The 56,129-nt window shown below is 71.0% G+C and carries 49 protein-coding genes, 1 tRNA gene and 5 pseudogenes (2 of these 55 cut by a window edge); 34 read left to right on the top strand and 21 right to left on the bottom strand.

Features of this window, described 5'->3' with window-relative positions:
- Nucleotides 1-536 carry the 3' portion of an MBL fold metallo-hydrolase gene (locus tag ABZ919_RS05530; RefSeq protein WP_361243111.1) on the top strand. The gene continues 757 nt to the left of window position 1, outside the view, so the window shows 536 of its 1,293 coding nt (coding positions 758-1,293); its start codon lies beyond the left edge, outside the window; its stop codon occupies nt 534-536.
- A gap of 90 nt (nt 537-626) precedes the next feature.
- On the opposite strand, the gene ABZ919_RS05525 is transcribed toward ABZ919_RS05530, so the two are convergent.
- The gene (locus ABZ919_RS05525) at nt 627-1,244 is read right to left on the bottom strand and encodes a VTT domain-containing protein (RefSeq protein ID WP_361243485.1); all 618 of its coding nucleotides are present in this window, start codon (nt 1,242-1,244) and stop codon (nt 627-629) included.
- A 14-nt stretch (nt 1,245-1,258) separates the two neighbouring features.
- Complete coding sequence (locus ABZ919_RS05520; RefSeq protein WP_361243483.1) at nt 1,259-2,032, bottom strand: MBL fold metallo-hydrolase; 774 nt, start codon at nt 2,030-2,032, stop codon at nt 1,259-1,261.
- An 84-nt stretch (nt 2,033-2,116) separates the two neighbouring features.
- Between ABZ919_RS05520 and ABZ919_RS05515 the strand changes: the two genes are divergently transcribed.
- The 6 genes from ABZ919_RS05515 to dnaK all read left to right on the top strand — a co-directional run bounded on the left by ABZ919_RS05515 (nt 2,117) and on the right by dnaK (nt 10,470).
- Nucleotides 2,117-2,548 carry a hypothetical protein gene (locus ABZ919_RS05515; RefSeq protein ID WP_361243109.1) on the top strand — a complete coding sequence of 144 codons (432 nt, stop codon included), beginning with the start codon at nt 2,117-2,119 and terminating at the stop codon, nt 2,546-2,548.
- Nucleotides 2,549-2,748: 200 nt separating this feature from the next.
- Complete coding sequence (locus tag ABZ919_RS05510; protein ID WP_361243108.1) at nt 2,749-5,007, top strand: phage holin family protein; 2,259 nt, start codon at nt 2,749-2,751, stop codon at nt 5,005-5,007.
- An 85-nt stretch (nt 5,008-5,092) separates the two neighbouring features.
- Entirely contained in the window at nt 5,093-6,154 is a 1,062-nt protein-coding gene (locus ABZ919_RS05505) for a MoxR family ATPase (RefSeq protein WP_361243106.1), read from the top strand.
- Nucleotides 6,151-7,944 carry a hypothetical protein gene (locus ABZ919_RS05500; RefSeq protein ID WP_361243104.1) on the top strand — a complete coding sequence of 598 codons (1,794 nt, stop codon included), beginning with the start codon at nt 6,151-6,153 and terminating at the stop codon, nt 7,942-7,944. Before ABZ919_RS05505 ends, ABZ919_RS05500 begins: the two co-directional genes overlap by 4 nt.
- Before the next feature lie 91 nt (nt 7,945-8,035).
- Nucleotides 8,036-8,461, top strand: coding sequence for an OsmC family protein (locus tag ABZ919_RS05495; protein WP_361243102.1), 426 nt, complete (start codon nt 8,036-8,038; stop codon nt 8,459-8,461).
- 137 nt (nt 8,462-8,598) lie between these two features.
- A complete protein-coding gene (dnaK, locus tag ABZ919_RS05490) occupies nt 8,599-10,470 on the top strand; it encodes a molecular chaperone DnaK (RefSeq protein ID WP_361243100.1) in 1,872 nt (623 codons plus the stop codon).
- A gap of 183 nt (nt 10,471-10,653) precedes the next feature.
- Here the strand turns inward: dnaK and ABZ919_RS05485 are convergent, their stop codons facing one another.
- From ABZ919_RS05485 to ABZ919_RS05475, 3 genes are all read right to left on the bottom strand, one after another.
- Nucleotides 10,654-11,463 (bottom strand): SAM-dependent methyltransferase, encoded by an 810-nt coding sequence (locus ABZ919_RS05485; protein WP_361243098.1) that lies wholly within the window; start codon nt 11,461-11,463, stop codon nt 10,654-10,656.
- A gap of 45 nt (nt 11,464-11,508) precedes the next feature.
- Complete coding sequence (locus tag ABZ919_RS05480) at nt 11,509-12,372, bottom strand: helix-turn-helix transcriptional regulator (protein ID WP_361243096.1); 864 nt, start codon at nt 12,370-12,372, stop codon at nt 11,509-11,511.
- Nucleotides 12,373-12,469: 97 nt separating this feature from the next.
- A complete protein-coding gene (locus ABZ919_RS05475; protein ID WP_361243094.1) occupies nt 12,470-13,303 on the bottom strand; it encodes a helix-turn-helix transcriptional regulator in 834 nt (277 codons plus the stop codon).
- A 113-nt stretch (nt 13,304-13,416) separates the two neighbouring features.
- On the opposite strand from ABZ919_RS05475, the pseudogene ABZ919_RS05470 reads away from it, so the two are divergent.
- The 3 genes and pseudogenes from ABZ919_RS05470 to ABZ919_RS05460 form a co-directional block, all read left to right on the top strand.
- A pseudogene (locus ABZ919_RS05470) lies at nt 13,417-13,873 on the top strand (ADP-ribosylglycohydrolase family protein); the annotation flags it as partial.
- A 243-nt stretch (nt 13,874-14,116) separates the two neighbouring features.
- Nucleotides 14,117-14,422, top strand: coding sequence for a 4a-hydroxytetrahydrobiopterin dehydratase (locus tag ABZ919_RS05465; protein WP_361243092.1), 306 nt, complete (start codon nt 14,117-14,119; stop codon nt 14,420-14,422).
- Nucleotides 14,423-14,427: 5 nt separating this feature from the next.
- Nucleotides 14,428-15,177, top strand: coding sequence for a class I SAM-dependent methyltransferase (locus tag ABZ919_RS05460; protein ID WP_361243090.1), 750 nt, complete (start codon nt 14,428-14,430; stop codon nt 15,175-15,177).
- Between the two features lie 100 nt (nt 15,178-15,277).
- Here ABZ919_RS05460 and ABZ919_RS05455 read toward each other — a convergent pair whose 3' ends face one another.
- Nucleotides 15,278-16,051, bottom strand: coding sequence for a phytanoyl-CoA dioxygenase family protein (locus ABZ919_RS05455; RefSeq protein WP_361243088.1), 774 nt, complete (start codon nt 16,049-16,051; stop codon nt 15,278-15,280).
- A 147-nt stretch (nt 16,052-16,198) separates the two neighbouring features.
- Between ABZ919_RS05455 and ABZ919_RS05450 the strand changes: the two genes are divergently transcribed.
- A complete protein-coding gene (locus ABZ919_RS05450) occupies nt 16,199-17,089 on the top strand; it encodes a class I SAM-dependent methyltransferase (RefSeq protein ID WP_361243086.1) in 891 nt (296 codons plus the stop codon).
- A gap of 287 nt (nt 17,090-17,376) precedes the next feature.
- Here ABZ919_RS05450 and ABZ919_RS05445 read toward each other — a convergent pair whose 3' ends face one another.
- The gene (locus ABZ919_RS05445) at nt 17,377-18,087 is read right to left on the bottom strand and encodes a glycoside hydrolase family 75 protein (RefSeq protein ID WP_361243084.1); all 711 of its coding nucleotides are present in this window, start codon (nt 18,085-18,087) and stop codon (nt 17,377-17,379) included.
- 213 nt (nt 18,088-18,300) lie between these two features.
- On the opposite strand from ABZ919_RS05445, the gene ABZ919_RS05440 reads away from it, so the two are divergent.
- A complete protein-coding gene (locus ABZ919_RS05440) occupies nt 18,301-18,912 on the top strand; it encodes a hypothetical protein (protein WP_361243082.1) in 612 nt (203 codons plus the stop codon).
- A 205-nt stretch (nt 18,913-19,117) separates the two neighbouring features.
- Here ABZ919_RS05440 and ABZ919_RS05435 read toward each other — a convergent pair whose 3' ends face one another.
- Entirely contained in the window at nt 19,118-19,954 is an 837-nt protein-coding gene (locus ABZ919_RS05435) for an aldo/keto reductase (protein WP_361243080.1), read from the bottom strand.
- A gap of 317 nt (nt 19,955-20,271) precedes the next feature.
- Between ABZ919_RS05435 and pqqA the strand changes: the two genes are divergently transcribed.
- The 8 genes from pqqA (at nt 20,272) to ABZ919_RS05395 (ending at nt 30,673) form a co-directional block, all read left to right on the top strand.
- The gene (gene pqqA, locus ABZ919_RS05430; protein WP_361243510.1) at nt 20,272-20,439 is read left to right on the top strand and encodes a pyrroloquinoline quinone precursor peptide PqqA; all 168 of its coding nucleotides are present in this window, start codon (nt 20,272-20,274) and stop codon (nt 20,437-20,439) included.
- Entirely contained in the window at nt 20,436-21,152 is a 717-nt protein-coding gene (gene pqqC, locus ABZ919_RS05425) for a pyrroloquinoline-quinone synthase PqqC (RefSeq protein ID WP_361243078.1), read from the top strand. The genes pqqA and pqqC overlap by 4 nt, the downstream gene beginning before the upstream one ends.
- Complete coding sequence (gene pqqD, locus ABZ919_RS05420) at nt 21,149-21,430, top strand: pyrroloquinoline quinone biosynthesis peptide chaperone PqqD (RefSeq protein WP_361243076.1); 282 nt, start codon at nt 21,149-21,151, stop codon at nt 21,428-21,430. Before pqqC ends, pqqD begins: the two co-directional genes overlap by 4 nt.
- Complete coding sequence (gene pqqE / locus ABZ919_RS05415; protein ID WP_361243074.1) at nt 21,427-22,509, top strand: pyrroloquinoline quinone biosynthesis protein PqqE; 1,083 nt, start codon at nt 21,427-21,429, stop codon at nt 22,507-22,509. Before pqqD ends, pqqE begins: the two co-directional genes overlap by 4 nt.
- Nucleotides 22,506-23,717, top strand: coding sequence for a glycoside hydrolase family 88 protein (locus ABZ919_RS05410; RefSeq protein ID WP_361243073.1), 1,212 nt, complete (start codon nt 22,506-22,508; stop codon nt 23,715-23,717). Before pqqE ends, ABZ919_RS05410 begins: the two co-directional genes overlap by 4 nt.
- A 158-nt stretch (nt 23,718-23,875) precedes the next feature.
- Nucleotides 23,876-27,124, top strand: coding sequence for a glycosyl hydrolase family 28 protein (locus ABZ919_RS05405; RefSeq protein ID WP_361243071.1), 3,249 nt, complete (start codon nt 23,876-23,878; stop codon nt 27,122-27,124).
- Nucleotides 27,121-28,602: a glycoside hydrolase family 27 protein gene (locus ABZ919_RS05400; protein ID WP_361243069.1), complete on the top strand. Its 1,482-nt coding sequence runs from the start codon at nt 27,121-27,123 to the stop codon at nt 28,600-28,602. Before ABZ919_RS05405 ends, ABZ919_RS05400 begins: the two co-directional genes overlap by 4 nt.
- 40 nt (nt 28,603-28,642) lie before the next feature.
- Nucleotides 28,643-30,673 (top strand): PQQ-dependent sugar dehydrogenase, encoded by a 2,031-nt coding sequence (locus ABZ919_RS05395; RefSeq protein WP_361243067.1) that lies wholly within the window; start codon nt 28,643-28,645, stop codon nt 30,671-30,673.
- 24 nt (nt 30,674-30,697) lie between these two features.
- Here ABZ919_RS05395 and ABZ919_RS05390 read toward each other — a convergent pair whose 3' ends face one another.
- The gene (locus ABZ919_RS05390; RefSeq protein WP_361243065.1) at nt 30,698-32,524 is read right to left on the bottom strand and encodes an AMP-dependent synthetase/ligase; all 1,827 of its coding nucleotides are present in this window, start codon (nt 32,522-32,524) and stop codon (nt 30,698-30,700) included.
- A 372-nt stretch (nt 32,525-32,896) separates the two neighbouring features.
- Nucleotides 32,897-33,766: a LysR substrate-binding domain-containing protein gene (locus ABZ919_RS05385; protein ID WP_361243064.1), complete on the bottom strand. Its 870-nt coding sequence runs from the start codon at nt 33,764-33,766 to the stop codon at nt 32,897-32,899.
- A gap of 201 nt (nt 33,767-33,967) precedes the next feature.
- Here ABZ919_RS05385 and ABZ919_RS05380 point away from each other — a divergent pair, with 201 nt between their 5' ends.
- A complete protein-coding gene (locus ABZ919_RS05380; RefSeq protein ID WP_361243481.1) occupies nt 33,968-34,984 on the top strand; it encodes a bile acid:sodium symporter family protein in 1,017 nt (338 codons plus the stop codon).
- Here the strand turns inward: ABZ919_RS05380 and ABZ919_RS05375 are convergent.
- Nucleotides 34,934-36,811: a sialidase family protein gene (locus ABZ919_RS05375; RefSeq protein WP_361243062.1), complete on the bottom strand. Its 1,878-nt coding sequence runs from the start codon at nt 36,809-36,811 to the stop codon at nt 34,934-34,936. The two genes, ABZ919_RS05380 and ABZ919_RS05375, sit on opposite strands and share 51 nt — an antisense overlap.
- 182 nt (nt 36,812-36,993) lie before the next feature.
- On the bottom strand, nt 36,994-37,911 hold the full coding sequence (locus ABZ919_RS05370; RefSeq protein WP_361243060.1) for a zinc-binding dehydrogenase: 918 nt from the start codon (nt 37,909-37,911) through the stop codon (nt 36,994-36,996).
- Between the two features lie 122 nt (nt 37,912-38,033).
- Here ABZ919_RS05370 and ABZ919_RS05365 point away from each other — a divergent pair, with 122 nt between their 5' ends.
- Both ABZ919_RS05365 and ABZ919_RS05360 read left to right on the top strand, forming a co-directional pair.
- On the top strand, nt 38,034-38,471 hold the full coding sequence (locus tag ABZ919_RS05365) for a MarR family transcriptional regulator (protein ID WP_361243059.1): 438 nt from the start codon (nt 38,034-38,036) through the stop codon (nt 38,469-38,471).
- A 19-nt stretch (nt 38,472-38,490) separates the two neighbouring features.
- Nucleotides 38,491-39,018, top strand: a complete 528-nt coding sequence (locus tag ABZ919_RS05360; protein ID WP_361243057.1) for an isochorismatase family protein — start codon at nt 38,491-38,493, stop codon at nt 39,016-39,018.
- Nucleotides 39,019-39,022: 4 nt separating this feature from the next.
- On the opposite strand, the gene ABZ919_RS05355 is transcribed toward ABZ919_RS05360, so the two are convergent.
- The gene (locus ABZ919_RS05355; protein WP_361243055.1) at nt 39,023-39,742 is read right to left on the bottom strand and encodes an SDR family oxidoreductase; all 720 of its coding nucleotides are present in this window, start codon (nt 39,740-39,742) and stop codon (nt 39,023-39,025) included.
- Between the two features lie 123 nt (nt 39,743-39,865).
- On the opposite strand from ABZ919_RS05355, the gene ABZ919_RS05350 reads away from it, so the two are divergent.
- Nucleotides 39,866-40,681, top strand: coding sequence for a LysR substrate-binding domain-containing protein (locus tag ABZ919_RS05350; RefSeq protein ID WP_361243053.1), 816 nt, complete (start codon nt 39,866-39,868; stop codon nt 40,679-40,681).
- Between the two features lie 72 nt (nt 40,682-40,753).
- Here ABZ919_RS05350 and fdhD read toward each other — a convergent pair whose 3' ends face one another.
- Nucleotides 40,754-41,602 (bottom strand): formate dehydrogenase accessory sulfurtransferase FdhD, encoded by an 849-nt coding sequence (gene fdhD, locus ABZ919_RS05345; RefSeq protein ID WP_361243051.1) that lies wholly within the window; start codon nt 41,600-41,602, stop codon nt 40,754-40,756.
- Nucleotides 41,603-41,609: 7 nt separating this feature from the next.
- A pseudogene (locus ABZ919_RS05340) lies at nt 41,610-41,972 on the bottom strand (hypothetical protein); the annotation flags it as partial.
- Nucleotides 41,973-42,187: 215 nt separating this feature from the next.
- On the opposite strand from ABZ919_RS05340, the gene ABZ919_RS05335 reads away from it, so the two are divergent.
- The 6 genes and pseudogenes from ABZ919_RS05335 to ABZ919_RS05310 form a co-directional block, all read left to right on the top strand.
- Nucleotides 42,188-43,522 (top strand): OFA family MFS transporter, encoded by a 1,335-nt coding sequence (locus ABZ919_RS05335; RefSeq protein WP_361243049.1) that lies wholly within the window; start codon nt 42,188-42,190, stop codon nt 43,520-43,522.
- The gene (locus tag ABZ919_RS05330) at nt 43,497-43,661 is read left to right on the top strand and encodes a hypothetical protein (protein WP_361243047.1); all 165 of its coding nucleotides are present in this window, start codon (nt 43,497-43,499) and stop codon (nt 43,659-43,661) included. Before ABZ919_RS05335 ends, ABZ919_RS05330 begins: the two co-directional genes overlap by 26 nt.
- 146 nt (nt 43,662-43,807) lie before the next feature.
- On the top strand, nt 43,808-44,755 hold the full coding sequence (locus tag ABZ919_RS05325; RefSeq protein ID WP_361243045.1) for a beta-ketoacyl-ACP synthase III: 948 nt from the start codon (nt 43,808-43,810) through the stop codon (nt 44,753-44,755).
- Nucleotides 44,756-44,875: 120 nt separating this feature from the next.
- Nucleotides 44,876-45,553: a GntR family transcriptional regulator gene (locus ABZ919_RS05320; RefSeq protein ID WP_361243043.1), complete on the top strand. Its 678-nt coding sequence runs from the start codon at nt 44,876-44,878 to the stop codon at nt 45,551-45,553.
- A 496-nt stretch (nt 45,554-46,049) separates the two neighbouring features.
- A tRNA-Leu gene (locus ABZ919_RS05315) sits at nt 46,050-46,134 on the top strand.
- 816 nt (nt 46,135-46,950) lie between these two features.
- Nucleotides 46,951-47,268, top strand: a pseudogene (locus ABZ919_RS05310) (transposase); the annotation flags it as partial.
- Nucleotides 47,269-47,303: 35 nt separating this feature from the next.
- Here the strand turns inward: ABZ919_RS05310 and ABZ919_RS05305 are convergent.
- Both ABZ919_RS05305 and ABZ919_RS05300 read right to left on the bottom strand, forming a co-directional pair.
- A complete protein-coding gene (locus ABZ919_RS05305; protein WP_361243041.1) occupies nt 47,304-48,428 on the bottom strand; it encodes a PP2C family protein-serine/threonine phosphatase in 1,125 nt (374 codons plus the stop codon).
- A gap of 1,131 nt (nt 48,429-49,559) precedes the next feature.
- Entirely contained in the window at nt 49,560-51,083 is a 1,524-nt protein-coding gene (locus ABZ919_RS05300; RefSeq protein ID WP_361243039.1) for an amino acid permease, read from the bottom strand.
- A gap of 152 nt (nt 51,084-51,235) precedes the next feature.
- Between ABZ919_RS05300 and ABZ919_RS05295 the strand changes: the two are divergent.
- A pseudogene (locus ABZ919_RS05295) lies at nt 51,236-51,340 on the top strand (GntR family transcriptional regulator); the annotation flags it as partial.
- A gap of 379 nt (nt 51,341-51,719) precedes the next feature.
- Here ABZ919_RS05295 and ABZ919_RS05290 read toward each other — a convergent pair.
- On the bottom strand, nt 51,720-52,130 hold the full coding sequence (locus tag ABZ919_RS05290; protein WP_361243037.1) for a hypothetical protein: 411 nt from the start codon (nt 52,128-52,130) through the stop codon (nt 51,720-51,722).
- A gap of 367 nt (nt 52,131-52,497) precedes the next feature.
- Between ABZ919_RS05290 and ABZ919_RS05285 the strand changes: the two are divergent.
- Nucleotides 52,498-52,712, top strand: a pseudogene (locus tag ABZ919_RS05285) (ISAzo13 family transposase); the annotation flags it as partial.
- Between the two features lie 127 nt (nt 52,713-52,839).
- Here the strand turns inward: ABZ919_RS05285 and ABZ919_RS05280 are convergent.
- Together ABZ919_RS05280 and ABZ919_RS05275 are read right to left on the bottom strand one after the other, a co-directional pair.
- Nucleotides 52,840-53,055, bottom strand: a complete 216-nt coding sequence (locus ABZ919_RS05280) for a helix-turn-helix domain-containing protein (RefSeq protein WP_361243035.1) — start codon at nt 53,053-53,055, stop codon at nt 52,840-52,842.
- 381 nt (nt 53,056-53,436) lie between these two features.
- Nucleotides 53,437-53,928, bottom strand: coding sequence for a hemerythrin domain-containing protein (locus ABZ919_RS05275; protein WP_361243033.1), 492 nt, complete (start codon nt 53,926-53,928; stop codon nt 53,437-53,439).
- Nucleotides 53,929-54,723: 795 nt separating this feature from the next.
- Between ABZ919_RS05275 and ABZ919_RS05270 the strand changes: the two genes are divergently transcribed.
- Complete coding sequence (locus ABZ919_RS05270) at nt 54,724-55,164, top strand: hypothetical protein (RefSeq protein WP_361243031.1); 441 nt, start codon at nt 54,724-54,726, stop codon at nt 55,162-55,164.
- A 298-nt stretch (nt 55,165-55,462) separates the two neighbouring features.
- The gene (locus ABZ919_RS05265; RefSeq protein ID WP_361243029.1) at nt 55,463-55,888 is read left to right on the top strand and encodes a DUF6003 family protein; all 426 of its coding nucleotides are present in this window, start codon (nt 55,463-55,465) and stop codon (nt 55,886-55,888) included.
- 162 nt (nt 55,889-56,050) lie between these two features.
- On the opposite strand, the gene ABZ919_RS05260 is transcribed toward ABZ919_RS05265, so the two are convergent.
- Nucleotides 56,051-56,129, bottom strand: partial view of a hypothetical protein gene (locus ABZ919_RS05260; RefSeq protein ID WP_361243028.1) — the end only. Its footprint extends 458 nt past the window's final position; only the last 79 of its 537 coding nucleotides appear in the window; its start codon lies beyond the right edge, outside the window — the gene reads right to left on this strand; the stop codon is at nt 56,051-56,053.

The following is a 56,129-nucleotide window of genomic DNA, read 5'->3' as shown; positions in this document are numbered from 1 at the left end:
CGGTGTTCGTACCCGCCGGCCTCGGCCGCTGGTTCCGGCGCCGCCGCTTCACCTGCGTCACCGAGCTGGACTGGTGGGAGGGCGCCGAACTGTCCGGCGTCCGCTTCGACTTCGTCCCCGCGCACCACTGGTCGAAGCGCACCCTCACCGACACCTGTCACAGCCTCTGGGGCGGCTGGGTCCTCACCGACGGCGACGGGCAGCGCCTCTACTTCGCCGGCGACACCGGCTACGGCCACTGGTTCTCCCGCATCGGCCGCCGCTACCCCGGTATCGACCTCGCCCTGATGCCGATCGGCGCCTACGACCCCCGCTGGTGGCTCAGCGACGTCCACTGCGACCCCGACGAAGCGGTCCAGGCCACCCTCGACGTGGGCGCCCGTCGCATGGCCCCCATGCACTGGGGCACCTTCATCCTCTCGGCGGAGCCGGTCCTGGAACCGCTCATGAGAGTCCGGGCGGCTTGGGAGAAGGCGGGACTGGAGCGGGACGACCTGTGGGACCTGCCGGTCGGAGCTTCCAAGGTGCTCGACTGAGGCGCCTCGACGAAGGCGCGGGCCACCGTGCGACAGCGCGACAAGCCACAACGCACCGCGACCCCGAAGACGAGAGGAACCCGGGCGGCGCTACCGGAACCGCCGTACCACGCCCGGTATCGCGCTGATCAGCACGGTCAGCGCCACCGCCACCACAACCCCCTCCCACGGCTCGGGGAACAACGAACCGCCCAGCACGCCGATCACCTGATAAGTGGCCGCCCAGGCCAGGCAGGCCGGCAGGTTCCCCCGGGCGAACCGCCGCAGCGGCCACTCCGCCATCAGACAGGCCAGCATCACCGGAATACGACCGGCCGGCACCAGACGGGACAGCACCAGCACCGCGACCCCGTGCTCGGCCAGCTTCCCCCGCGCCTGCGCCAGGCGTTCCTCCGGCGCCCGCGCCCGTATCGCCTCCAGCCACCGCGACCCGTTCCGCGACCGCATCCCGCGCCGCCCCAGCCAGTACAGCGCCGCATCCCCCAGGAAGGCCGCCAGCGACGCCGTCGCGAACACCAGAGCCAGGGAGAAGGGCGCCGTCTGGTGGAACGCCACCACCGCCGCCGAACTCACCAACGCCCCGGTCGGCACCACCGGCACCAGCGCCCCGATCAGCACCAGCAGGAACAGCGACGGATACCCGGCCGCCTGCTGCGTCGACTCCGGCGAAAGCGTCGACGTGGTGGAGGCGGCGGCCAGCACCGCCAGGGAGGCCGGCGACCTCACCGCGCGACCTCCAGCCACACGCTCTCGCCGTGGCCCAGCTTGTGCACCGCCACCCCGGGTGCCGCCACGGACGCGAGCCGCACGAACTCGTCGCCCGGCGCATGGAACTCGTGCGGCCGCACCGCGTCCATGCCGATCGGCCAGTACGTCCCGTAGTGCACCGGCACCGCCGCCCGCGGCGCCAGCCGCGCCAGTGCCCGCGCCGCCCGCGCGGCGTCCAGATGCCCCTCACCGAGGTACGGGCCCCAGCCGCCCACCGGCAGCAGCGCCACGTCCACCGGCCCGACCCGGTCGGCCATCGCGTCGAACAGCCCGGTGTCCCCGGCGAAGTAGGTCCGTGCCTCACCCTCCACGACATAGCCGAGCGCGGGTGAACGGCGCGGCCCCACCGGCAGCCGCCGCCCGTCGTGCAGCGCCGGAACCACCCGCACCAGCAGCTCGCCGATCCGCACCGCGTCCCCGGGCACCACCTCCGTCACCCACAGCTGACGCAGACGGCGCAGACCCGGCACCGCCCGTGGTGCGCCCCGGGGCACGAGCAGGCGCGTGCCCGGTGCGAGGCCCGCCAGCGAAGGCAGATGCAGATGGTCGGCGTGCAGATGCGAGACGAGCACCACGTCCGCGTGGCGGGCCCCGTCGGGCGGCACGGCACCCTGGCGCCGCCGCAGGTGCGCCAGCCGGCGCGCGAACAGCGGATCGGTGAGCACCCGTATGTTCCCGTCCCGCACCGTGCAGGTGGCGTGACCCCACCAGGTGATCTCCACCGGCACCCTCTTCGCCTCCTTCACGCGACTCCCCGAAGCCTACGGGCAGGAGTAGGGTCTGCGGCGAAACCCGGAGGTGAGGGGGACGCCATGGGAGAGCTGCGGGGTACCTCCGACACGCCCGCGCCGGTGCGGGTCATCGCCATCGCCAGCCTGACCCCCCTGGAGGAGCTGGAAGCCGACCCCTTCCTCGTCGACTCCCGCAGCCAGCACGCCATGTGCGCCCGCTGGGCCGCCGAACGCGGCTACGTCATCGCCCGGGAGCTCCTGGTCGGCGGACTGCGCTTCGACCACGGCGCACTGTGGGACGGCGTCCGGCCCGGAGTGGACGTGTTCGTCGCGCCCAGCATGCGCGTGCTCCGCCGGGCCCTGTCCTCCGTCGAGGCGTTCACCGCGGAGTGCGCGCGGCGCGGCGTGCGCGTGGAGACCGTCGGGCGGGCCGAGCCGTCGTACGACGCGCAGATGAAGGCCCGCGTCCACCGCAGGCTGTCCATGCCGACGGCCGGCTACGACGGCCGCTAGCAGGGGGCTGGGATCCGCCCCCGCCGGACACGGGCACGTCGAGCACGAGCACGGGCGTGCGGTCGTCCGGTGCGCCTGTCCATGACGTCGTGGCTCCACCGCGGAGTCGTCGCGATCGGCATCACGTGCGGTGGACCTCGTGTGACAGGGTGGGGCGGGGCCCGGGCTTCGAGCGGGCGGGGAGGTGAGGTGGACGAGGCGTGCTGAGCGTGCGATGGCGGCGGGTTGCCAGTCAGATCGGGCGGAGCATCGCCGTATGGGCGGTGTCCACCCTCACCATGCTGGCCCTCGCCGCACTGCTGCCCGACTTTCAACTCCAGTCCGCCGACGGCGACAGCGCCACCCGCATCGCCATCACCGCCGCCTGCGGCGCCGGCGCGTTCGGTGTGCTGTCGGCCGTCGTCTGGCCGCTCCTCGTCCGGCTGCTGCTCCTCGTCCCGGCGCTCGTGCTGGGCCTGCTGGTCTTCTTCCTCAACGGTTCCCTGCTGCTGCTCGCCCTGCGCATCACCCCCTCCGGCCACGGCGAGGCCGCCCCCGAGACCGCCGTCATCGTGGCGGCCGTGATGTCCGCCGTCGCCTCGGCCACCGGAGCGGCCCTCGCCGTACGCGACGACGAGGCGTACCGGCGCCGCCTGCACCGCCTCGCCGCCCTGCGCCGCAGATCCGGCCCGCCCTGCCCGGCCACACCCGGCCTGGTCTTCGTCCAGCTCGACGGTGTCGGCCACGACGTGCTCGTGGACGCGGTCCACAAGGGGCTGATGCCCACGGTGGGGCGCTGGCTGGGGAAGGGCGATGGGGTACGGACAACGGGGGATGGCCGCGAGGACATACCGGCGGCGGGCGGCGGTCCACCCCCGGCGTACGACGGCGCTTCGCCGACCCACCACCTCACCCCCTGGCGCACCGACTGGTCGAGTCAGACCGGTGCCAGCCAGCTCGGCATCCTGCACGGCAGCGCCTTCGACGTGCCGGCCTTCCGTTGGTACGAGAAGGAGCGCGGGGAGGTGATGGTGTGCAACCGGCCGACCAGCGCCGCCGAACTGCAGCGCCGAGCCGTACTGCGCACCGGCGACGGTGGACTGCTCACCGTGGACGGCGCCAGCCGGGGCAACCTCTTCAGCGGCGGCGCCGGCGAGCAGGCCCTCGTCCTGTCCATCGCGGCGCGCCGCCGAAGCCGGGAGAACCGTTCCCGCGCCGGTTACTTCGCCTACTTCTCCGACCCGGCCAACGCCGTACGCACCGCTCTGTCCTTCGTCGCCGAGGTGGCGCGTGAGATCGGCCAGTCCACCCGTGCCCGGATCGGCGGGCAGCGCCCCCGCGTGAGCCGTGGCGGGCTGTACCCCCTCGTCCGCGCCTTCGCCACCGTCGTCGAACGGGACGTCGTCGTCGCCGCGGTGATGGGCGACATGCTCGCAGGCCGCACCGCCGTCTACGCCGATCTCGTCGCCTACGACGAGGTCGCCCACCACTCCGGTCCGCACAGCCGGGACGCCGGGAAGGTCCTGCAACGCCTCGACCGCTGCCTCGCCCTGCTCCAGCGGGTCGCCGAACACGCCCCCCGCCCGTACCGCATCGTCGTCCTCTCCGACCACGGGCAGAGCCCCGGCGAGACCTTCCGCTCCCGGTACGGCCTCACCCTCGGCGACCTGGTCCGGGCCGGCTGCGGGCTGCACGTACCGCGCACCGCCGAACGCACGCACAGCGGTGCCGAGGCCCGGGCCGCCGTGCGTGCCGCGCTGCGCCGGCCCGTGGAGGAGAGGAACGAGCAGCGCCGTCCGGCCCCGGGGTCCGAGCCGATCGTGCTGGCCTCCGGCAACCTCGGCCTGGTCTCCTTCCCGGGCGTGCCCCACCGCATGACCAAGGAGGAGATCGACGCCCGCCACCCCGCCCTGCTCACCACACTCGCCAACCACCCCGGCATAGGCTTCCTGCTGGTGCGCAGTGCGGAGCACGACGGTGTGGTGCTGGGTGCCCACGGCGCAGAGATTCCGCTCGCCGGGCTCGACGACCGGTCCGGTCCCCTGGCCCTCTTCGGCCCCGGTGCCGCCGACGCCGTGCGGCGCACCCACTCCTTCCCGCACACCGGCGACATCATGGTGAACTCCGCCCTCGACGCCGTCGACGGCGAGGTCCTCGCCTTGGAGGAGCAGATCGGCTCCCACGGCGGCCTCGGCGGCGCCCAGTCCCGCCCGTTCCTGCTCTCACCGCGGGATCTGTCCGCACCGGTCGACGGCACGGCGGAACTGACCGGTGCCGAGCAGGTGCACCAGGTGCTGCGCCGCTGGCTGGGCGAGCTGAGCGGGCCCCAGGTACCGCTGACCGAGGGCACCGGGACCGAGTGCGCCGGGACCGACGGCATCAGGACGTACGGCACCGAAACCGAAGGCACCGGGACCTCCAGCGCCGGCACCGACGGAACCGACGGCACCGACGGCACCGAGGACGAGCGGGCCGCCTGAAAATCGGCTGCGCGCGCACCGCCGCACCCGCACACTGTTCGAGCCGCACCCTCCACCCCTCGAACACCCCCAAGGATGCCCAGCGTTGCAGGCTGCCGTCACCGTCACCCCCGCCCGCGTCCCCGAACTCCTCCTCGGCCTCGCCACCGTCCGGCCCGTGTTCCTCTGGGGCGCCCCCGGCGTCGGGAAGTCGTCCCTGGTGCGGGAGTTCGCCGACTCCCTGGGCCTCGAGTGCGTGAGCCTGCTCGGTACGCAGCTCGCGCCCGAGGACCTGATCGGCGTGCCGCAGATCCGCGACGGACGGTCGGTGTTCTGCCCGCCGGAGACCATCGCCCGCGACGAGCCGTACTGCCTGTTCCTGGACGAGCTGAACGCGGCCACCCCGGACGTGCAGAAGGCGTTCTACTCGCTGATCCTCGACCGCCGCATCGGAAGCTACGAACTGCCCGCCGGCTCCATCGTCATCGGCGCCGGGAACCGGGCCACCGACAACGCGCTCGCCCGGCCGCTGGCCTCCGCCCTGGTCAACCGGCTCGCCCACGTCCATCTGGAGGTCTGCGCCACGGACTGGCTGGCCTGGGCCGCCGCCCACGGCATCCACCCGTGGGTCCTCGATCACCTCACCGACCGGCCCGACCACCTGTGGTCGAAGCCGCCGAAGACCGAGGAGCCGTTCTCCACGCCCCGCTCCTGGCACATGCTCTCCGACGCCCTGCACTCCTTCGGCCCCGATCTCGACGAGCCGACCCTGACCGTGCTCGCGCACGGCACGCTCACGCCCGCGCACGCCACCGCGTTCTGCGGTTACGTCAAGGTCGTGCGCAGCCGGTTCGGTATCGAGGCCATTCTCAAGGGCGACGCCCGCTGGCCGCACCGGCTGCAGGACCGCGACCTGCTGTACTACCTCGCCGAGTCGTTCCGCGGCCGGCTGGTCAAGGAGCTGCCCGCCAGCAAGGAGCACATGTCGGCGAACGGCCGGCAGATCGCCCACCGCGCCAAGTCGCTGCTGGTGCAGCTCGCCGAGGTCTCCGTCGAGGTCGCCCAGACCGTCATCGCCACCGATGCCGACGGCAACCCCGTGCTGCCCTCGTGGTTCCTGGTGGAGGCGGCGCGCGACATGCCGCGCCTGGTGGAGGCCCGGCGGTGAGCCGCACCCCGCCGAAGAAGAAGCGCGACCTGGCCGGCGAGGCGTTCGCCGAGGGGATGCGGCTGGTGCGGGCCAACCCGGCGCTCGCGGCCGTCGACTTCGGTGTGTGCCGCAGCCAGACCTGCACGTTCGCCCCGCGCGACGGGCTCCTCGTCGTCGACTCCGACGCCACCGTGCACGCCCACCCCGACCGGCTCGCCGAACCCGGCGCCTGGGCCTGGACCCTCGCGCACGCCGCCCTGCACCTCGGATTCGGGCACGTACCGGCCGCCAAGGGCCGGCGCGAACAGCCCGATCGGTACGACCTCGCCGCCCGCTGTGTCGTCGTCAACCGTTTCCTGCTCGGTTTCCCCGTCGGCACCACCCCCGAGGACCTGCCCGCGAGCTACCCCGACGGGGACGAGGAGCGGCTCGCCGCGCGCTGGCGGGCCCATGGCCTGCCGCCCGCCTACGAGCACTGCGGCACCGCGGGCGGCGCACCCGACCAGGTGCTCACCGAATGGCACGCCTGGCAGGGCCCGGTCCCCGACCGGCAGCTGGCCTTCGCCACCGCGCTGACCCGGACCGTGTCCGCCGCGATGGACGTGGCCGGCGGCCGCCGGGACTCCCTGGACGGCGCGCGGATCCCGCAGCGCCCCTGGGAGCGGGCCCTGAGCTGGTTCGTCTCCTCCTATCCGCTGCTCGGCGGCATCGCCGCCGACATCAAGCTGGTCGCCGACGCCGAGCTCGCCCGCGCCCACCACATCGCCGTCGCCGCCGTCGACCCGGAGGCGGGCGAGATCTACCTCAATCCGCTGCGCACCTACGACGACGAGGAGTGGCGGTTCATCCTCGCCCACGAGATGCTGCACGCCGCCCTCCGCCACGGCGACCGCTGCGGCTCCCGCGACCCCTACCTGTTCAACGTCGCCTGCGACTACGTGATCAACGGATGGCTGGTCGAGATGCGGGTCGGCACCCTGCCGGAGGGCCTGCTGCACGACCCGCAGCTGTCCGGCCTGTCCGCCGAGGAGGTCTACGACCGCATCGCCGGCGATCTGCGCCGCGTCCGCCGTCTGGCCACCCTGCGCGGCAAGGGCACCGGCGACGTCCTCGGCGCCCCGCTCGGGCCGCCCGGCCACTACGTCGACCTGGACGAGTTCTACCGCCGCGGCCTCAGCCGCGGCCTGGACCTGCACCAGGCGCAGGAGCGCGGGTTCCTGCCCGGCGGCCTGGTCGAGGAGATCCGGGCGCTCAGCCATCCGCCCCTGCCCTGGGACGCGCAACTCGCCCGCTGGTTCGACGAGTTCGTGCCCCGCCCGGAGCCCGTACGAACCTTCGCACGCCCCGCCCGCCGCCAGGCCTCCACCCCTGGCATCCCGCGCGCGGGACGGTACTACCCGCCCGAGGAGGTCGCCCGCTGCACCTTCGGCGTGGTCCTCGACACCTCCGGTTCGATGAGCCGCACCCTGCTCGGCAAGGCGCTCGGCGCGATCGCCTCCTACGCCGGGGCCAGGGACGTACCGGCCGCCCGCGTGGTGTTCTGCGACGCCGCCCCGCACGACGCCGGCTATCTTCCCGTCACCGAGATCGCGGGCCGGGTACGGGTGCACGGGCGCGGCGGCACGGTCCTGCAGCCCGGCATCGACCTGCTGCACCGCGCCGAGGACTTCCCGTCCGCCGCACCGGTGCTGGTGATCACCGACGGCTGGTGCGACGTGCTGCGGATACGCCGAGAACACGCCTACCTGATCCCCCAGGGAAGTCACCTGCCGTTCACGCCGCGTGGCCCGGTCTTCAGAGTGCGATGAGCCCGGATGTGATCGGATAGGGGGTACGGAAACCCCGTGACCGGACCCTACGTGCCGCACGTAACGGGACCCCACGCGAAAGGAACCCATCGTGGCCACCACGCGCACCGCGCACACCGTCTGGGAAGGCAACCTTCTCCAGGGCAACGGCGTCGTCACCTTCGACTCCTCCGGCATCGCCGACCAGCCGGTCACCTGGGCCTCGCGCTCCCAGGACGCGAACGGCAAGACCAGCCCCGAGGAGCTGATCGCCGGTGCTCACTCCAGCTGCTTCTCCATGGCCCTCTCGCACGCCCTGGCCGGCGCCGGCACCCCGCCCACCCGCCTCGACACCAAGGCCGATGTGACCTTCCAGCCGGGCGAGGGCATCACCGGCATCCATCTCACCGTGCGCGGCCAGGTCCCCGGCCTGGACGCGGAGGGTTTCGCCTCGGCCGCCGAGGAGGCCAAGAAGAACTGCCCGGTCAGCCAGGCCCTGGCCGGTACGACCATCACGCTGACGGCCGAGCTGGGCTGAGGTCTCCCACCGCCCCGGATGCCGCGTCCCGCCCCGGGGCGCGGCATCGCCGTTCCGGGGAACCCGGGCATTGACAGCGCCGCAGGCACGGCATGTGCTGGGAGTGCGGCAGGCGCCCGGGCGGAAGGGGACGAACCATGGCACGTGCGGTCGGGATCGATCTCGGGACGACGAACTCGGTGGTGGCCGTCCTGGAGGGCGGCGAGCCCACCGTCGTCGCCAACGCGGAGGGTGCGCGGACCACACCGTCCGTCGTGGCCTTCGCGAAGAACGGAGAGGTGCTGGTCGGCGAGGTCGCCAAACGGCAGGCCGTCACCAACGTGGAGCGCACCGCCCGCTCGGTGAAGCGGCACATGGGCGACGCGAACTGGCGTTTCCCGGATCAGGGCTCGGTCGACGGCGCCCGCTTCCGCGCGCAGGAGCTGTCCGCGCGGGTGCTGCAGAAACTGAAGCGGGACGCGGAGGCCTACCTCGGCGAGGACGTCACGGACGCGGTGATCACCGTACCCGCGTACTTCGACGACGCGCAGCGGCAGGCCACCAAGGAGGCCGGCGAGATCGCGGGTCTCAAGGTGCTCAGGATCATCAACGAGCCGACCGCCGCCGCCCTCGCCTACGGCCTCGACCGCGGCGACGAGCAGACGGTGCTGGTCTTCGACCTCGGCGGCGGCACCTTCGACGTGTCCCTGCTGGAGATCGGCGACGGCGTCATCGAGGTGAAGGCCACCAACGGCGACACCCACCTCGGCGGCGACGACTGGGACCAGCGGATCGTGGAACACCTGGTGAAGCGGTTCAAGGGGAATTACGGCATCGACCTCGCCGCCGACAAGATGGCCGTGCAGCGGCTGCGCGAGGCCGCCGAGAAGGCCAAGATCGAACTGTCGTCGTCCTCGGAGACGACCATCAACCTGCCCTACATCACCGCCTCCGCCGAGGGTCCGCTGCACCTGGACGAGAAGCTGACGCGGGCGCAGTTCCAGGAGCTGACCTCCGACCTGCTCGACCGCTGCAAGAAACCGTTCCACCAGGCCGTCCAGGACGCCGGGATCCAGCTGTCCGCGATCGACCACGTCATCCTCGTCGGCGGCTCCACCCGGATGCCCGCCGTCACCGACCTGGTCCGCGACCTCACCGGCAAGGACCCGCACAAGGGCGTCAACCCCGACGAGGTGGTCGCCGTCGGCGCGGCCCTCCAGGCCGGCGTGCTGCGCGGCGACGTCAAGGACGTGCTGCTGCTCGACGTCACCCCGCTGTCCCTGGGGATCGAGACCAAGGGCGGCATCATGACCAAGCTGATCGAGCGCAACACCACGATCCCCACCCGTCGTTCGGAGATCTTCACCACCGCCGCCGACAACCAGCCCTCGGTCGGCATCCAGGTCTACCAGGGCGAACGCGAGATCGCCGCCTACAACAAGAAGCTCGGCGTCTTCGACCTCACCGGTCTGCCGCCCGCCCCGCGCGGGGTCCCGCAGATCGAGGTGGCGTTCGACATCGACGCCAACGGGATCATGCACGTCTCCGCCAAGGACCTGGCGACCGGCCGCGAACAGAAGATGACCGTCACCGGTGGCTCCGCCCTGCCGAAGGACGACATCGACCGCATGATGCGGGAGGCGGAGCAGTACGCCGAGGAGGACCGCAAACGCCGCGAGTCCGCCGAGACCCGCAACCAGGCCGAGCAACTCGTGTACCAGACCGAGAACTTCCTCCGCGACAACCAGGACCGCGTCCCGGCCGACACACGCGGCGAGGTCGAGTCGGCCGCCGCGGAACTGAAGACCCTGCTGGAACAGAACGCCGACACCACCGCCCTGCGCGCCGGGGTGGAGAAGCTCGCCACCGTCAGCCAGAAGATGGGCCAGGCCATGTACGCGGCCGCCTCCTCGCCCTCCGGCGAGTCCGCGCAGCAGAGCGGGAGCACGGCCGACGCGGACGACGCGGAAGGGGTGGTGGACGCGGAGATCGTGGACGACGACAAGGACGCCAAGGGAGGTGCCGCCTGACTTCCCAGGCCCTCCCGGCCACACGTCTGGCTGCCCGTCCTCGGCTCGCGCCACGGGGTTCTCTACGGGCGGGCAGTCTCACGACGTCGTCCGCCGGGGCGGCCTCCACCGCCCGCGGTGCGCGGCGAGGCACTCCGGCACCGCACCGAGCCACCCGACGAACCCCGGCGCTCCGGCACCGGGTCAGCGCTTGACCGCCACCCCCGCGTACACCGGCACGACTCCCTCCGCCTGGGCCGCCACGTCCACCGGTTCCGGGCGCCAGCCGTGCACCGGGATGACGCCGGGGCCGAGCAGTTCCAGGCCGTCGAAGAAGCGGCGGAACTCGGGCAGGGAGCGGGGGTGGAACGGGGTGCCGCTGCGGCGGAACAGCTCGGCGGCCTTGGCCACGCCCTCGGGGCTCAGGTCCTGGGTGACCTGGGAGAGGATCAGGAAGCTGCCCGGGGCCAGCCCGTCGACGTACCGGTCGACCAGCCCGTACACGTCGTCCTCCTGGTCACCCAGGTAGTGGGTGAGCGCGACCAGGGACAGGGAGACCGGGCGGTCGAAGTCCAGGAACCCGGCCGCCCGCCGCAGGATGAACTCGGGATCGCGGACGTCGGCGTGGATGTAGTCCGTGCTGCCCTCGGCGGAGCTCTGCAGCAGGGCCTCGGCGTGCCGGAGCACGATCGGGTCATTGTCCGCGTAGACCACCTTCGACTCCGGCGCCGCCTGCTGCGCCACCTGGTGCAGATTGGGCTCGGTGGGGATGCCGGTGCCGATGTCGAGGAACTGGCGGACACCGGCCTCGGCGGCGGTCCGCACGGCCCGGTGCATGAACCGCCGGTTGGCGCGCGCCCCGCGCACGGCCGTGCCGTCGGCGGCCAGGATCCGCCGGGCCAGCTCCTCGTCCACCGGATAGTTGTCCTTGCCGCCCAGCCACCAGTCGTACACCCGGGCGGGATGCGGACGGCTGGTGTCGACGGGCTCGGGCGTGGCGTCGGATGCGGTCATACGGCTGTTCCCCCAGAGGTCGGTCGCATCGGTCAGGACATGCGGTCACAAGGTCGCGCGGAACTCCCGCAGCAGGGTCTGCGTGCGCTGGGCCGACGCGGCGCGCGCCGTCATGTGGTCCAGCACCTCCAGATGCGTGGCCACCTCGCGGCGGGAGTCCAGATACAGGGCGCCGGTCAGGTACTCGGTGAACACCATGTCCGGCAGCTCCGGCTCGGCGAACCGGAACAGGGTGAACGGCGCGTACGTCCCCGGATGCGGGCCCGCCGCGAACTCGGCGAGCTGCAGTGTGACCCGGTCCCGCCCGGCGTACTCGAGCAGTCGGTCCAGCTGCTCGCGCATCACCTCGCGGCGCATGCTCACCGGGCGCCTGAGCACCGTCTCGTCCATGATCACCCACAGGTGGGGCGGGTCGTCCCGCTCCAGCAGCCGCTGCCGTTCCAGGCGCAGCGACACATGCCGCTCCACGCTCTGCGGCGAGGTCTGCCCGATCGTCCCGGCCTCCAGCACCGCTCGCGCGTAGCCCTCGGTCTGCAGCAGGCCCGGGATGAAGTGCGGCTCGTAGGAGCGGATGATCCGGGCGGCGCCCTCCAGGCTGACGTACAGGCTGAACCAGTCCGGAAGCACGTCGTGGAACCGCTGCCACCAGCCCGGCTGGTTCGCCTCCTCGGCCAGCCGCACGAACGCGGCCGCCTCCTCCTCGGCCACCTGGTAGGTGTCCAGCAGCACCTGCACGTACGGGATCTTCAGCGCGACCTCGGCCATCTCCATGCGCCGTACGGTCGCCGACGCCACCCTGAGGACCCGGGCGGCCTCCTCCCGGCTGAGGCCCGAGGCCTCGCGCAGTTCCTGCAACCGTTTACCGAGGACCACCTGTCCCACGGTGGGCGCAGCCCGCCGCTCACTCACGCCACGCCTCCCCTGCGCGCCGAAGTACGCGGGCAGTCTGCCATGTGATCGCCTCTCGCACACCGGTCCGAGGCGTCCGGTCCCTCCGGAGGAGCGGTCAACTGCCCTGTGTCTGCAGGTACTTGGCGGTTGCCGGGTCCGCCGGCAGGAAGGTCTCGATGGCCAGTTCGGCGACCGTGACGTCCATCGGCGTGTTGAAGGTGGAGATCGACGACACGAACGACAGGATCCGCCCGTCGTGCTCGATGCGCAGCGGCAGCGCGAAGTACGCGACCGGCTCGGCCGGTTCGCCGTCCCGAGCCTCCTCCGGCACCGGATAGGCGGCCACCTCCTCGTACAGGGCGCGCAGCCGGTCCGAGCGCTGCAGGGCGATCTGCCGTTCCATCTGCGCCAGCAGGTGTCCGCGCCACTCGGGCAGATTGCGGATGCGCGGCGCCAGCCCTTGCGGATGCAGGGTCAGCCGCATCGCATTCGGCGGCGACAGCAGTTTCTCCGGCACGCCGTCCAGCAGCATCGCGATGCCCCGGTTCGCCGCGACGACCGTGTAACCGGCGTCGACGACCAGCGCCGGATACGGCTCGTAGCCCTGGATCAGGCGTTCCATGCCGTCGCGCAGGGCGTCCAGTGCCGGGTCGTCGAGCGGGGTCTCCGGGTAGTGCGGGGCGTAACCGGCGGCCAGCAGCAGGGAGTTGCGCTCGCGTACCGGCACGTCGAGGTGCTCGGCGAGCCGCAGCACCATCTCCTCACTGGGACGGGAGCGGCCGGTCTCGATGAAACTGATGTGCCGGGCCGAGGAGTCGGCGCGCAGCGCGAGCTCCAGCTGGGAGACCCGGCGCCGCTCCCGCCAGGCGCGCAGCAGCGGGCCGACGCCCTTGCCGGGGACGGCGGGAGCGGTGGCGGACGCGGAGGGACCGGAGGCGACTATGGTCATACGACCGACCGTAGCCGAGGAGTTGGCGGGTTGCGCACGAACGAGCCGTGGCGGACGCCCTCCCTTCAGGCGGCGGCGGTCCACCGGAGCCGGGTCCGCGGGTGCCTCCTCAGCTGGAGGGCGCGGTGCTGCGCACGCTGCGGCTGCTGGAGCGGTACCGCGGCCACGCGGAGACCGCGGCCGCCCTGCGTGCCGCCCGGGATCTCGCCGCCGACGCCACGCCGGCGGCGGAGAACGCGGAGTCGCTCGGCGCCGGCTGGGTCGCCGAGGAGGCCCTCGCCATCGGGCGTCTACTGCGCCCTCGCCGAGCCCCGAGCCGAGCGGGCGCTGCTGCTGGCCGTCAACCACTCGGGCGACAGCGACTCCACCGGCTCGATCTGCGGCAACCTGCTCGGCGCGCTCTACGGCGACACGGGCCTGCCGCACGCCGGGGTGGCCCGGGTCGAGGGCCGGCACCGGATCGCCGCACTCGCCGACGACCCTGGAGGCGGAGTGCGGTGCCTGACGCCGTGGAGTGCGGGGACTGTGCCGTGGAGTGTGCGGGCCGACGCTGTGGGGTGTGCGGGCTGACGCGGTGGAGTGTGCGGGCCGGCGCTTCGGGGCGCGGGGACTGTGCCGTGGAGTGTGCGGGCCGACGCCGCGGGGATCGCAGGCGGTTGACGCCGAGAAGTGCGCGGGCGGTCGACGCCGTGAAGTGCGTGGGCGGTTGACACGGCGGAGTGCACACGGCTGACGCATGGAGTACGCATACGGCCGGCGTGGCAGTCTGAACCCGTACCCCGCCGTCCCGCCGACCCGAAGGGAGACCCGGCCATGGCCGTCGAACCGCTGTCGCAGAAGGAGATCGAGGACCGGCTCGCCGAACTGCCCGGCTGGTCGCTGGACACCGGCCGGCTCACCCGTTCCTACCGCCTCGGCTCCCATGTCGCGGCCGCCGCGCTGGTCATGCACATCGCCGCCGTCCAGGACGAGCTGAACCACCACTCCGACCTCACCCTCGGCTACAACACCGTCGCGCTCACCGTCCACACACACAGCGCCGGAGGCGCCGTCACCGAGAAGGACTTCGCGCTCGCCCGCAGGGTGGAGGACATCGCCCCAGGTCACGGCGCACACTGAGGGACGTGCTCGACTACGACGAGGAAGCCGGGGCCTACGACGCGTCCCGGGGCGGCGAGGCTCGCGCCGCAGCGGCCACCCGGGCGGTGCTCAGCCTGATACCCGACAGACGTGGCCGGCTCCTCGACGTGGCCTGCGGCACCGGGATCGTCACCCGGCGGCTGGCCGCCGCCCGGCCCGCTCTGCGGGTCACGGGCGCCGACCTCACCGCCGCGATGGTCCACAGGGCGGGCGCGCGGCTGCCGGGCGCGATCGTCCGGGCCGACAGCCGCCGCCTGCCCTTTCGCACCGGCACCTTCCACGCGGTCACCAGCATCTGGCTGCTGCACCTGCCGGACGACCCCGACGACGTCCGCGCGATGGTGGCCGAGTGCGCCCGGGTGCTGAGGCCCGGCGGTGTCTACGTCACCACCGTCGACAAGGCCGCGGCGCACGACGTCGGCAGCGACATCGACGCCGTCCTCGCCTCCCGACCGCGCCGCGCCGCCCAGGACTCCGCCGCCACCGTCACCGCGCACGCCGCGCGGTACGGGCTGCGGCCGGCCGGCGCCACCGCGTTCCCCGGCGTCGGCCAGGGCCGCAGCCCCCGCGCCACCATCGCCGATCTGCGCCGCGGCTGGTTCACCCTGCTGCCTCCGGGCGAGCCGCGCACCGAGGAGTTCGCCGCGCGCCTGTCCCGCCTCCGGGACCAGGACCGGCCCCGCCCGGACCCGGTGTTCACCGTGCGCGCGTTCCGGAAGACGGCCGAGGGGTGACGACCGGTCTGCCCCGTGTCCGGTGGGGGCCACCCGGAACGGACCGTCACGCCGGGGCGCGGACACCGCACCCGTCCGCGTGTCCGCGCGTCCGTAGGGGTCAGTCCTCCTCGAGGTGCAGACCCCGGCGGATCGCGCGCTCCACCGGCGAGTACGCCCCGTCGGGCCGCCGCAGTTCGTACGGCACCGCCGGACACAGCGGCGGCTGTGCCATGAAGCGGGGGCGCGTCCCGTGGTGCGGCTGGGCCGCGTGCACCAGGAACGGGTGGCAGAGATAGACGTCACCGGGGCGGCCGGTGGCGTGGGCGAGCGGGCGGTGGGCCGTGGCCCGGTCCAATGGGGGGCCGAGCTCCAGGATGGACGCCCCGGCCTCGCCGTACGGCTCCAGCAGCGGCGGCACGTCCAGGTGCGAGCCGACCCTGATCCGCGTCGGGGCGTCCTCCTCGGTCACCTCGCTGAACAGGAACAGCATCAGCAGCGCGCGGTCCCTGGAGCGCAGGTCGGCGAAGTACCAGTGCTCGCCGTCGGGGAGATAGCTGCCTTCGATGTGCCAGCCCGCGTCGTCCGGCTCGACCGGGTGCGGGAACCGCAGCGGAAAGGTCCCCAGGGAATACCGCGGCTCCCACCGGCCCTCGCCGACGAGTAGGTCGTAGGCCGCGTGCAGGGCGGGGGAGTTGGCGGCCGCCGCGAACGGCCCCTGCGCCATGCCCTCCACCCGCACCACCGGCTCCTTCCAGGTGCCGGGGTCGTCGGGGTCGTATCCGGTCTCCCGCCACAGCAGGCGTGCGCAGTCCGCGGCGACCCGGCGCGGGAAGGCACCCTCGATCTTCACGAAGCCGTCGGTGAGGAAGCGCTGTACCAGTTCGTCGTCCACGGAGCCCCATTGTTCGCGCCGTGCCCGCCCGGGCGCATCTGATTTCGTCTGCCGCCCGGTGCCCTTTTTTGCGGCATCGGCAACGAGGCTGGCAACTCCCGGGCCGCCGAAGCAGGCTGACCGCATCCGAGCGAGAGGCAGATCGACATGGCACACGACCACGAGGCCCGCCACGGGCACGGTCACACCCACGGCGGCGACATCGACTGGGCCGCGATGCTGGCGCTGCTGGAGGCGGAGGCCGAGGTGTTCGCCCCGGCGTACGCGCGTGCCCTGGACTGGTTGGGCGAGGACGTGACCGCACCCGGACTGGTCGTGGACGCGGGCAGTGGGCCGGGGGTGATCGCCTGCCTGATGGCGGAGAGGTTTCCCGGCGCCCGGGTGGTCGCCGCCGACGGCTCCGCACCGCTTCTGGAGCGTGCGCGGGCCCGGGCCGCCCGCCAGGGCGTCGCCGACCGCTTCGGCACCATATCCGGTGAACTGCCCGAATCCCTGTCCGAGTTGGACGGCTCCGCAGACCTGTTGTGGGCCAGCCGCAGCCTGCACCACCTCGGCGACCAGCGGGCCGCGCTCGCCGCGTTCGCCGCCCGGCTCGCCCCCGGCGGCACGCTGGCCGTCCTGGAGGGTGGTCTGCCCGTCCGCTGTCTGCCCCGTGACGTCGGTTTCGGCCGTCCGGGACTGCCGGCGCGCCTCGACGTGGTGCAGGAGGAGCGGTTCGCCCGGATGCGCGCCGAGCTGCCCGGCGCGGTCGCCGAGACCGAGGACTGGGCCGCCCTGCTGACCGCGGCCGGTCTGAAGCACACGGGAACCCGCAGCTTCCTCCTGGACATCCCCGCTCCGATACCGGACCGGGCGCGCGCGTTCGTCGTCGGTGCGCTGACCCGCGCCCGGGACGTCCACGCCGACGCCCTGGACGCCGGCGACCGCGCCATGCTCGACCGCCTCCTCGATCCCACCGATCCCGGCAGCGTCCACCGGCGTCCCGACGTGTTCGTGCTGACGGCGCACACGGTGCACCGGGCCGTACGGCCGGTCTGAGCGGACCGGGGCGGACACGTCGGCGCCGCCGTCACCCGGCTCGCCGACGCGGGCTCCGCCACCACGACACCGTCACCGAAGGCGACCCGGCCGGCGGGACCGGGCGCCGGCCTACGGCCTCGGCCCGGCCCTGCTCGTCCGGGCCTTTGCCGAGCCGCTGTCACCGTCCTGCTGACCGACGGCAGGTGGCCGACCGGAGGTCCGGGCGATCCGGCAGCCGGCCGAGGCCGGCGCCAACACCCTGGTCGTACGCCCGCTGAGTCAGCCCGACCGACGTACGCCGCAGGTCAGTTGTCTGCGAGGAACTGCTCGGCCAGCCGGTCCCCGAGAGAGACGGCGGCGCTGTGGCTCTCGATGGGCGAGGCCTTGGAGTTCTTGAACAGGATGTAGGTCACGCCGGAGTCGACCCCGCCGGTCTTGGGGTCGGGGTCGATGCCGAGTGCCTTCGCGGTGGCGTACGAGGCCTCACCGATGATCTTCGTGGGTCCGGTGTCGCCGACGACGGCGTACTCCACCTTGTTGTTGTAGATGACCGCGACCACGCCGCCGCCCTTGATGCCGGCGCTGGAGTAGTTCCAGATGCTGCTGGAGCTCGGGACCACCACGTAGGGGAGCGACTCCGCCTTCAGGGGCTTGCCGTCGGACTGGTGGAAGGCGGTGTCGTCCTGGTACCAGGGGTCACGGTTCTCGTTGCAGTTGGTGGTGCGCTGGCCGTCGCAGTCGACGTCCATGTCGGCCTTCCAGAACACCGCGCCGTTCTTGCCGCACACCGGCACCGTGGCCGACGTCTCGTCGTCCGTCTTGTACTTGCCGTTCGATATCTGGGAACACGTCTTCACCTTGGCGAGCAGGTCGGCCGCGCTGACCGAGCCCTCCTGGGCGGAGTCCGGGGCGGTTCGCGCCGCGGCGCCGGGGGACGACGCGTGTGCGGGCAGGACACCGGCGGCGAGTAGGGCGGCTCCGGAGGCCGCGGCAAGGGTCAGGGTTCGAAGGCGCACGGTGGGGGGCCCTTCTGTTAGGAAAGTTTCCTTACCAGGTGCCGTACACCGTGGACCCATGTGCATGTCCTCGTCAAGTCTTGAGTTGCCGGTGGTTGAAACCTGGGCGTATTGCGCTGATTTGTGACCTTGGCAAGACTGAAAATAAGCGAATTGTCCGGGTACGTCTGCCGCCGTCGCCCAACCGGGTCACGGCATCGGGAGGCGAGGTGCATGTTCGTACGCACGGTGTACGCCACGGGGGATCCGGCGCGGCTGGGCACGGCCGTCGGAGCGTTGAACACCCGCGGGCACGACCTGCTGGAGGAACGGCCCGGCTACCGCGGCGCGGGCGTCTTCGTCGACCGTGACCTCGGCAAGCTGCTCACGGTCAGCTGGTGGGAGTCCGCGGACGCGCGCCGCAACAGCGACGAGGTGATGAGCGTACGGCGGCCGGAGCTGCTGCAGCCCTTCGCCGGGACGGTCGCGGTCGAGAACTACGAGGCCGCCGTCTTCCATCGCGTCCACCGGCCCGTCACCGGGGGAGGGCTGCGGGTCACCCGGATCGAGTTCGACCCGGCGGACGCGGATCTGGCCGCCGACACCTTCCACGCCGGCGTGCTGCCCCGCCTGGAGGTCCTGCCCGGATTCGCCGGTGCGGCCCTCTTCCTGGACCGCGAAGGCGGCCGCGGTATGACCGGTGTCCTCTTCGCCGACTCCGTCTCCCTCGCCGCGACCCGGGGCGGCCAGGCCGCCATCCGGCTCGAGGGCACGACGAAGGCACACGTCACCGTGGTCGCCCTGGAGGAGTTCGAGGTCGTCCACGCGGACGTACGGGGCGACTGAGCGCAGCGGCACAGAGGGCCGGCCGAGCGCGGCTCCCGGCGCCGGGCCGCGCGCCCGCGCGGCGGCCGGGCCGGCGGGAGCGCGGCCGACGGCGGGGTGGACCGGCAGCGGGGCGGTCCGACAGCGGGGGCCGGGCGCGGAAACGGCGCACGGCCGTGCGCCCCGCTGTGCGGGCGGGGCGTACGGCCGCGGTGCGCGGTGGGTGTCAGGCCATGTCGAAGGTGGCCGGGTCGGGGCCCAGGCGGCGGTCCTCGTTGAGCGCGCTGATCGCCGCGAGGTCCTCGTCGTCCAGGCTGAAGTCGAAGACCTCGATGTTCTCCTTGATCCGGGAGGGCGTCACGGACTTCGGAATCACGATGTTGCCGAGCTGGACGTGCCAGCGCAGCACGACCTGGGCCGGCGTACGACCGTGCTTCTGCGCGATCGCGACGATCGCCGGCACCTCCAGCAGGCCCTTGCCCTGGCCCAGCGGCGACCAGGCCTCGGTCGCGATGCCCTGCTCGGCGAGGAACTCGCGGGCGGCGTGCTGCTGCAGGTGCGGGTGCAGCTCGATCTGGTCGACGGCCGGAATGACGGACGTCTCCGAGATCAGCCGCCGGAGGTGCTGGGGAAGGAAGTTGGACACGCCGATCGCGCGGACCCGGCCGTCGGCGAGCAGCTTCTCGAACGCCTTGTAGCTGTCCACGTAGGTGTCGCGGGACGGGACCGGCCAGTGGATCAGGTACAGGTCGACGTAGTCGAGACCCAGCTTCCCAAGCGACGCGTCGAAGGCGCGCAGCGTGGAGTCGTACCCGTGGTCGCTGTTCCAGAGCTTGGTGGTGACGAAGACGTCCTCACGGGGCAGACCGGAGGCGGCGATGGCCTTGCCGGTGCCCTCTTCGTTGCCGTAGATGGCCGCGGTGTCGATGCTGCGGTACCCGGCCTCCAGCGCCGTGGCGACGGCCCGCTCGGCCTCGTCGTCCGGCACCTGCCAGACGCCGAAGCCCAGCTGGGGCATCTCGACGCCGTTGTTGAGGATGATCGGGGGGACCTTGCTGCTCACGAGCCTCTTGATCCTTCGGTTGTCGACAGGTGGTACTCCCATCGTCAACGATCACGCGGCCCGATGCATTCCTGACCGCGAAATCCGTTTGGACTGACCCGTCAGTCAGTGCCTTGTGGGCAGATTGGCCGGAAACGCATCCGACGTTTTCGGTCCGGACCATTGACCGGAGCCCCTCGTCCCGCGACTCTGTATCGCGCCACCGGACGCGTCACTGAACCCGGTGCAAGCATGTGAACCGGCCCTGACCACGGCCGCTGTCTTCTCCACGGCTCCCTTCCGAGATCCCCCACCCTCAGGAAAGCGAGTACGCACGCATGAGCGAGAGCCTGCCTCCGTCTGCCCTGATGCACCGCGCCGACCCCGAGACATCGGATGAAAAGGTCTGGCAAAGCCCTGGCTACCACATCGTGGAGACCGCGCTGGAAGTGACCGCGTACGCGCTCGCCGACCGCCGTCCGCCCGAGCCGCCCCCGGCCGCATGACCGCGGCACCATCCGACCTCGACGCTCGTGCCGCCTGGCCGGCCGCCGACTTCACCGAGCGGCTGCGCGCGGTCACCGAGACCCGCTACCACGACCGGCACCCCTTCAACCAGCGGATGCACCGCGGCGAACTGACCCCCGCCGAACTGCGCCGCTGGATCGCCGCCCGTTTCCACTACCAGCGGCACATTCCCGTCAAGGACGCGCTGATCCTCGCGAAGTTCGACCGGCCCGAGGAGCGCCGCGCCTGGTTGCGCCGCATGCACGACCAGGACGGTACCGACGATGCGGGGGGCGGTATCGACCGCTGGCTGCGGCTCGGCGAGGCGGCGGGCCTGGCCCGGGAGGAGCTGTGGGACGCCTCCCGGGTGCCGCCCGGGGTGCGGTTCGCGGTGGAGGGGTACGTCACCTTCTGCCGGCGGCGCCCGGTCCTCGACGCCGTCGCGGCCTCGCTCACCGAGATGTCGGCCCCGGATCTGATGCGCACCCGCATCGCCGCCTTCGAACGCCACTACCCGTGGATCGACCCGGCCGGCCTCGCCTACTTCCGCACCCGCGTCACCCAGGGCGCCCGGGACGCCGAGCAGGCCCTCGCCCTGGTTCTGGCCCGGGCCCGCACCCCGGAGGCGCAGCAACGGGCCGTCGCGGCATTGGAGTTCAAGTGCGAGGTGCTCTGGGCCCTGCTGGACGCGGTGGACCGGAGTGGGGCATGACGGCGGCGCCCGCACCGCCCGCCCCACCATGGCGCCCCGTCCTCGCCCGCGGTGCGGTGCTGCGGCACGACCCGGTGCGGGACGCCGATCTGTTGCTGCTGCCGGAGCGGGTCGTGGTCCTCGACGGCGGTGCCGGCGCTGTGCTGCGGCTGTGCGACGGCGTCCGGGACGTGGCGGCGATCGTCACCGAGCTGGCCGTACGCCACCCCGCCGCGCCCGTCACCGCGGAAGTCCCGGAATTCCTCGACCGGTTACGGAAGGAGGGCTGGCTGAGATGACCGATCCGCCCTGGGCCCTGCTCGCCGAGCTCACCCACGCCTGCCCGCTGCGCTGCGGCTACTGCTCCAACCCCGTCGAGCCGGCGGCCCGCTCCGCGGAGTTGTCCACGGACGAGTGGTCGGAGGTGTTCCGGCAGGCGGGCGCCCTCGGTGTCGTCCACACCCATCTGTCCGGAGGCGAACCGCTGCTGCGGCGCGACCTGCCCGACCTGGTGGCCGCCGCCGTCGGCGCGGGCCTGTACACCCAGCTGGTCACCAGCGGGGTGGGGCTCGGCGAACGCCGGCTGACCGAGCTGACCGGCGCCGGGCTGCGCAGCGTGCAGCTGTCGGTGCAGCACACGGACGGCGCCACCGCCGAACGCATCGCGGGGGCGCGGTCGTTCGCGGCGAAGGAACGCGCCGCCCGGCTCGTCCGTGAGGCAGGGCTGCCCCTGGGGCTGAACGTCGTCCTGCACCGCGGCAATCTGGACGACCTCGACGGCCTGGTCCGGCTCGCGCTCGACTGGGGTGCCGACCGGATCGAGCTGGCCAACACCCAGTACCACGGATGGGCGGCCCGCAACCACGCCGCGCTGCTGCCCACGCCCGCCCAGGTCGAGCGGGCCCGCACCCGGGTGGCCCGGTGGCGTGAACGGCTGGACGGCGCGCCGGAGTTGGTGTGGGTGGCACCCGATCTCCTGGACGCCACCGCCAAACCCTGCATGGGCGGCTGGGGTGCCGTCTCGCTCACCGTCGCCCCGGACGGCACCGTGCTGCCGTGCCCGGCGGCCGGCACCCTGCCCGGCCTGGACCCGCCGAACGTGCGGACCCGCGATCTCGCCTGGGTCTGGCGGGAGTCACCGGCCTTCAACGCCTTCCGGGGCGAGGGCTGGATGCCCGATCCGTGCCGCGGCTGCGCCCTGCGCGGGATCGATCACGGCGGCTGCCGCTGTCAGGCCCACGCGCTGACCGGCGATGCCGCCCGCACCGACCCCGCCTGCCGGCACGCCCCGGACCGCCACCTGGTCGACGCCCTGGTGCGCGGCGCCGCCGACGCCTTTCACCCACCGGCGTACGCCTACCGCGAAGGAGCACCATGAGACGCCGACGCCTGCGGGCCGCGCTGACCGCCGCCGCGCTCGCCACCGCCGTCCTGGCCGCGCTGCCCGCCGCCGTATCCCCGGCGAGCGCCGCCCCCGGGCGCACCGCCCCGGACCGCGCGCCCCGGCCGGCCGCCGTCCGTGACTGGTCCACGGCCGTCGTCGACTCCACCATGGCGCGCTACACGCCGGCCTCCCTCGGCGGCTGGTCGTATCCGGTGGGGCTGTACCTCTACGGCCAGTACCTCGTCTACCGGCGCACCCACGACCCGCGCCTGCTCGCCTACCTCAAGGCCTACGTCGACCGGTTCGTGCACAGCGACGGCACCGTCGGCCAGTCCTTCGACAGCCTAGACAGCATGCTGGCGGGCCGGCTGCTGGTGATCCTGCACCACGAGACCGGCCAGGACCGCTACCGCAAGGCCGCCCAGAAGATCCGCGACCGGCTGAGGGCCTATCCGCGCACCTCCGACGGGGGCTTCTGGCACGCCGACACCAGCAGCCGGGCGCACCAGCTGTGGGCGGACGGCGCCTACATGGTGAATCCGTTCCTGGTCGAGTACGGCAAGGAGTTCGGCGACAGCGCGTACACGAACGACGAGGCCACCCGGCAGCTGGCCGTCTACGGCAGCCATCTGCAGGTGGCGAACGGCCTGCTGCGGCACGCCTACGACGAGTCGAGGTCGGCGAGCTGGGCGGATGCGACCACCGGGCTCGCGCCCGAGCACTGGTGCCGTGCCGTCGGCTGGTACGCCATGGCGCTGGTGAACGTCCTCGACGCGGTCCCCGCGGACCAGCCACGGCGGCCCCAGCTGCTGGGAGTGCTGCGGACGTTGGCCTCCGCGCTGGAGAAATACCAGGACTCGGCCTCCGGGCGCTGGTTCCAGGTGATCGACAAGGGCGACCGGCCGGACGACTGGACCGAGACCTCCTGCTCCGGCATGTTCACCTACGCCCTCTCCAGGGGGGTCCAACAGGGCTATCTCGACCCGCGCTTCGAGGCCGTCGCCCGGCGCGGGTACCAGGGCGTGCTGGCCCGGCTGTCGGTCGGCCCCGACGGCCGTACCGACCTCGCCGGCATCTCCGTCGGCACCAACGTCGGCGACTACGCCTACTACGTCGGCCGCACCCGGGCCACCAACGACTTCCACGGGCTCGGGGCCTTCCTGATCATGAACGAGCAACTGCGAGGCGATGCGACGCCATGAGCACGTCCGTCGCCCTGCGCTGTCATGAACACGTCCAGCGTTGCCGTCCCGCTCCGACGGGCTCCGCACGCCCGAGACGACGACCCCCCGCACCGCACGACACCCCCTGCTGCTGCCCCATCTCCCCGGCTGCCGACTCGCCCAGAGGAGCCGTCCTCGTGAAACCCCTCATCGCCGACCCGAGACGGGCGGCGGCGATCGTCCTGTGCGTCCTCGCCGTCGTCCTCGGCCTCACCCACCCCGCCGCCCTCGCGGCCCCCCACCCCGCCGCCTCCCGCCCCGCAGCCGTGTACGACGTGCGCGACTACGGCGCCAAGGGGGACGGCTCCGCCAACGACACGCCGGCCATCGACAAGGCCGTCACCGCCGCCAACGCGGCGGGCGGCGGCACCGTCCGCTTCCCGGCCGGCACCTACAAGTCCAAGAACACCATCCACATGAAGAGCCATGTGACGCTCCAGCTCGACAAGGGCGCCACCCTTCAGGGCTCCTCCGCCGGCACCTACGACCCGCCCGAGTCCAACCCGAACGACAAGTACCAGGACTACGGGCACAGCCACTTCCACGACGCGATGATCTACGGCGACAGGCTGACCGACATCGGCTTCACCGGTGACGGGGTCATCGACGGAGCCGGCAACCTGATCACCGGCAACCCCAGGTCCGGCCAGGCCGACAAGATCCTGTCGCTGACCCGCTGCAACGGACTCCGCCTCGGCGACGGCCTCACCCTGCGCCGCGGCGGGCACTTCGCCGCCCTGATCAACGGCTGCACCGGCGTCGTCTCCGACCACCTCACCATCGACACCGCGAGCGACCGCGACGGCTGGAACGTCATCTCCACCACGAACGCGACGATCACCCACGCGCACATCGCCGCCAACGACGACGCCCTGGTCTTCAAGAGCGACTACGCCCTCGGCGCCAAGCTCCCCAACGGCCATGTGCGCGTGAGCGATTCCGTGCTCTCGGCGCGCTGCTGCAACGCCCTGATGTTCGGCTCCGAGACCTGCGGCGACTTCTCCGACTACCAGTTCGAGAAGATCCGCATCGAGGGCGCCGACAAGTCCGGGCTCGGCATGGTCTCCATGGACGGCGCGAAGATCTCCGACGTCCACTACCGCGACGTCACCATGACCGGCGTGCACTCGCCGATCATGGAGAAGATCGGCACCCGCGGACGGTGCGGGAACAGCCCGGGCGTCGGATCGATCAGCGATGTCACCTACGACGACATCACGGCCACCGGCACCAGCCCCTCCTTCAGCCCGACCCTGTGGGGCGAGAGCGGCCACCGCATCAGCGATATCGCCTTCGACAACGTCAACATCACTGTCCCCGGGGGCAACGGCACCATGTCCACCGGTGTGCCGGGCAACGACCCGAACGACTACAACCCGAAGAGCATCGGGACCCGGCCGGCGTACGGCTGGTATCTGCACAACGCCGACCGCGTACAGTTCACCGACAGCAGTGTGCGGTACGCGGCCGACGACGGGCGGCCCGCCGTCATCGCCAACGCGGCGAGCGGTATCCGGCTGACCCGGTTCACCGCCCAGAAGGGCGGCGCATCACCCCACGACATCGGCTTCCAGAACGTCGCCGGCTACTGCCTGGCCGACAGCCACACCACCACCGGCGGCACCCTGCGCGTGTCGGCGACCGGATCCAGCCAGAACTGCGCCGCACCGGTACGCCCCCGCGACGTGGAGAACCCGCGTCAGGCCTTCCTGCGCGCCTCCGTCGGCGGCCTCTTCCTGCACTGGGGCCTGCGCACCGCTCCCGCCCACACCAGCTGCACCGCCTGGGAGAAGGACGTCACCAGTGGCGGGTGGACGCCCGAGTACTGGGTGCGCGAAGCCCAGAAACTGCACACGCAGTACATCGTGCTGGCCACCTTCCACAGCCGGCTCGGCTACGCCCGCCCGTGGCCGTCGAAGATCCCCGGTTCCTGCTCCACCAAGCGGGACTTCCTCGGCGAACTCGTCGATGCCGCCAAGGCCAAGGGCATGAAGGTCATCCTCTACATGACCGACGACCCCCAGTGGCACGACGAGGGCGGCCACGAATGGCTCGACTCGGCCGCCTACTCCGCCTACAAGGGCAGGAACGTCGACCTGACCACCCGCGACGGCTTCGGGGAATTCTCCTACGACAACTTCTTCGAGGTCATGGCCCGTTACCCGGACCTCGGCGGTTTCTGGATCGACAACGACAACGCGTACTGGGAGAGCCACAACCTCTACGCGCAGATCTACCAGAAGCGCCCGGACTACACGCTCAGCAACAACAACGAGGACACGCCGATCATGGACATGATCAGCAATGAGCAGAAGACGGGGATGACGCCCGCCTACGACTACCCGCAGGCGATCTACACCGCCCAACCCCGCCTCACCGAGGCGGACTTCAAACTGCCCTCCACCGGCGCCTGGTGGTACGACGGCTCCGACCCGACCGTCGACAAGACGCTCACCCTCGGCCGGCTGATCACCAACGCCGGCTCCTCGGTGAAGGCGCTCATGGCGGAGACCGCCGAGGTCAACGGAAAGTTCCCGGCGCACCAGGCGGACTTCAACAACTTCGCGAACTCCTACCTCGACAAGATCTGGGAGTCCCTGCACGGCACCGAGGGCGGCGGCTACATGTACGGCGGCCTCAAGCCCGGCTTCTGGAACGACGGCGCCCACGGCGTCACCACCGTCGCCGAGGACGACCCGAACCGGCAGTACATCCACGTCCTCACCCCGCCCGCCACCAGCACGCTGCGCATCCGCGACAACGGCTACCGCGTCGCCTCGGTGACCGACCTCCGCACGGGAGCCCCGGTCGCGTGGTCGCAGTCCGGCGGCGTGCTCACCCTCACCGGCCTCGGCGGCTGGGACCCGTACGACACCGTCTTCAAGGTGATCACCGCGGGCCGCCAGGGCATCGCGACGGGCGTCAAGGTCAGCGCCGGCGCCTCGGCGAGCGGCCACTTGGGTTCCGCCGCCGGTGACGGCGACTACCTCACCTACTGGGACAACGACGACACCCTCCCGGTGAACCTCACCTTCGACCTCGGCGCGGCGAAGAAGGTGCAGTACCTCGGGCTGAACCAGCGCGAGGACTCCGTCGCCTACGCCCGCTCCGCCACCGAGCAGTCCGCCCGGATCAAGGACTTCAAGGTCTACCTCAGCAACGACGGCAGGACCTGGGGCAATCCCGTCAAGACCGCTCGGCTCCCCAGCGCCCGCGGGATCCAGGGCATCGACCTGACCGCCGCCACCGCCCGCTTCGTACGTCTCGAGGCCGACTCCACCTGGGCCGCCTCCAGCGACACCACCCGCTACCGCCGGCTGCGCATCGACGAGGCCTGGATCGGCACCTCCTACGCCACCCCCGCTCCGAAGGGACGACGTCCATGACCCGGCTCGGCGCACTCGCCACGGCGGCGGTCGGGCTGCTCGCCGCCGCCGCGGTGCCGCTCACGGTCACCGCACGTCCCGCGGCCGCCTCCGACAACGGCCAGTCCCTCAGGCCCGCCATGGGCTGGAGCAGCTGGAGCTTCGTCCGCCGTCAGCCCACCGAGGCGACGATCGAGGCCCAGGCCGACGCCCTGGTGTCCACCGGTCTCAAGGACCACGGCTTCGTCCACGTCAACCTCGACGACTTCTGGCAGAAGTGCGACGAGAACGGGTTCACCGTCGACGCCTACGGCCGCTGGATCCCGGACCCCGCCAAGTTCCCGGACGGCATCAAGGCGCTCGCCGGCCATGTCCACTCCAGGGGACTGAAGTTCGGCTTCTACGTCACCCCCGGCATCGCGAAGAACGCCCTCCTGGAGAACACCCCGATCGAGGGCACGCCGTACCACGCGAAGGACATCGCGGACACCTCGAAGACGGAGAAGAACTACAACTGCAAGCACATGTACGCCATCGACTACTCCCGGCCCGGCGCCCAGGAGTTCGTCGACTCCTGGGCGAGACAGTTCGCTTCCTGGGGAGTCGACTACCTGAAGATCGACGGCGTCGGCAGCCAGGACATCGCCGACGTCCAGGCCTGGGACAAGGCCCTGCGCGCCACCGGCCGGCCCATCACCTTCGCCCTGTCCAACAACCTTCCCGTCGACCACGCCACCACCTGGCGCGCCCTCGCCAACAGCTGGCGCACCCAAGGCGACGTCGAGTGCTACTGCGGGCCCGGCCCCAACGGGAGCGGCTATCCGCTCACCGACTGGTCCCATGTCTCCACCCGTTTCGACTCGGCCGCCGCCTGGCAGCCGTACGCCGGACCCGGCGGCTGGAACGACCTGGACTCCCTGGAGATCGGCAACGGAGCCCAGGCGGGACTCACCGCCGACCAGCGCCGTACGCAGTTCACGCTGTGGTCGATGGCGGCCGCCCCGCTGCTGCTCGGCACCGACCTCACCCACCTCGACCCGGTCGACAGGGCGATGCTCACCAACGACCGGCTGATCGGCGTCGACCAGGACGGGGTCGCGGCGAAGCGGGTCGTGAACAGCGGCGTCAGGCAGGTCTGGAGCAAGCGCGAGAACGACGGCGACTACGTGGTGGCCCTGTTCGACACCGGTACGTCCGGCGACGCCACCGTCACCGTGAACTGGTCCCAGGTGGGCTTCACCGGCGCCGGTGACGTCACCGACCTGTGGTCCGGCTCCCACAAGGGCACGGTCGCCGGCTCCTACAGCGCGACCCTCCGCCCGGGCGAGACCCGGCTGGTCCGGGTCCGGCCCATCGGCTCCGCGAAGGCGGTCGCCGCCACGGCGAACGGTCGAACGCCGCCGCCCGCCGGCGGGTCGTCGACGCGGGCCCGCTTCTGCGGCGGTGTCGCACAGCAGCCGTACGGCTGCCTGAAGGTCTTCCCCCAGCACACAGGCTGAGCGGAAGCCGCAGGAAGACAAGGACAACAAGGGACCCCCCATGCATCCGAAGAGACTTCTGCCGTGCGGCGTCGCCGTCGCGCTGGCCCTGCCCCTCGCCGGGCTGAGCCAGGGCACCGCACTCGCGGCCACCGACTACCAGGCCGAGGACGCCCTGATCTCCCAGGGCGCGGTCGCCACCAATCACACGGGCTACACGGGAACCGGTTTCGTCGACTACACCAACGTCAAAGGTTCCTACGTGGAGTTCACGGTCGGCGCGGCCTCCGCCGGCCCCGCCTCCCTGACCCTGCGGTACGCCAACGCAACCACCGCCGACCGGCCGATGGACCTCTCCGTCAACGGCACCGTCGTGGCATCCGGCGTGTCCTTCCCGGCCACGGCCGACTGGAACACCTGGGCGTCCAAGGCCGTCGACGTCACGCTCAAGGCGGGCAGCAACAAGATCCGGGCGACGGCCACCACGGCGAACGGCGGCCCCAACCTCGACCGCGTCAGCCTCGGCACGGCGACCGACACCCAGGCCCCCACCCGTCCCGGGCAGCCCTCCTGCTCGGACATCGGCGAGGACCGGCTGACCCTGTCCTGGGGCGCGTCGACGGACGACGTCGCGGTCGCGGCGTACGACCTCTACGAGCACGGCAACAAGATCGGCGAGGCCGCGGGCAGCGTGACCTCGAAGATGCTGACCGGGCTCGCCCCGCACACCCCGTACGACCTCACGGTCATCGCCCGCGACGCGGCCGGCAACACCTCGCCCGCCAGCCCGGTCGTCGACTGCACCACCAAGCCCAGCTCCGACAGCACCCCGCCGACCGCACCCGGCACCTTGCACACGGCGATCATCACATCGAACACGGTCGACCTCACCTGGGGCGCCTCCACCGACGACCGCGGCGTCACCGCCTACGACGTGCGCAGCGACACCACCGTCTACAAGAGCGTCACCGGCGGTACGTCGACCACGCTCACCGGACTGGCCTGCGACAGCCCGTACCGCCTGAACGTCGTCGCCCGCGACGCCGCCGGCAACGTCTCCCCGCCGAGCAACACCGTCGCCTTCACCACCAAGGCCTGCGCCACCGACGGGGGTGTCCCCTCGTCCATCGCCACCCTCTCGAGCGGCTGGACCATCCCCTGGGGCACCTACTGGATGCCCGACGGCCAGTCCGCCCTGGTGACCGAGCGGGACGACTTCCGGGTGTGGAAGCTGACCAAGACCGGCACGAAGACGCAGGTGGGAGCGGTCCCCAACGCCGTCACCACCAACGGTGAGGGCGGCCTGCTCGGTGTGGCGGTCGACCCCGAGTGGGAGACCGATCACTACGTCTACTTCATGCACACCGCCGCCGAGGGCAACCGGGTGGTCCGCATGACCTACGACGGCACGAAGCTCAGCGACTACAAGATCCTGCTCCAGGGCATCAAGAAGAACCGCTACCACAACGGCGGCCGGCTCGCCTTCGGCCCCGACGGCTATCTGTACGTGTCCACGGGGGAGGCCCAGCAACCCGACCTCGCCCAGGACAAGAACTCCCTCAACGGCAAGATCCTGCGCATGACCACCGACGGCAGGCCGGCCCCCGGCAACCCGTTCGGCAACTACGTCTACTCCCTGGGCCACCGCAACCCGCAGGGTCTCGCCTTCGACCGCGACGGCCGCCTGTGGGAGGCGGAGTTCGGCAACAGCTCCAAGGACGAGCTCAACCTCATCAAGCCCGGCGCGAACTACGGCTGGCCCACCTGCGAGGGCAGCTGCAACGTCGCCGGCATGACCAATCCCAAGGCCACCTGGAACGTGTCCGAGGCCTCGCCGAGCGGCATCGCCATCGTCCGCAACGTCGTCTACATGGCGTCGCTGCGCGGTGAACGCCTGTGGCGCATCCCCATCAACGGCGACGGCGAGAGCGTCGGCACCCCGACCGCGTACTACGTCGGGACCTACGGCCGGCTGCGCACCGTCACCAAGGTGCCGGGCGCCGACCAGCTGTGGCTGTCCACCACCAACTGCGACAACAACGGAGGTGCCGCCGACGGATCCGACAAGATCTTCAAGGTGACCATCAGTTGACGGACAACAGGCCCACCCGATCCGTCAGGTCCGGTAGAGGGCGTCGACCTCGTTGCCGTACGCCTTCTCGATCGCCTTCCGCTTCAGCTTCAACGACGGCGTGAGCAGCCCGTGTTCCTCGGTGAAGGGCTGCGCGAGTATACGGAACGTACGGATCGACTCGGCCTGGGAGACGAGGGTGTTGGCGGCCACCACCGCCCGCCGCACCTCCGTCTCCAGGTCCGGGTCGTGCACCAGCTTCGCCGGGGTCATCCTCGGCTTTCCGCGCATCTGCAGCCAGTGTTCGACGGCTTCCTGGTCCAGGGTGACGAGGGCGGCGATGTAGGGGCGGTCGTTGCCGACCACGATGCACTGGTTGACCAGCGGATGTTCGCGGACCCGTTCCTCCAGCACGCCGGGGGAGACGCTCTTGCCGCCGGAGGTCACCAGGATCTCCTTCTTGCGGCCGGTGATGGTCAGATAGCCGTCCTCGTCGAGCGAGCCGAGGTCGCCGGTGGCCAGCCAGCCGTCGTGCAGGGTCTCGTCGGTGGCCTTCGGGTTGTTGAGGTAGCCCTGGAAGACGTTCCCGCCGTGCAGCCATACCTCGCCGTCGTCGGCGATGTGCACGGTGACTCCGGGGATGGCCTGCCCGACGGTGCCGTAGCGGGTGCGCTCGGGCGGGTTCGCGGTGGCCGCGGCCGTCGACTCGGTCAGTCCGTAGCCCTCGTAGATCTGCACCCCTGCGCCCGCGAAGAACAGACCCAGCCGGCGGTCCATCGCCGAGCCGCCGGACATCGCGTTCCGGATCCGGCCGCCCATCGCGGCCCGGACCTTGGAGTACACGAGCTTGTCGAAGAGCTGGTGCTGCATGCGCAGCCCCGCCGACGGCCCGGGCCCGGTGCCCCACGCCTTGGCCTCCACGGCCTCCGCGTACTTCACCGCGAGGTCGACCGCCTTCTCGAACGGCCCCGACCGGCCCTCCTTCTCCGCCTTGCGGCGGGCCGCGTTGAAGACCTTCTCGAAGATGTAGGGCACCGCGAGGAGGAAGGTCGGCCGGAACGCCTGCAGGTCGGGCAGCAGGACGGCGGCGTTCAGCTGCGGCTGGTGCCCGAAGCGGACCCGGCCGCGGATCGCGGCGACCTCCACCATCCGTCCGAAGACATGCGCGAGCGGCAGGAACAGCAGCGTGGACGCCTCGTCGTCCTTCTTGGTGTGGAACACCGGCTGCCACCGCTGGATCATCGTGTCCGCCTCGTACATGAAGTTCGAGTGCGAGAGGACACACCCCTTGGGGCGGCCGGTGGTGCCCGAGGTGTAGATGATGGTGGCGACCGAGTCCGGGGTGACCGCCTGCCGGTGCCGGTGCACCAGATCGTCGTCGAGATGCGCCCCGGCGTCGTACAGCTCCTGCAGGCAGCCCGAGTCCAGCTGCCACAGCTGGCGCAGCTGCGGGAGGCGGTCGATGACCGTGGCGATGGTCATCGCATGGTCCTCGTGCTCCACGATCGCCGCGGACACCTCGGCGTCGTACAGCATCCAGAAGCACTGCTCGGCCGAGGAGGTGGGATAGACGGGCACGACCTGGGCGCCGATCGTCCACAGCGCGAAGTCGAACAGGGTCCACTCGTAGCGGGTGCGGGACATGATCGCGACGCGGTCGCCGAAGCGGACGCCGCGCGCCAGCAGACCCTTGGCGAGGGCGAGGACCTCGTCGCGGAACTCGGCCGAGGTGACGTCCCGCCACTGGCCGGAGGCGTCCTTGCGGCCGAGGGCGACGTGCGTGGGGTCCGTCAGGGCATGCTCGAAGACCACGTCGGCCAGGCCGCCCACCGGCGGTGCCGACGTGAGCGGCGGGTTGGTGAACTCGCGCAATCCTCGCTCCCCGATCCTCGCTGCGTGGTGACGCCCGTGATGCTCGGCACAGCGCGGTGAAAGCTACCCCACGCCGTCACCGGGCGGGAGGGGGTAGGAAACCTAGCAAACCTCACGTTTCCCCTGGGGCGTGACCGGAAAATGCCCGCACATGGGGAAGGGCCGGACACAATACTGACGGGTCAGTAAGTTTCGGTGCCGTAATCTCCACCGAATCTGTACGCGGCGATTACGCCTCAACTGTCGCGATCACGGCATACGAGGCGCGGCTCAGTGGCGTACCGGCACCGGCCTCCCAGGCCTTGGTGCCGGCCGCCTCCTCGGGCCCGGACCGGCCCGTGCGCAGCCGGCGTACCCGATGCCCGCCGTTGCTCAGCCGCCCCGCCGGCGCAGCCGCTCCCCGCCCGCCAGGATCGCCGCCGCCAGCGCGTTCGCGGCGCCCTCGGCGGCACCACGGCGGTGGCCGTGGACGAGCACGAAGTCGATCCTACCCAGGTCGGGCAGGCCGAAGCGGTCCGGCAGCCGGAACAGGCCGGGCGGGATCAGCCGCCGCGAGTGGGCCATCACGCCGAGCCCGGCGCGCGCCGCCGCGATCAGCCCGTTGAGACTGCCGCTGGTGCACACGATCCGCCAGTCCCGTCCCTCGCGCTCCAGCGCCTCCAGCGCGCGGGCACGGGTGATCCCCGGCGGCGGGTACACGATCAGCGGAACGGGCCGGTCGGCGTCCGGGCGCAGCCGCTCGGCGCCGATCCACACCAGGTCGTCGCGCCAGACCAGCTCGCCACGGGGATCCTCCAGGCGCCGCTTGGCCAGCACCAGGTCCAGTTTCCCGGCGGCCAGCTGCTCGTGCAGGGTGCCGGACAGCTCCACGGTCAGCTCCAGATCGACCTCCGGATGGTCGTAGCGGAAGCCCTCCAGGATCTCCGGCAGCCGGGTGAGCACGAAGTCCTCCGACGCGCCGAACCGCAGCCGCCCGCGCACCCGGGTGCCGGTGAAGAACGCCGTCGCCTGCTCGTGGACCTGCAGGATCCTGCGGGCGAAGCCCAGCATCGCCTCACCGTCCTCGGTCAGTTCCACCGAATGGGTGTCCCGTGCGAACAGCTGCCGCCCGGCCGCGTCCTCCAGCCGGCGCACATGCTGGCTGACGGTGGACTGCCGCAGCCCCAGCCGGCGCGCGGCCTGCGTGAAGCTCAGCGTCTGCGCCACGGCCATGAAGGTGCGCAGCTGCGCCGGGTCGTACATATGGGCAGCCTACGCGGCTATCGCAGAACATGATGACAGTCAGAGTGGTATGCGGGTTTCCCGATCGGTGGGACGCGGAGGACCATGGAGGGGGCCTGCGGGCCCGCCGAGGAAACGACACATCAATCGACGCGTGCCGCACCGGACGCGTACACGCACAGCAATCGGAGCACCGTGAAACGCCTGCGCTGGCCGAGTTGGATGCCGATCGACCCGTACATCGTCCTGCTGCTCGGGACGGTGGGCCTCGCCGCACTCCTGCCGGCCCGGGGCACGGCCTCCGACGTGGCCTCGGGCGCCTCGACCGCCGCGATCGCCTTCCTCTTCTTCCTCTACGGCGCCCGGCTCTCCACCCGGGAGGCACTGGACGGACTGCGCCACTGGCGCCTCCATGTCAGCGTGCTGGTCTGCACCTTCGTCCTCTTCCCGGTGTTCGGCCTGGCGGCGCGCGGGCTGGTCCCGGTGCTGCTGACCCAGCCGCTCTACCAGGGCCTGCTGTTCCTGACGCTGGTTCCCTCGACCATCCAGTCGTCCATCGCCTTCACCTCGATCGCCCGCGGAAACGTACCGGCGGCGATCTGCGCGGGCTCCTTCTCCTCCCTCGTCGGCATCGTCCTGACCCCGCTGCTGGCGGCCGGACTGCTCGGCAACAGCGGGGGCGGGTTCTCCGCCGACTCCCTGCTGAAGATCGTGCTCCAGCTGCTGGTGCCGTTCCTCGCGGGGCAGCTGCTCCGGCGCTGGATCGGCGGATTCGTCGCCCGGCACAAGAAGGTCCTCGGGCTGGTCGACCGCGGCTCGATCCTGCTGGTCGTCTACACCGCGTTCAGCGAGGGCATGATCCGGGGCATATGGCACCAGGTGAGCCCCGTCCGGCTCGGCGGCCTGCTCGTCGTCGAGGCCGCCCTGCTCGCCGTGATGCTCCTGCTGACCTGGTACGGCGGCAAGGCGCTGGGTTTCGGCCGCGAGGACCGGATCGCCGTCCAGTTCGCCGGGTCGAAGAAGTCCCTCGCCTCCGGGCTGCCCATGGCCAGTGTCCTGTTCGGCGCCCACGCCTCCCTCGCCGTGCTGCCGCTGATGCTCTTCCACCAGATGCAGCTGATGGTGTGCGCGGTCATCGCCAAGCGCCGGGCCCGGGACCCGGAGACGGTCCCGGACGACGCCGGCGGGTCAGCCGCTCACGTGGTCCAGGGGCAGCCACAGGACCGTGTCCTTCGGTGACCTGAGCGCCTTCGGGTCCGACAGTTCCTCGTCGGTGAGGGCCCGGTCCCAGACGTGCACCTCGTCGACGGCGCCGGTGAAGAAGGCCCGGCTGTCCATGCGCTGACCGATGTGCACGCCGAAGGGGGAGTTACGGCTGACCGAGCCCGGGACGTCGGCCGCGGACGACTGCACACCGTCGGTGAACAGCGACAGCCGGCCTCCGCCCCGGCGCAGCACGAGGTGGTGCCACTGGCCGTCGTTGTAGGCGGTGTCCGTGCGCACGTAGGCGCTCTGCGGCGCGGCGGCCCCGTTCCGCACGGTGATCAGCCCCTGGAGGCGGTGGTTCGCCGGCTCCCCGCGCACCCACACCTGCGGCTCGGTGGTGCCGACCCCGCCCATCCACAGCAGCGGCTGCTCCCCGGTCGTGGCCGAGTACCGGAACCACAGGGACGCCGTGAAGTCCCTGGTCCCGAGCGGCAGCTGCGTGCGGAACGGCAGGCGCACGGCGTCGTCGGTGCCGTCGAACAGCAGCGCGCCGCCGAAGACCCCGTCGGTCTCCCGTGCGCCGCCGAGCACCGCCGCCGGGCGGGCATGCGGGGCGAGGTCGGCGGTGACCGGGTCGGGGCCGCGCCGCGGGGCGAGCCAGTCCTCGGTGAAGCGGGCGAAGCGGATCTCGTCGCGGGCGTCCACCGCGCCGCCCTCGTAGATCAGGCCGACGGTGCCGCCGTCGGCGCGGACCATGTCGGAGTACCCGGACCAGTCCGTGGTGACCACCGTGCCACGGTCCACGCTGTCCCAGGTGCGGCCGCCGTCGTAGGAGGAGCGGATCATCATCGTGCGGCGCCGGTCGGGATCGGCGGGGCAGGCCAGCAGGAGGCGGTCGCCGAGGCGCAGCAGGGAACCCTGGACCTGCGGGGCGTACAGGTCCGGAAGGTCGTGGAAGGGTGCGGTGAAGCTGGTGCCGCCGTCGCGGCTGACGGCCTGGGTGCGGTGGCCGAGGTCGGTGCCGTCCTGCTCCCGGCCGCTGACCAGGACGGAGCCGTCGCCGCGCTCGGCCAGGGTCAGCTCGGACGGCTTCTGCCGGAAGGTGCCGTCGTCGGCGATGGGCCAGGTGTCGGTGGCGCCGATCCGCCAGTGGCCGCCGTGGTCGTCGCTGACGATCAGCGCCGCGTGGTTGGCGGTGACCCGGCTGCCGTCCCAGGTCTCCGTGTTGACCCCGAAGACCAGCCGGCCCGCGTACCGGCCGCGCGTGAGCTGGATGCCGTGCACGGGCCCGGTGGCGTACCAGGAGTTCCAGTCGGCGGGCAGGATCTCCGGGCTCAGATCGCGTGGCGCGGACCAGGTCCGGCCGTCGTCGTCGCTGTACTGCAGGTGCGGGGTGCGATCGCAGGGCACCGAGCAACTGGCGCTGTCGGTGCGGCCCGTGTTGTACGTCTCGGCGAGCCAGATCCGGCCGGTCTCGCGGTCCACGATCGGTGCCGGGTTGCCGTGGGTGTCGCCGCCGCCGTCGTTGACCACCTCCAACGGGCCCCAGGTGCGGCCGCCGTCGGTGGAGCGTTTGAGCACGATGTCGATGTCGGCGGCGTCCCCGCAGTTGAGGACCCGGCCCTCGGCGAACGCCAGCAGGGTGCCGTCGGTCGTCCTGACGATCGCCGGTATGCGGAAGCAGGCGTAGCCGGGGTCCTGGGAGGTCTTGAACAGGACCTGCTGCTCGAACCGGGGGGAGGCGGTGGGGGACTGGGCGTGGGCCGGGTGGGGGGTGGCGAGCGGGACGACGAGGAGGGCCGCCGTGGTGAGGGCGGTGGCGAGTGCGGATCTGAGACGGGCGCGTAGACCTGACGGCATGGTGCGACCTGCCCTTCGTCGGCCGGACATCTGGACATCCGGACATCCCATGTCCAACGTGCGCCCCATCGAAGGTAGTTGCAGGCCGGTCGCCTCACAAGAAGCGTGCAGAACAAGACGCGCGCGAAGTGCCTGGTGCCGTGCCGGGCGTCGCGAGCCGGTGAACCTTTGCGGCCGCAGCGCTAGGGGCGCAGGACCACTTTGCCGAGGTTGGCCCGTCCCTCGATCACCTCGTGCGCCTTCAGCGCGTCCTGCAGCGCGAACTCGGCGTGCACGGCGGGCGCGAGGGTGCCCTCGGCGAACATCCGCCACAGCTCCCGGCGCCACTGCTCGTACAGGTCCGGTCGGCCCCGGGCGATCAGCGCCATCTGGAATCCGGTCACCGACTTGGCGCCCACCAGGAGGTCGTACGCCTGGATGGTGCCGCCGCCCGAGCTGTAGGCGACGAGACGGCCGTGCGGGGCCAGTGCGGAGAGAGCGGGGGTGAGCAGGTCGCCGCCGACGGCGTCCAGCACGCAGTCGACGGGATCACCCCAACTGTCGTCACTGTACAGAACACAGTCGTCCGCGCCGAGCGAGCGGACGAAGTCCGCCTTGCCCGCGTCGGAGACGGCCCCCACCACCCGCCCCGCCCCCCGGGCCCGCGCCAGCTGCACGGCCAGATGCCCGGCGCCGCTCGCCGCCGCGGTGACGAGCACCGACTCGCCCGGCGCCGGGCGTGCCGCCTCCAGTGCGCCGAGCGCCACCAGGCCGCTGCGTACCAGCGCGACCGCGTCCACTGCGCCGGCGCCGTCGGGTATCGGCGAGGCCATGGCCTCGTGGAGCAGAGCGTAGTCGGCGTACCCGTGGCCGAAGCACAGCCCGGTCACCCGGTCGCCCGGACGGAAGCGGGTCACGCCGTCGCCGGCCGCGACCACCTCGCCGGCGATCTCTCCGCCGAGCGCGATCGGCTCGGCGGCCTCGGTGACCTTGCGCACCACGGGCAGGGTGACGCCCACGGCGTCGCAGCGCACCAGCAGTTCGCCGGGCCCGGGCTCCGGGACGGGGGCCTCCTCCAGGAACAGCGGGCCGCCGGTGGACTCGTACCGGACGCGACGCATCGCGCACCTCCATGGCCGGGCACACCGGCGCATCGTCGGGAACTCCCATGAATTCGTTGGGAGCCCCAACGGTAAGCGAGATTCGTTGGGAGGTCCAACGTTTTCTCGGATAGGCTGCCCGTATGGCCGAAGCGTCCCTGCCCGCGATCCGCTCCCTGCCCAGCTGGCTCCTCGGCCGCGCCGCCGCCCGGGGCCGCGCCCTGGTCGCCGCCGCCCTCGCCGCGGAGGGGCAGAAGATGTGGCACCACGTCGTCCTCTCCGCCGTCCGCGACCTCCAGCCCGTCGCCCAGGCCGACCTCGGCCGCAGCGTGGGCCTCGACCCCAAGGACCTGGTCGGCGTGCTCAACGATCTGCAGTCCGCCGGCCATGTCGTCCGCGCCCCCGACCCCCGCGACCGGCGCAAGAACGCCGTCTCCCTCACCGACGACGGCGCCCGCCTCCTCACGCGCTGCGAGAAGGCGGCCCGCGAGGCGAACGACGAGCTGCTCACCCCCCTGTCGGCGGCCGAACGCGATCAATTCATGGGCCTGTTGATCCGGATTTCCGGCACGGACGGCTGACGGCGGCTAACGTTCCGTCATGACCGCAGCTCCCGTCCTCGATCCGCAGCGCACCGCCCTGGTCCTGGTCGACCTCATGGAACGCATCGTCGCGCTGCCCCTGGAACCCCGCAAAGGCACCGAAGTGCTCGCCGTCGCCGAGGAACTGGCGTCCGCCTTCCGGGCCGCCGGGGCACCCGTCGTCCTCGTCCGGGTCGAACGCCCCTCGGTCGCCGAGCAGCCGCCCGGCAGTTCCCTGGTACCCGGCCTCGCCCGGAACGGCGACCTGGAGGTGGTCAAGCGGACCATCGGCGCCTTCCAGGGCACCGGCCTGGACGAGCGGCTGCGCGAACGCGGCGTCACCACCCTGGTGTTCGGCGGCATCGCCACCAACCTCGGCGTCGAGTCCACCGCCCGCGCCGCCGCCGACCTCGGCTACGACCTCGTCTTCGTCGAGGACGCCATGGCCGCCCTCACCGCCGCCGAGCACGAGGCGTCCGTCCGGCTCGACTTCCCCCGGCTGGGCACGGTCGTGACCGCCGCCGGCGTACGCCTCGCGCCGGCCTGACTCCTCACACCAGCGTTCCGCCTCCGTCCACGACCACCACCGAACCGGTGCTGTAGCCCCCACGCATCAGATACAGATACGCCTCCGCCACATCCGCCGGCTCGCCGATCCGCCCCACCGGCAGCGACTCGGCGGACGACCGGAACAGCCCCTCGCGGGCCGCCTCCGGCAGATCCCGCCACAGCTCCGTGCGCACCAGTCCGGGCGAGACCACGTTGACCCGCAGCGGCGCCAGCTCCACGGCCAGCGCCCGGGTCAGCGACTCCATCGCCCCGCACAGCGCCGACGCGGCACTCGAGCCCGGCAGCGGCCGCTGCCCCGCCGTTCCCGTGGTCAGCACCACCGACCCGCCCGGCCGGATCGACCCGGCGCCATGCTTCACCGCCGTGTAGGCACCCCACAACCGCGTGTCCATAAATCGCCGCGCGCGGGCGACATCCGCGTCGGCCACCGCCTCCAGCAGCAGCGATTCACCCGCGGTGTAGACCAGGTGGTCGTACTCGCCGACCCGCTCGAAGAAGCCGCGCACCGCGCCCTCGTCCGTGGCGTCCAGCACCTGCCCCTCGGCGTTCCCCGGCAGCCGCTTCCGTGCCGCGTCCACGCTTTCCTGCCGCCGCGAGGCCACGACCACCTCGGCGCCCTCCCGCGCCGCGCTCTCGGCGACCGCGAGCCCGATGCCCGACGTCCCCCCGATGACGACGATCTGCTGTCCTTGCAGGCCCATGTGCCGTTCCCCTTTCCCGATCGCTTGACGGGATCCAGCCTGCGACCGCCTGCGCCCCGCCGTCCAAGACCTCTTGGAGCGGCGGCGATACCCTGAAGGTATCGCCGGCGAAAGGGTGCGGCCGTGGACCTCGACCTGCGGAAAGTCCGCTACTTCGTGACGGTGGCCGAACTCCTGCACTTCGGCCGCGCCGCCGAACGGCTGCACATCGCGCAGCCGGTGCTCAGCCGGCAGATCCGCGCGCTGGAGAAGGACTTGGGCACCGAGCTGTTCGTGCGCGACAGCCACGGCGTGACGTTGACCGACGCCGGGCGGCAACTCCTCGATGACGGGCGGCAGTTGCTGGCTGCTGCCGACGGGGCGCGGCGCCGGGTGCTGCGCGCCGCACGCGGACCCCGGCGCCTGCTCGTCGGCTTCCGCGCCGGGGTCGTCGTCACCCGCGCGCTGCGCGCCTTCGCGGCGGCGCACCCGGACGTGGAGACCAACGCGCGCCGCGTGGAGTGGGACGACCAGGAGCGGCTGATCCTCGACGGGACCGTCGACGTCGCCTACGTCCGGCGGCCGGTCCGCGAGGACGGGCTCGACATGTGTCCCCTTTACAGCGAGACCCGTGTGGCCATGCTCCCGGAGGACCACCGGCTGGCCGGGAAGCAGGAGCTGTCGCTCGCCGACCTCCACGCAGAGCGGTGGCTGCGATACGCCGATCCCCGGCCCGGCGATCTGCCGATCCGCACCATCGAGGAGAAGTTCGAATGCGTGGCCGCCGGTACCGGCATCACGCTCGTGCCCCGCTCCGTCGCCGAGCAGTACTCCCGCCCGGACATCGCCTACGTGCCGGTCACCGACGCCGAACCGGACCAGGTCCTGCTGGCCTGGGCGGCGGGCCGACGCTCACCCCTGATCGCCGCCTTCGTCGAAGCGGCTCAGTCCCTCCGGTGAGGCGGGGCGGGGCAGCGTAGGGGGGCGCTCCCCGCCGGCCGGGCCCCCGCCGCCGTGCCGCGGGGAGACACTTCAGCCCTGGGCGGCCGCCTCCCGCAGAGCGATGCGGCCCTCGCCCGCGTACACGTTCATCGAGCCGCCGCGCAGGAAACCCACCAGGGTCAGGCCCGTCTCCGCGGCGAGATCCACCGCGAGAGACGACGGCGCCGACACCGCCGCCAGCACCGGGATGCCCGCCATCACCGCCTTCTGCGCCAGCTCGAAGGAGGCCCGCCCGGAGACCAGCAGGACCGTCCGGGACAGCGGCAGCCCGCCGTTCTGCAGCGCGCGCCCGACCAGCTTGTCCACCGCGTTGTGCCGGCCCACGTCCTCCCGTATGTCCAGCAGCTCCCCGTCCTCGTCGAACAGGGCCGCCGCGTGCAGCCCGCCGGTACGGTCGAACACCCGCTGGGCCGCCCGCAGCCGCTCCGGGAGGATCGACAGCAGTTCCGGCGTGACGCGCACCGGGGGAGTGTCGTCGATCGGGAAGCGCGCCGTCGTCCGTACGGCGTCCAGACTGGCCTTGCCGCACAGACCGCACGAGGAGGAGGTGTAGACGTTCCGTTCCAGGGTGAAGTCCGGCAGGGTGACACCCGACGCGGTCTTCACATCGACCACGTTGTAGGTGTTCGAACCGTCCGCCGTGGCTCCCGCGCAGTAGACGATGTTCTGCAGATCGTCCGCCGTGGCCAGCACGCCCTCGCTCACCAGGAACCCCGCAGCCAGCGCGAAGTCGTCGCCCGGTGTGCGCATGGTGATCGCGAGCGGCTTTCCGTTCAGCCGGATCTCCAGGGGTTCCTCGGCGACGAGCGTGTCCGGCCGGGTGGAGACCGCTCCGTCCCGGATGCGGAGGACCTTGCGTCGTTCCGTGACTCGTCCCATGTCCTGATCAGCCCCGGTTCTGTACGTGCTGGTAGCCGAAACGGCCCTTGATGCAGAGATTGCCGCGGGTCACCGGGTGTGCGGTGAGGTGACCCTGACGATCTCATTGTCCTGCACATGGAGCGTCAGGGTGCAGCCCACTCCGCAGTAGGCGCACACCGTGGACGTCTCCGTCCGCCATGACTCGTCCCAGGTACCCGCCGCCCGCACGTCGCACTCCGACTCGGACGACAGCGCGCCGGTCGGGCAGACCTCGACGCACTTGCGGACCGTTTCGGCGCCGGCGCAGCCCCGGTGGACCGGAAGCCGTGGGCTTCGCCTCGTACTACCGGATCCACTCGGCCGCCCCCGGCGTCGTCGACAAGTCGACGCACACCCGGCAGGCGTTCTCCGCGGCGTGTCGCCCCGACGCAGCGTCGGGGACGTCCTTCCCACCGCCCGGCAGGCGCGATTGCCTGCAGTCTGGGGTCGGTCCGGACAAGGGGCCTGGAACCGACCGTTCGGCGCATCCCGCGGACCGCTCATCGCACACCCTCCGACGGCCGGGTTCTCAACTGCCCTGGCCGCACGTACCGTCCGGGACTCATGAGCAGCCCCCCTGTCGCACCCCCGGGCTGGAGCCGCTGGCTCGTCCCGCCCGCCGCCCTCTCCGTCCACCTGTCCATCGGACAGGCCTACGCCTGGAGCGTGTTCAAGCCCCCGCTCGAATCCGCGCTGCACCTCGACGGCACCGAGAGCGCGCTGCCCTTCCAGCTCGCGATCGTGATGCTCGGTCTGTCGGCCGCGTTCGGCGGCACCCTCGTCGAACGCAACGGACCCCGCTGGGCCATGACCGTGTCCCTGGTCTGCTTCTCCTCCGGCTTCCTGATCTCCGCGCTCGGCGCCGGGACCGGGCAGTACTGGCTGATCGTCCTCGGCTACGGCTTCGTCGGCGGCATCGGCCTCGGCATCGGATACATCTCGCCCGTCTCCACCCTGATCAAGTGGTTCCCGGACCGGCCCGGCATGGCCACCGGCATCGCCATCATGGGCTTCGGCGGCGGCGCGCTGATCGCCTCGCCCTGGTCCGCGCAGATGCTCGCGTCCTTCGGCACTGACAACGATGGCATCGCCCTCGCCTTCCTGGTGCACGGGCTGTCGTACGCCCTGTTCATGACCCTTGGGGTGCTCCTGGTCCGCGTGCCGCGCCCCGAGGAGCGGGAACGGACGGCGAGCGGGCCGAGCGCCGCCGAAGGGATGCAGGTCAGCGCCCGCAACGCGGTGCGCACCCCGCAGTTCTGGTGCCTGTGGATCGTGCTCTGCATGAACGTGACCGCCGGCATCGGCATCCTGGAGAAGGCCGCCCCCATGATCACGGACCTCTTCGCCGGCAGCTCCACTCCGGTGTCGGCGTCCGCGGCCGCCGGGTTCGTCGCCCTGCTGTCCGCCGCCAACATGGCGGGCCGCATCGGCTGGTCGTCCGCCTCGGACCTGATCGGACGCAAGAACGTCTACCGCGGCTACCTGGGCGTCGGCGCGCTGATGTACCTGCTCATCGCCCTGTTCGGTGACTCGTCCAAACCGCTGTTCGTCCTCTGCGCCCTGGTGATCCTCTCCTTCTACGGCGGCGGATTCGCCACCGTCCCGGCGTACTTGAAGGATCTGTTCGGCACCTACGAGATCGGGGCCATCCACGGCCGGCTGCTCACCGCCTGGTCCACGGCCGGAGTGCTCGGCCCGCTGATCGTCAACCGGATCGCCGACCACCAGAAGGACGCCGGCAAGCACGGCGCGGCCCTGTACACCCTGTCCTTCGGCATCATGATCGGGCTGCTCGTCGTCGGCTTCGTCGCCAACGAGCTGGTCCGGCCCGTCAGCGCCCGCCACCACATCCCCGCCCCGAGGGAGACCGTCGATGCCGAACGACAGCAGTCCGCCTGACCTCCCCCACCCCCGGCTCCGCTCGAGCGGCGGTACCCCCGTGTGGCTGATCGCGCTCGCCTGGGTCTGGGTGGGAGCGCCCTTCGCCTACGGTGTCTACGAGCTGGCCCGCAAGGCGACGCAGCTGTTCGGCGGGTGAGCAAGCAGAAGGGCCGGGCGTCCGGGGGTCTGCAAGAAGCCGACAACCCGGGCGTCCGATTCCTGTGGCCTTACATGCCGTCGTACCCGTGAGTCATTGAACAGACTGGTGGGCCCGCTACCCAAGGCCACGAGGGGACCTCCGCCATGAACGGCTCGCGCATCGCCGCCATCGGTCACTACCAGCCCGCCCGAGTGCTCACCAACGAGGACCTGGCCGGCATGGTCGACACGAGCGACGAGTGGATCCGCAGCCGGGTCGGCATCCGGACCCGGCACATCGCAGGACCCGACGAGCCGGTCGACGAACTCGCCGCGCACGCCGCCGCCAAGGCCCTCGCCGCCGCCGGTCTGGCCCCGCGCGACATCGACCTGGTGCTGGTCGCCACCTCCACGGCGGTCGACCGCTCCCCGAACACCGCCGCCCGGGTCGCGGCCCGGCTCGGCATCCCGCAACCGGCCGCGATGGACGTCAACGTGGTGTGCGCCGGGTTCACCCACGCGCTGGCCACCGCGGACCACACCGTCCGGGCCGGCGCGGCCACCCGTGCGCTGGTCATCGGCGCCGACAAGATGTCCGAGGTCACCGACTGGAGCGACCGCACCACCTGTGTCCTGGTCGGTGACGGGGCCGGGGCCGCCGTCGTCGAGGCCTGCCCGGCGGGGGAGGAGCCGGGGATCGGGCCGGTGCTGTGGGGATCGGTGCCGGAGATGGGGCACGCCGTGCGCATCGAGGGCACCCCGCCCCGCTTCGCGCAGGAGGGCCAGAGCGTCTACCGCTGGGCCACCACCCAGCTGCCGGCGGTGGCCCGCAGCGCCTGCGAGAAGGCCGGGGTGGCCCCGCGGGACCTCGCCGGGGTCGTCCTGCATCAGGCCAACCTGCGCATCATCGAACCGCTGGCCGAGAAGCTCGGCGCCGTCAACGCGGTGGTCGCCCGCGATGTCACCGAATCCGGCAACACCTCGGCGGCCAGTATCCCGCTCGCCTTCTCCAAGCTGGTCGAGCGGGGGGTGCTGGCCGCCGGTGACCCGGCGCTGCTGTTCGGCTTCGGCGGCAACCTGTCGTACGCCGGACAGGTCGTACGCTGCCCCTGAACGGTCCGGGAGGGCGTGGCCTGGATCCTGTGCGCCGTGGACTGTGGACAAAAGACAATCGATACTGAGCGTCCAGCGTCCAGCGTCCACGTGCCAGACCCGCCGAGGAGGGGGACCGCGATGTTGTCGACCGGGCTGCCACAGGGGCCGGTGCCCAAGCTGGAACGCCCCGGACCGTTGCGCGAACGTGTCTACGAGGCCCTGCTGGAACTCATCACCACCCGCGCGCTGCAACCCGGCCGGCATCTGGTCGAGAGCGAGCTCGCCGGACACCTCGGGGTCTCCCGGCAGCCGGTGCGCGAGGCGCTGCAGCGGCTGAACACCGAGGGCTGGGTCGATCTGCGGCCCGCGCAGGGCGCGTTCGTGCACGACCCCACCGAGGAGGAGGCCGACCAGCTGCTCACGGTGCGCACCCTGCTGGAGGCGGAGGCGGCCCGGCTGGCAGCCATCGACGCCACCCCCGAGAAGGTCGGCGCGCTGGCGGAGCTGTACGCCGAGGGTGAGAAGGCCGTCGCCGCCGACGACGTGGACCGCGTCGTCGCCCTCAACGCGGCCTTCCACGCCAAGATCATGGAACTGGCGGGCAACGCGGTCCTCGCCGGACTCGCCGCCCAGGTGGACCGCCGGGTCCGCTGGTACCACACCCCGGTGGCCCGGCAGTGCGGGCGCCAGTCGTGGATCGAACACCGGGAACTGATCACCGCGATCGCCGACCGCGACGACGAACAGGCCGCCGCCCTGATGCGGTGCCACACCGAACACACCCGCCGCTCGTACCACGAGCGCAACGGGTTCTGATCACACGGGTTCGTCCGCCGGGAAGGCCGCCGCACAGGAGCGGGCCACCGCCGCGGACCTGCCCGTCGACGCGCCACCACCAGCCGGCCTTCGCCGGGGGCCGGCATGCGGAGCCCGACCGCGGAGGTGGCGATCCACAGGGGTGACCCGGCGCCCGGGCCCCTCGTCGGCCGCCGTCTCCGGCGGCGTGGCGGGCATGCGGAGCCCGACCACGGAGGTGGCGATCCACAGGGGTGACCCGGCGCCCCGGCCCGCCGTCTCCGACGGCGTGGCGGGCATGCGGTGTGCCCCCTCCGCTGACCGGCGAGCAGGTCTCTCGTGAATCTCACGGTGCGTACGCGGGATCTTGCACCGCGTGTAGCCGCCGTGGGCGGCGGCCGGGCCGTGCCGGGCCGCCGCGTCGGGGACGGATACGCAGGTGAAACGCACTCCGAAACCTTGGTATTGTTGTCCATGTCGCCGCGGGGAACACGCCGCGCAAGGCGGCAGACACCTGGTCCGGGTGGCGGAATGGCAGACGCGCTAGCTTGAGGTGCTAGTGCCCTTTATCGGGCGTGGGGGTTCAAGTCCCCCCTCGGACACTCGCTATAACGATACGGAATCGAGGGCCTCGACCTAACGGTCGCGGTCCTCGTTGCGTTTTCGTAGGTGATCGTGATGCCGAGGGCTTCGTAGAGGGGCTCCTTCTTCTCGGCGTCGGCGGCCTGGATACGTTGAGCGATGTCTCCGAGCCTGTCAGTGATCTCCCGGATCTGGTCCGTCGTGAAGGGTGGTTCCTTCTTCCGGGTGACGGTGGGCAGTGCGTCGAGCTTCTTCTGTGTCGCTTCCCTGTCGCGTTGCGCGTCGTTGATCCACTGGGTGACGACGGCCGGGTCGGCTCCGGAGTCGAGGGCGGCCTGGTAGCGGGCGAGGCGCCGCTCGCACTCCTTGATCGTCTGGCGGGCTTGGGCCTGCTCGGGGGTTTGTCAGCGGGCCATCGACCTCACGCGCCCGCCGATCCACGTTGCCCCGGTTGCACAGGGTGCCCTCGTTGATCCAGCAGCCTCCCGGGCCATTCGCGCGATCGGCCTGCTGGTCTCCCTGACGATGCCGAGCGTGTCCCTCCGGCACTATCGACGACTTGCTGCGTTCCATCGCCAGTCACTTTCTCTTCACGCTATGAGGGGAGGCTCACATCGGCAATCGAGGCCGAAGTCGAGCGGTGCGGTGGTGCCCGCGGGCTTGGCGAGGAGTCACGCAGCGCGCCCGATAGCCGTTGGCTCCCCTGCGCTGCGGAAGCCGCACGCGGCATGGGCGACGAGCTGGATCACGCGGTTGATGCCCTCGCTTCTCTTCAGCGCCCGGTCTCGATCGAGGAACAGTTCCGTCTCGGGCCACGGTCGACGATGACAGCCAGCCTGCACGGCATCCCGCCGGTCCGCTCACCACGTGGGCCACGGCGCCGACGCCCGGCCAAGCTGCACGCGGACAAGGGCTACGACTACCCCCACCTGCGGCGATGGTTACGTAAGCGCGGCATCAGCCCTCGCATTGCCCGCCGCGGCATCGAGAACTCCTCACACCTGGGTCGACACCGCTGGGTCGTCGAACGCACCATCGCCTGGCTCACCGGCTGCCGGCGCCTGCACCGTCGCTACGAGCGCAAGCCCGACCACTTGCTGGCCTTCACCGCGATCGCAGCTGCTCTCATCTGCTACCGCAGAGGCTCCAAATGAAGTGGCCTGTTACTGCGCTGGGTCGTTCCCCTACGTCAGAAGTGCTGCGTGACCGCATATTCGAAGGACATCGAGACGCCGCACTCGTCACGGTTCGATTGGTCAGCCGATGGCGCTATGCCGTCAGCGGGTTGACGTCGGATTGCGACCAAGGCGGCGTCGTCGTCGAGTCGGCCGCCGACGTGGTTGAGAAGGTCGCCGCGGAGGTGGTTGAGGAGTGCCGTGGGATGGCGGTGGTTCTGGTGGGTGAGTCGTTTGGCGAGCGGGTAGAACTCGCCGTCGGTATTGCGGGCTTCGATGGCACCGTCGGTGTAGAGGAGGAGGGTGTCTTCGGCCCCTAGGGCGAAGGTGTCGAGGTGATAGGTGGTTTGCGTCAATGCGCCCAGTCCCAGCGGGGGCGCGGGTTGGCCGGCTTCCAGGGGCACGACGTCGTGCGCTCGTAGGAGTAGCGGTGCGGGGTGTCCGCAGGTGACGCTCCGCACGAGGGGCTCGGCGTCGGGGATTTCGAGGAGAGTGGCGGTGACGAACGCCTCTTCGGTCTGTTCGGGGCTCACTGCTTCGGATGCGTTGCTGCGGACACTTGAATCCAGGTAGGCGGCGAGTTCCGGCAGCGTGGTCAGCCGGCGTGCGGCGTCGCGGAACGTGCTGATGGTGTGGGCAGCGATACCGACCGCCGCCAGGCCCTTGCCTCGAACATCGCCGATGATCAACCGTGTCCCCGTGGGCGTGCGCACGGCGGCGTAGAGGTCTCCGCCGATGCGTGCTTCATCCTCTGCCGCCAGGTACGTCGAGGCCAGGCGAAGGGGGCCGAGTCGGTGGGGGAGGAGAGGCAGTATGGCGCGTTGCGCGGCCTCGGCGACTGCGCGCAGCTGGACCAGCTTTCGCTGTCCATGTTCCGTCAGGTACCGGGCGATCACGACGGCCACCGAGGTCGCAATGAGGGCAGCCGCCTGTGGCGGATTCACCGTTTGGCGGACCAGGTAGATGGCCATCAAAGCCGACACGGCCATGACGCCGACAAGTCCGGTCACCCGGGAGCTCGCGTACCAGGAAGCGAGTACAGGCACCATGATCAGCAAGTCGCCGAGATGAACGGAGCCAGGTACCTGAAGATCGATGAGTGTGATCGCCAGAATGAACAGCAAGGCGACTGTCAGCACGGATCGTGGTTGCGGCAAGGTGCGCGAGTGAACGAGTGACGGCCTAGCTCGGTGATGCATCAGGTGTGGCTCCTGCATGCCACGCGGAGCCGTACACGCAGGATTGCGGAAAGTGAATGCCATGTGCTGCTTCGTCTCTAAGGATCAGGTCATCTGTTCTGATGATTCTATCAACTAAAACGGACATATGCGGGCATGCGGGGTAATGTGTGGCAGGTCACAAGCGTTGTGGATGTCGGCCGGGCTTGATCAGCGAGTCTCCGCCGGGGGCAGGGACGTTCCGCGGCTGGGTGACGACTGACCCGCCGTCCCTCGTGGTGCACGGTACCGAGCGGTCGGCATACGCTCGACGTCGCTGTTGGAGATAGCCAGGTTGCTGCGTGGCCAAGGGTGGTCCGCACCGTGGTTGTCGGTGCTGCGCTGACCCGGTACACGCACCCCTGCGTAGCGGGCCGCCGCAGCAGTGGGTGGGTGTGTTGGTCCAGCAGCATGGTGTTCGCCCGCAGGGCCGCGGATAGGTACATCCACTCCGCGCTTGACTGCCTGCGCACCTACGCACTCATCGCACAGGACAGCACTCAGGCACCGATCCGCCTGCAGGCCCTTACCGCACGAGCCCTACGCGAGACGATCGACCACAGCTTGCTGTGATCGCCCGCACCGCAGGCGATGCGGCCCCAGGCGGCAGCACGGCGCGTTCCAGTTGCCCACGGATGTGATCAGCGAAGGCGAGCTCGCTGGCCTCCCAGGACCGCGTGGGCAACAGCCCCGGGCTGGACCATGATCAACGATCGGTCCGGCGTGGGTCCGTCGTCGCCATGGCATGAACCATCAGGATCATCAGTTACACGAGGGAACAACCGACAGTGTCGGCGACGGCTGAAAAGTGGACCAGTAGCGACGCTCGGGTTCTAACGGTGGATTCGCGTGATCGTCGCAACGTTGCAGGCTCAGAGTGCCAGAGCCGCGGCGAATGCTTGAGCAGGGGTCTGCCAACTCAGTGGGCGGATTCAACTGATCGTCGCAACATCTCACCGAGGCAGAGGAAGTTGTGGCGAGGGGACAGGCGAGGGCGCTGCTGCCCCCCGCCGGGCCAGGGTGCGCGGGCCCTGGCCGCGGCGATCAGGGCGGTCAGCCGTTCGTGAGCGCGGTCGAGTGGTCGGTCGCGCCCGGGGCCTCGCCCGCGCCCTCGGCTGCGCTCTCGGACCTGTCCTCCTCCCTGATCTGCTCCTTGGGCCGGAACACCATCAGGTAGACCACGCCGAGGGCCGCCACGATGCCCACCGAGATGGGCACCAGCCAGTGGTCGAAGAAGCTGGTGCCGTTCGGCGGCGTCTTGATCGAGAGCACCACGATCGCGGTCACGCCATAGGCCAGCGCCGCGATGTTCACGGCCCAGCCCCAGCGGCCCAGGGTGAACACGCCGGCCGGCTTCCAGCCGCCTGAACGGCCGATGATTGAGGCCAGCACCACCGACTGGAAGCCGATGTAGATGCCGACGACGGAGAAGGTGATGATACGCGTGACCGTCGCCGACGGCAGGAAGGCGAAGGCCGAGGGGATCACGGCGGTGACGGCGGTGGCGGCCGGGGGCATGTGGAAGGTCGGGTGCAGCTTGGAGAGCCACTTCGCGCCGACGATCACGCCGTCGCGGGCGTAGGAGTAGACGAGTCGGGTGGCCGCTGCCTGGATCGCCAGGGTGCAGGAGACGAAGCCGACCACGATGAGCGCGAGTGCGAACTTGCTGCCGGCGGTGCCCAGCGAGGCGGCAAGCACGTCGCCCAGCGGGTCTGCGGACTTGCCGCTGATCACCGCGCCGAAGTCCGGCACGGCCAGGATCAGACCCAGTGTCAGGACGACGGTCGCGACCGCGCCGACGCCCAGCGTCATGCCCATCGCACGTGGGACCTTGCGGGAGGGGTCCTTCACCTCCTCGGCGATGTCGCCGCAGGCCTCGAAGCCGTAGAAGATCCACACCGCGAAGAGGCAGGAGCCGAGGAAGGCGCCCAGGTAGCCGCTGCTGCCACCCGCGCCGAAGGTATGCATGACGACGCTGACGGGCTGCTTGTGGTGGAAGAAGAGCAGGTACCCGCCGAGCACGAGGGTGCCGGCGACCTCCGCGAAGACTCCGATGTTGGCGACGAAGGCGAGCCGCCGCACGCCGAGCAGGTTGATCACGGCGGAGAACAGGATGACGACCACGCAGGTGATCACCGTGCTCCAGTGGTTGACCTGGTAGCCCAGCAGCGGACCCGCGTACGTGGCGATCGGGTAGGCGACGGAAGCGATGGTCACTAGCAGCGCCCAGGTGTACATCCAGCCGGACAGCCAGGCGTACTTCGGCCCGACCAGGCGCTTGGCCCACTGGTAGATGCCGCCGGCCAGCGGGTACTGCGAGGCCACCTCGGCGAAGGTGAGCAGCACCAGGCCCTGTCCGAGCAGCACCACCGGGATGGTCCAGAAGAAGGCCGGGCCGCCGGTGGCCAGGCCGTAGTCGAAGACCGAGTAGACGCCGACCAGTGGGGAGAGATAGGTGAAGCCGACGGCGAAGTTGGACCAGAGACCGAGCGCCCGGGTGAGTCGGGGCTTGTAGCCGAGCGCCGCGAGTTGCGCGGCGTCCGCGGCATCCTGGTCCGGTGACACGACGTCACTCATGGGCGGGAACCTTTCGGGGAGCGATATGGCTCCGAAACCTATGAACCCATAGGTCATATGGCAATGGCTGGCCAGACATGAGTCCGATTCGTGATTGCCTGTGATGGGATGGCTCCGTGAACCCCCAGCCGCTGTCGAGGGCCGCCCGCCGCATGGTCTTCGCCTCCCTCGCGGCCGAACCCCGTGTCGACGCGGTGGTCCGGCGCCTCGGAGACGGCATCGCCCTCGGCCTGCTCAGTGACGGCGAGCAACTGCCGGTGACGTGGTAGTCGGGCAAGGTCTATCAAAGAAGCCGTTTCCAGCGGTCGCCCGGTTGAGTCATTTGACCTCTATCTAAGGTCCTTCACGGTAACTGACGGAATGTTGGCGCAGTCGCCGTGCACGCTGGTATATGAACCGGACCCGGATGATCTTATGGAACCTTGGGTCGGTAATATTCCGATGCGAGGGACGCATTCCGATTGTGGCCCTGGTCGTCAGATTCCTGGGCCCGGAGTCACCCGAATCGAAGAGCGGCCCGATGATCAGTGGAAGGCCATCTTTGCTCAACTCGCCGACTCTGCAACTTATATATTCATCGCCCCAGAGGCGACCCGATGGGTTCAGCGGGAAATGACCTGGCTTCGTGACCGCGGCCTACTTGACCGAACAACATTTATTATGCCTGAACACATGGATGCGTCGGAGAGCTTGCCCGAAGATACTAGAAAGGAAATCAAAATTCCATTCGCCCCCGTTTTTCGAAGGGCGCAATCCGTTGACATTCGGACGGTAGAAGGCGCGTTCACTGGAGCCGATGACGAGTGCGTCGAAGTCCGGGTCGGGGTCGGCCATCGCGGCGAGCAGGGCCGCCGCCTCAGGTCGGCGCGCCCAGGGGATGGTGCGGCTGCGCCCGGTGTCGAAGAACTCCGCGACGATCCGTCCGTGTCGGGACACCAAAGCCTGGGCGCGCAACATTTGCCAGGCCCGTGACGGGTCCGGGTCCTGATGATCCTCGGTCGACACCCGGCCGTAGAACGCAAACCGCGTACCACTGGCGGGCGACATGCCAGCAGGGGAGGAGCAGGGAGTCCAGCTGCGGGCCCAGTCCGCTACGAGAGCCTGGGCCGCAGCGGATCATGGGTGTGCCCGACCGTCTGTTGCGACGCTGTCATCATGGGCGCCTTCCCGCAGCCCTCGTGCCCGGCCTTTCCGTGGACATGCCCGGACAGGGGGGGCAGGACGAACCGAGACACATCAAGTTGACCCGAACGGGTGAAGATCGGTGGTCGAACGCTGACGATGCAAGCTGCCATGCCGATTCCTCGCGCTGGCTGGAACCGGCACGGCACGTCTCGGCTTGCGGTGGGACTGTGCGGTCGGCTCCTGGGACGCTGCGCGATAGGTGTGCGGGCGGTCGGTGATCTGTTCGACGATGGCCGCCGTGCTCTACCTGCGCAAACTCGGCACCCGAGAACTGCTCGCCCAGCTCTTCGGAGCCAACGGCAGCACCCTCACCAGGGCCATTCGCCGAGTCCAGCGCCTCCTTGCCGACCACGGCTACACCATTACACCCTCGACAGCCAGGTCCGGACGCCCGCTGACGTCACCGCCCTCCTCACGAACAGCAGCCTCACAGGGATCAAAGCAGAAGAACGGAGCTCGCGGCCGTGCTGCAGCTGGGTTGCCGCGGGCAGGCTGCGGTGCGGCGACAAGACGCAGCGTCCCTCCGCGGCCCCCCTCCGTGCACTGGGCGAGGTCCTCACCGGCAGTGACTTTACGAGGGCGAGGCGGTCGGGGCATTCGCCTGGCCGCTGCTGCTCCTCGGCCGCAGCGGTACGCCCGCTTCGGTGAGCACACGATGGACGAAGCCGTATGACCGGCCATGTGCCTGCGCTATGGCACGGATCGAGCGCCCCTCCTCGTACTCCCTGGCCAGGACTTCGGCGAGCTCCTCACGCGCGTCACCAGTGATCCACTTCTTCTTGTGCACGCACATCTCCTCTTGTGACTCCCGACATCGGGACTGGATGGCGTCCCGCCAAGTGATGTAGGGGATCAAGACACCGGAATACGCAGGCCAAGGATGGTGGTACCGCCCGATCGGATGTCCAACTCGCCTTACCGGCACGCTTCGTGGGCTTTCGCCTCCGCACAGATCGCTATGGGTCTCGAACCGGAACGCATAGCGCTTGATCCCCTACACCACGCCGCAGGACACGACCCGGGACCCTGATCACCGAGTGCCCACGTCGCCGCGCTGCATGCGGGCGTTCGCGGCAGCTGGAGGCGGCGTGCGCCGGGCCGGGGCCCGTGCAGCCGGACCCCGGCCCGGACCCAGCCCCCGGCGCAGGACGCCCGGCAATCGGCGAGGTCAGGAATTGACGATGCGGCGGACGTTGTCGACCGAGCCGCAGCCGGCCTTCAGCTGAAGCTCGCGCTCCTCCCAAAACGCCGCTCCCAGTTCCTCACGCCGCTCCGTCGCCACGTTCTCGCGCGCGCCGTTGAGGATGGTGCGCTCTTCCTCGTCGGCGTGGTGGGTGACGGCCTGCACCAGTTCCTCCAGCTTGGAGTCCCATTCCTCGGAGCCGACCTCCTCCACCTCCAAGAGGTCCAGGAGGGCCTTGTTGCCCTCGTCGTGCTCGTGCTCGCCGTGCTCGACCTCGTCGTCGTCGATGTTCTTATACCTCTTCAGGGCGGGATAGACCTTGGCCTCCTCGGCCAGCGCGTGGGCGATCAGCAGGTCCGCGAACTCCGACAGCGCGGCGGACCGGTCGGCTTCGACGCTGCGCATCAGGCGGAAGAGGTCCTCCATGCGCCGGTGGTCCTGAAGGATGAGCTCGACGACGTCCTGTGTCTCAGCCATGGCAGGGCACCACTTTCGTTGCGTCCGGTTGGGGTCACTACCGCCTACCCTCACCGTCTGCGTTGATTACTCATCGGCGCCGCGGCCGTGGCGCCCCCATCGGTGCCCCGTCCGGCCGCGCGGCACGCGGTGCAGCGGCCAGACAGCGGCCTGCCGGGCAGACCTGGAGCAGGAGTACTCACCGCCGCCGACGGCTACGGGAAGTTCTTGCCCGAGGTCGCTCTACTCGGGGCGCTGCACTCGGGGGGTGGATCCGAGTCCGGCCGTCGGGCGATCGAAGGGGGGGGCGTCGCCGGTGGCTGCACTGTGGGCGTTCGGCAGCGCCATCCAGCCGGCACAGAGGACACTTCCCGCACCTCGAGGACGAGGGTCCTCTTCCAGAACACCGGGGCCATGCCGTCAGCGGACACCCCGCAGTGGTGCGAGAAGGTGAGAACGCCGTGAGGCACCCCTGCAGCCGAGCAGGGGAGAGTCGGCGGATTTTCCATCTCAGGTGCAGCGGATCGCCGCGGACCGAAGCTTCGGCGCTCACATCAAGTCGATCGCATCGCCAGGTGCGTTGGTCGGTTTCGTCGCAGCCGTGTTCTCGTCGCTGCTTGCCACGGTGAGGGCCGTGCTCATTCACCAGGGCGGTTCGGGGGAGTGGCGTGCGGGCGTGGCGCGGCTGGGCGTCGCCGTGGTCGTGGTCGTCGCCGCTCACCGGCGCGCCCGTGCCACGTCGGCCCAGTTCCACTGCTACGAGCACGGGATGATCCCGGCGACCGGCGACCGGCGACCGGCGACCGTGGTGATGTGGTGCCGTACCCCTGGAGTGAGGTACTGCCCTTCGAGTTCACGGAGTCCGGGTCGAACTCGCACGACCGACTCAGGCTGATCCTGCGCGACCGCGAGGGACACCAACTGCTGCGCCTGACTGCGCAAGATGTGGAGCAGGTCGCTCGTTTGCTCTTCGAGGAAGAGCTGCTGCGTGCCCGGTCGGCCCGCGAACGCGGGGAGACGCTCGTCCATGGCCGGTTCACCCTCGACACCGCCGGGCTGGCTGTCGACGGTGAGGTGCACCCATGGAGCACCGTCCGCGAGGTGTCTGCGGAGGATCGTTCTTTCGTCATCGTCGCCCTGCACGGCACGTGGAGGCGTATCCAGGTGCCGTGCAGTGAGGTACCACACCTGCGAGCCGTGCTCACGCTCGCCCGGGAGCGCCGAGCCCACGCCGGCGACCGGGAGCGGCGTGCCTGAGCACCCCCACTGGAAAAGGACCACGACTCGTCCCACGACAGGGCGGCCCGCCGACGGCCAAAGCGGTCCCACCCCGGTCGACCGATGGCGCACGCCTGACGAGCGACCCCGGGAACACTGGCATCGGCCTGCACCGACCGGGCACGCGTCCCTCCGGCTTGTGCGGTGAGGCACGCAGGATGGCCACAGCCCACGTGTCGATCCGATGGGCGGCAACCGGCACGATGTCTGTGGCTGTGCGACGGTAAACGGGGTAATGGGACACCACCGGCCAGGAACCGGGGACGAGGAGTGTGCCATGACCGATGACGCGTACCTGTTTCTCGTGGACGAAGCGACCGAGACGCCCGGCGTGCCGCCGTCCGCAGTGGGATCACTCGCCTGCATGGAGACCCCCGCCGTGCGTGCCTGGCTCGACGCGCACCATGCGTCGGAGACGTCCCCCCGGCTACGGCTCGTGGCACCCGAGGACACCGGGGCCATCCCGGCAAAGGCGGAGCGGCTGCCGGTTCCGCTGGCCGACGAGGAACTGAGCCGCCTGCGCCACCGCACGGCTCCTGAAGCCCTGACTGCGATCGAGGCCGAACTTCTGGCATACCGTGACTGCGCCCACGACCGCGAGGGACTGCTCGCTCGGGCGCTGGCCGCAGGCCTCCCGCCCGACCGCGTCGCGGAACTGACCGGCGAGGACATGGCTGCTGTCAGGGCCGCGGCCAGGCGCTGAGACAAAGGTCTGGTCTCGCCCTACGCTCGCCCTCGGCCTCCCGGGCAGTCATGCGAAGCGACATCCATCGACCTGGTCACGAACGGCTTTCGAGCGTGGTCGACAGGGGGCGATGGCACGGGGTGGAACGCGCGGGCGACGAGCGAGTGCTGGTCTGCCCGCTCAGAGGCTCAGGCCGAGATACGGGTGGACGCGATCTCCGCAAGCCGACAGCAGGGTCACGGCCACCTTGAGACGAACC

This window comes from Streptomyces sp. NPDC046759, from assembly GCF_040645475.1.
GTDB lineage: Bacteria > Actinomycetota > Actinomycetes > Streptomycetales > Streptomycetaceae > Streptomyces.
The sequence above is the reverse complement of the archived record's forward strand: the minus strand, read 5'-3'. Positions and strand labels throughout refer to the sequence as shown.

What these genes read in the sequence shown, in the direction of transcription:
- ABZ919_RS05515 (WP_361243109.1), top strand. Translation starts at nt 2,117, where the DNA reads ATGGGAGAGCTGCGGGGTACCTCCGACACGCCCGCGCCGGTGCGGGTC.
- dnaK (WP_361243100.1), top strand. Translation starts at nt 8,599, where the DNA reads ATGGCACGTGCGGTCGGGATCGATCTCGGGACGACGAACTCGGTGGTG.
- ABZ919_RS05485 (WP_361243098.1), bottom strand. Translation starts at nt 11,463, where the DNA reads ATGACCGCATCCGACGCCACGCCCGAGCCCGTCGACACCAGCCGTCCG.
- ABZ919_RS05475 (WP_361243094.1), bottom strand. Translation starts at nt 13,303, where the DNA reads ATGACCATAGTCGCCTCCGGTCCCTCCGCGTCCGCCACCGCTCCCGCC.
- ABZ919_RS05465 (WP_361243092.1), top strand. Translation starts at nt 14,117, where the DNA reads ATGGCCGTCGAACCGCTGTCGCAGAAGGAGATCGAGGACCGGCTCGCC.
- ABZ919_RS05450 (WP_361243086.1), top strand. Translation starts at nt 16,199, where the DNA reads ATGGCACACGACCACGAGGCCCGCCACGGGCACGGTCACACCCACGGC.
- ABZ919_RS05440 (WP_361243082.1), top strand. Translation starts at nt 18,301, where the DNA reads ATGTTCGTACGCACGGTGTACGCCACGGGGGATCCGGCGCGGCTGGGC.
- pqqA (WP_361243510.1), top strand. Translation starts at nt 20,272, where the DNA reads ATGAGCGAGAGCCTGCCTCCGTCTGCCCTGATGCACCGCGCCGACCCC.
- pqqC (WP_361243078.1), top strand. Translation starts at nt 20,436, where the DNA reads ATGACCGCGGCACCATCCGACCTCGACGCTCGTGCCGCCTGGCCGGCC.
- pqqD (WP_361243076.1), top strand. Translation starts at nt 21,149, where the DNA reads ATGACGGCGGCGCCCGCACCGCCCGCCCCACCATGGCGCCCCGTCCTC.
- pqqE (WP_361243074.1), top strand. Translation starts at nt 21,427, where the DNA reads ATGACCGATCCGCCCTGGGCCCTGCTCGCCGAGCTCACCCACGCCTGC.
- ABZ919_RS05410 (WP_361243073.1), top strand. Translation starts at nt 22,506, where the DNA reads ATGAGACGCCGACGCCTGCGGGCCGCGCTGACCGCCGCCGCGCTCGCC.
- ABZ919_RS05400 (WP_361243069.1), top strand. Translation starts at nt 27,121, where the DNA reads ATGACCCGGCTCGGCGCACTCGCCACGGCGGCGGTCGGGCTGCTCGCC.
- ABZ919_RS05395 (WP_361243067.1), top strand. Translation starts at nt 28,643, where the DNA reads ATGCATCCGAAGAGACTTCTGCCGTGCGGCGTCGCCGTCGCGCTGGCC.
- ABZ919_RS05385 (WP_361243064.1), bottom strand. Translation starts at nt 33,766, where the DNA reads ATGTACGACCCGGCGCAGCTGCGCACCTTCATGGCCGTGGCGCAGACG.
- ABZ919_RS05380 (WP_361243481.1), top strand. Translation starts at nt 33,968, where the DNA reads ATGCCGATCGACCCGTACATCGTCCTGCTGCTCGGGACGGTGGGCCTC.
- ABZ919_RS05375 (WP_361243062.1), bottom strand. Translation starts at nt 36,811, where the DNA reads ATGCCGTCAGGTCTACGCGCCCGTCTCAGATCCGCACTCGCCACCGCC.
- ABZ919_RS05370 (WP_361243060.1), bottom strand. Translation starts at nt 37,911, where the DNA reads ATGCGTCGCGTCCGGTACGAGTCCACCGGCGGCCCGCTGTTCCTGGAG.
- ABZ919_RS05365 (WP_361243059.1), top strand. Translation starts at nt 38,034, where the DNA reads ATGGCCGAAGCGTCCCTGCCCGCGATCCGCTCCCTGCCCAGCTGGCTC.
- ABZ919_RS05360 (WP_361243057.1), top strand. Translation starts at nt 38,491, where the DNA reads ATGACCGCAGCTCCCGTCCTCGATCCGCAGCGCACCGCCCTGGTCCTG.
- ABZ919_RS05355 (WP_361243055.1), bottom strand. Translation starts at nt 39,742, where the DNA reads ATGGGCCTGCAAGGACAGCAGATCGTCGTCATCGGGGGGACGTCGGGC.
- fdhD (WP_361243051.1), bottom strand. Translation starts at nt 41,602, where the DNA reads ATGGGACGAGTCACGGAACGACGCAAGGTCCTCCGCATCCGGGACGGA.
- ABZ919_RS05335 (WP_361243049.1), top strand. Translation starts at nt 42,188, where the DNA reads ATGAGCAGCCCCCCTGTCGCACCCCCGGGCTGGAGCCGCTGGCTCGTC.
- ABZ919_RS05330 (WP_361243047.1), top strand. Translation starts at nt 43,497, where the DNA reads ATGCCGAACGACAGCAGTCCGCCTGACCTCCCCCACCCCCGGCTCCGC.
- ABZ919_RS05325 (WP_361243045.1), top strand. Translation starts at nt 43,808, where the DNA reads ATGAACGGCTCGCGCATCGCCGCCATCGGTCACTACCAGCCCGCCCGA.
- ABZ919_RS05320 (WP_361243043.1), top strand. Translation starts at nt 44,876, where the DNA reads ATGTTGTCGACCGGGCTGCCACAGGGGCCGGTGCCCAAGCTGGAACGC.
- ABZ919_RS05300 (WP_361243039.1), bottom strand. Translation starts at nt 51,083, where the DNA reads ATGAGTGACGTCGTGTCACCGGACCAGGATGCCGCGGACGCCGCGCAA.
- ABZ919_RS05290 (WP_361243037.1), bottom strand. Translation starts at nt 52,130, where the DNA reads ATGTCGCCCGCCAGTGGTACGCGGTTTGCGTTCTACGGCCGGGTGTCG.
- ABZ919_RS05275 (WP_361243033.1), bottom strand. Translation starts at nt 53,928, where the DNA reads ATGGCTGAGACACAGGACGTCGTCGAGCTCATCCTTCAGGACCACCGG.
- ABZ919_RS05265 (WP_361243029.1), top strand. Translation starts at nt 55,463, where the DNA reads ATGACCGATGACGCGTACCTGTTTCTCGTGGACGAAGCGACCGAGACG.